A 56837-nucleotide genomic window follows, 5' to 3' on the forward strand; every position below is an offset into this window, starting at 1 on the left:
GAGATCGGGGGCGCCGGCCTCCTCGCTGAGGCGGGCGATGTCGGCGGTGAGCGCCTCGACGTCCACCACGGCCTTGATGTCGGCGAACGTGGAACGCAGGGCCTGGATATCGGCGGACGGATCGAAGTCGAGCATGACAGTCCAGACTAACGTGGATGGACGTGACCGATGGCCGCGGAAGCCCGACTGCGCGGGATGTGCTGTGGCGGTTCGGGCCGATGGTCTACGGCCCGACCGTGCTCTTCGCGCTGGGCGAAGGAGCTGTCATCCCGCTCATCCCCGTGATCGCCGCGCAGCTCGGCGCCGATGTCGCGGCAGCGGCGCTCGTCGCGTCGGCCCTCGTCGTCGGTCAGCTGTGCGGCAACCTTCCCGCCGGGTGGGCCGTCGCTCGCATCGGCGAGCGCCTCACGATGGCGATCGGCGGCACGGTGGCCCTCGCCGGCGTCGTAGGGCTCGCGCTCGCGCCGTCACTGGGCCTGTTCGCCATCGCGGTGTTCCTGATCGGCTTCTGCGCGGCCGCGTTCGGGCTGGCCCGACATTCGTTCATGACCACGCGGGTGCCGTTGTCGTTCCGCGCCCGCGCGCTGTCGCTGCTCGGCGGCACGTTCCGGCTCGGCATGTTCGTGGGCCCCTTCGTCGCCGCGGGGCTGCTGGCGGTGTTCGGCGACGAGCACGCGACGATCTGGTTCTTCGCGGGATGCCTCGTCGCCACCGTCCTGCTGGTGCTCCTCGGCCCCGACCCCGAGAAGGAGTTCATCCCCGCGGTCAGCGAGTCGTCGATCGTCGAGGACACCGGCGAGGCGGTCACCGGGTCCATCCCCACGTCGGAGCGGGCCGGGGTCTTCCGCACGATGTGGCGCTACCGCGGCGTGCTGTCTCGGCTCGGCCTGGCAGCGGCATCGCTGTCCGCCGTCCGCTCCGCGCGACAGGTCGTGCTGCCGCTGTGGGGCGTGTCGATCGGACTCGACGCACAGACGATCGCGCTCGTGGTGGGCGTCTCTGGAGCGATCGACTTCGCGCTGTTCTACGCGAGCGGCCAGGTGATGGACCGTTTCGGCCGCCTGTGGGCCGCGCTCCCCGCGATGCTGCTGATGGGCGCCGGCTTCATCGCGCTCGCCTTCACGCACGACTCGGATCAGTCCGCGATGTGGTTCGCACTGTTCGCCGCGGTACTGGGGGTCGGCAACGGCCTGTCCAGCGGCATCCTGCTCACCCTCGGCGCCGACGTTGCTCCCCGCGAGGACCCCGCGCCGTTCCTCGGGTCCTGGCGCACCCTCACCGACGCCGGCGGCGCGGTCTCGCCGCTCCTGGTGTCGGGCATCGCCGCTGCCGCGACGCTGTCGATCGCGACCGGGGTCGTCGGGGCGATCGGACTGCTCGGCGCGCTCGCGTTCGTACGCTGGGTGCCGAGATTCGTACCGCGTCCCTGAGGCCGGTCACACCCACGCGCGACGCACGGCCTCCGCGCCCAGTTGGATGCGCGTGGTGACCTCGGCCCGCTGCATCAGCTCGGCGATGCGCCGCTGGATGGTCCGCAGCGAGACTCCGAGCTGGCTCGCGGCCGCAGCATCCGTCACCCCCAGCAGGAGCAGTCGCAGCAGATCGCGATCGATGTCGTCCTCGGGGTGCTCGACCGCTGCGACCGGCAGGAACTCGGTGGCCGCGCGCCAGTACTCCTCGAAGATCGAGATCACGAGGTCCAGCAGTCCGCTCGGGTGGATCAGCAGCGCGCCGAAGCCGCCATCCTCCGCCTGCGAGTGCATCGGGACCAACGCCATCTGGTCGTCGGCGATGAACATGCGGGTCGGGAGCGTGGGCAGCACGCGGATCTCCTCACCGATCTGCGACATCTCACGCGCCGCTGTGAGGAAGCCTGGCCGCTCGAGCACGGCATTCTCGACGATGACGCGATATCGCACACCGCGGGCGAGGGCACGGTCCTCTTCGAGGTTCTCCTCGCCGCTGAGGAGGGCGATCTCGTTCAGCACGAGCACGCGCACCTGTTCGGTGGACGCCGCCTGCAGCTGCGCCACCCGCTGCCGCACCGATTCGTCGCCGATCACCACGTCCACGACGTCCGCCACGCTGCGCCCCTCGGCCGATCGCCGGTACAGGTCGCTCAGTTCGACGAGGGCCTCGTGCGCACGCGTGAGCCCGCGCTCGCGCTCGAGCAGCAGCGGGCGCAGCGCCATCGACGGCGGGGATGCCACGAACCTGTCGCTGCGGGACGCCTGACGCGCGAGCAGCCCGAGGCGCTCGAGCTCGGCCACGATCGGCCGCACGCGTGGCAGCGACATGCTGAGCATGCCCGCGATCTCGGTCGACGACGCGGACGGCTGCTGCAGGACGCACCGGTACACGGCGGTGTGCGCCTCGTCCAGTCCCAGCGCCTCGAGCACGGTCGCCTTCCCCATGCCGACCATGATCGCCCGCGAGTCTTGGCGGATGGTGGCCATGTCGTTTCTCCGCCACCACTCTAGGCGAGCACCCGTGAGAGGTTCAGGACGGACCCCCTACCCAGAGAGGCTCACCCATGCCAGGACCCCAGCCCTTCCGCCGGCGCCTGCGCCCGATCGTCGCCGCCACCAGCGGTCTGGCGATCGGGCTCGCAGGCATCGGCGCCACCGCCCTGCCGGCGACCGCGACACCCGCATCTCAGGATCCCCCCGCATCCACGGACGCGGTCGCCGGCGGCTCCCACTCGGTCACCCTCATCACCGGAGACCGCGTCACCGTCACCGACATGAGCGACGGCACGCACACCGTCTCCATCGACACCGCCGTCGAAGGCGCAGGCGTGCAGACGTACGAGGTCGGCGGCGACCTCCACGTCGTGCCGCAGGGAGCCATGCCGTACTTGGCGTCTGGCGTCCTCGACGGCGACCTGTTCAACGTGACGAAGCTCATCGAGTTCGGCTACGACGACGCCTCGGTCGACGCCACGCCGATCATCGTCGAGCACGGCACGGGCGCGAGCACCTTCGCCGCCCCGCTGCCGGGTGTCGAGGTGCAGGCGCCCCTCGAGAGCATCGGCGGCGTCGCCGCGACGCTCGGTCACGCCGGGGCCGCAGGCACGTGGCAGGCGCTCACCGCGCCCTCGGTCGGGACCTTCTCGACGAGCCCGACGCTCGCCGGCGGCATCGAGGCGATCCACCTCGACGGCAAGGTTCAGGCAACGCTCGACTCGAGCGTCGACTACATCGACGCCCCCGAGGCCTGGGCCGACGGCTACACCGGTCAAGGCATCACCGTGGCCGTGCTCGACACCGGCTACGACGACACCCACCCCGACCTGCAGGGCCGTGTGGCCGACGGCGCGAAGAGCTTCGTGCCCGGCGAAGAGGTCGACGCCGACCCCAACGGCCACGGAACGCACGTCGCCTCGACGATCGCCGGGACGGGCGCCGCCGGCGGCGGCACCCACCGCGGCGTCGCCGATGGCGCGAACCTGCTGATCGGCAAGGTGCTCGGAGCAGACGGCTATGGCCAGGACTCCTGGATCATCGAGGCGATGGAGTGGGCCGGGCAGAACGCGCCGATCGTCTCGATGAGCCTCGGCTCGTCCGAGGCGTCCGACGGCAAGGACCTCATGGCCGAGTCCCTCAACCAGGTCGCGCAGGAGACCGGTGCGCTCTTCGTGGTCGCAGCCGGAAACGCCGGGGCAGCCGAGACGATCGGCGCACCCGGTTCGGCGGAAGAGGCGTTCACGGTCGGCTCGGTCGACGACCCGTCAGGGTACCTCTCGTACTTCTCGAGCCAGGGTCCGCTGGCTCGCTCGGGCGCGATGAAGCCGGATGTCACCGGCCCCGGCAACGACGTCACCGCCGCACGATCGGCGGACAGCGGCGGCGAGGGTCCTTATGTCGCCATGAGCGGCACGTCGATGGCGACCCCGCACGTGGCGGGAGCCGCGGCGATCCTGCTCAGCGCGAACCCCGACCTGACCACCTCGGAGCTGAAGGCAGCGCTCGCCAGCACGGCGACCGACGTGGGCTACACGCCGTACGAGGGCGGTACGGGAGTGATCGACGTGGATGCCGCGCTCGAGGCGCCGGTCGTCGCCGGCGGCTCCGGAGATTTCGGGATGCTGGTGTGGGGCGCAGAACCGGCGCCGGTCAGCCGCACCATCGAGTACACGAACCGCACCGATGCCGAGGTCACCGTCGCGCTCGAGACGACCCTGAGCGACACCACGCCGGACGACGGAACCGGTGAGCCCGGCCCCATGTCGGCGGGCATCGCGTTCGATGCGCTCACGATCGACGCCGAGTCGCTCACCATCCCTGCGGGAGAGACGCGGTCGGTCACGATGACGGTCGACCCGGCGAAGGTCCCGGCAGGAACGCAGCTGTCGGGAGTCCTCGTCGGCGCGGTCGACGGCGTACCGGTGACCCGCACGGCCCTCGGCATGATCGCCGAGGCCGAGCGCTACGACCTCACCATCACCGCCACCGACTTCGACGGCAATCCGGTGGACAGCTATGCCTTCCTGTGGAACCCGGCGACGCAGTTCGCAGAGCCGATCCCCGTCAGTGGCGAGACCACGCTGCGCCTCAAGAAGGGCGATTACTCCGTGGTGTCGTTCATGGAGCTGCAGCGCACCCCCGACACCGTCGCGAGCGTGCTCGTCGGCGAGCCCACGCTGGAACTCGACGAGGACAAGACGGTCGCGCTCGATGCCCGCACGGCGAAGCAGGTCACGGTCGATGTCGGCGAGGACGGCCTGGAGTCGGTCTTCCGCCGCATGGACATGAAGGTGGACGACTTCTTCGCGAGCGCGATGATGCCGATCCTCACGGATGAGATGTGGGCGCAGCCGATGACCATCGACGACGCCGACTTCGACTTCTCGGCCCGATGGCGTCTGCAGACGCCGCTGCTGACGGTAAGCACCGGAAAGATGCCGCTCGACGTCATCGTCCCGGGCGGTTCGGCGCTTCTCGACGGCTCGATCACCGAGACCGCAGTGAACGCCGGCGCCGGCACGGCGGAGGAGCTGGCCGCCGCGGGCGCCGCCGGCAAGATCGCCGTCGTCACGCGCACCCCGGAGATCTCGGCATCTCAGCAGGCCGCGGCCGCGGCGGCGGCGGGTGCGAAGCTTCTCGTCCTCGTCAACGACGAGGATGGCGAGTTCAACGAATGGGTGGGGTCCGACGTCGACTTCACGAACGCCGCGATCCCCGTCGCAACGGTCAGCGGGGTCGAGGGGCGCCAGTTGATCGAGACGCTGTCGGGCAAGAAGAAGGTCAGGCTCTCGGCGGTCGGCGTACCGGCGACCGACGTCGTCTACGACATCGCGGAGTGGGGCGACGGCGAGATCCCGACGGACCTGGCCTACACCCACTCCTCGAAGGACCTCGCCCGCATCGACACCCGGTACCACGGCCAGCAGGAGGAGGTCGCCGAGTTCCGGTACGACTTCGTGCCGGGAGCCGAGTACGGCAACGGATTCCCGTTCCGCGCCCAGCGCGGCATGGACCGCACCGAGTGGATCAACACCGACAACCTGCGATGGAACCAGTGGGTCGCGGTCACGTCGGTGATGTGGGAGATCCGCGACAAGCAGCGCACGTACGAGCGCGGTGAGCGCACGGAGGAGGAGTACTTCGGCGGCATCGTGCGTCCGTACGTCGCCACCGGCTTCTGGGTGCCCTACCGCGTATCGGACTACACCCAGATCAACGTGCCCAGCTGGGCTGATGGCGGCGACCCCGACCACACCGGATCGTTCGACACCTGGATGCCGGATTCCACGGTGCAGCAGCTCACCGACGTCTACATCGACGGTGTGCTCGTCAAGCAGGCCGAGCATCAGGGCGCGAACCTCTTCGCGCTCCCCGACGGGGAGCAGGAGTGGCGCGTGGTGAGCACCGCGACCCACGACGGCTCCCACCTGGCGGGATCCACGAAGACGGTGAGCGACTGGACCTTCCGCTCGGAGGGGAGGCTCGGCGACTGGAACAACCGGCTGCTGCCGATGATCCAGGCGTACTACGACGTCGACGTCAACGTCGAGAACCTTGCCGGCGAGGGCCGCCGCAAGGGCACCGGCATCCCGCTCGGTCTCGAGCTCGGTCACGTGGCGGGCACGGTGCCTGCCGGCGCGATCACAGACGCGACGCTCGAGGCGCGCACCGCGGGCGGCGAGTGGAAGCCCGTCGCGCTGAAGCCCGCCGAGACGGACGCCCCGGCCGGCGCGGTCGAGCACGACGGCGACATCTTCGTCAAGAGCCGGGCCTGGGTCAGCGGGTTCGCCGCAGAGATCCCGGTCTCCGACAAGGGCGGCTGGGTCGACCTGCGGGTGACGGCCGCGGACGCCGAGGGCAACACGTTCTCGCAGGAGATCGAGAAGGCCTTCCAGGCAGCGCCCGCCAAGGGCGCGCGTCACTGACGGCAGGAGGACACGGTGGGCCCATCCGCTTCGGCGAGTGGGCCCACCGCCGTCCGAGCGGTCACCACAGCATGCCGACGAGGTCGGCGAACAGCTCCTCCGGGTCGTTCTCGAGCCCCCGCCGCGCGAACCACGTCGACACATTCACGACGTCGCGGTGGAGGAAGTCCATCCCCTGCGGGTTCGCCGCGATGTCGACGATCTGCGGCAGGTCGATGACCACGACCCGCCCGTGATGGTCGAGGAGGTTGTACGGCGAGAGGTCGCCGTGCGCGAAGCCGGCGCGAGCGAAGGCCTCGAGGATCTCGACCACCTGCACGTAGGCATCCGCAAGTTCGTCGCCGCGATGCCGGGACTGCGCGAGCCGCGGCGCGGCGGCGCGGCCGTCGCCGATGAACTCCATCAGCACTTCGGTGTCGCTCACCTGCACGGGGTAGGGCACGGGGACGCCGGCCTGCCATGCGCGCGAGAGCGCGGCGAACTCACTGCCCGCCCAATGGCCCGCTGCGACGCTGCGCCCGTAGGCGGACTTGCGCTGGATGGCGCGCGCGTCGCGCGTGTTGCGCACCGCACGGCCCTCCTCGTAGCTGTCGGAGCGGTGGAAGTCGCTGTGATGCGAGCCGCGATACCGCTTCGCCGCAAGAAGGCAGCCCTCCTCGCCGGGGATGGCGCGTTCGATGAGATGGACGTCGGCCTCCTTGCCGGTCTTGACGACGCCGAGCTCGGTGTCGAACGCCGCCGCGGCAGTCACGAGCCAATCGGGGTGCGGAAGGGGGCCGCGCTGGGTCGGCGGCGACGAGGGCCAGGTCGACCAGCGTTGATCGGGGCCGGGCTCGAGTTCGAGCTTCGGCGAGGGGTGGAACGATGCGTCGAGACGCAGTGATGACATCGGTGGGACTCCAGGGCAGGAGGCCGCCGACGCGTCAGATGGTCGGAGCGACCTCGCGGGAAAGGGAAGGAACGCAGGACACGGCAAAGACCGTCATGGCTTCCTCCTTCCGGCCGGGGTGCGGCGCACCGATTCGCGGATCACTCTAGCGGCACGCGCGCCGATCGCGCACGCCTCCGGGTTAGGTTCGTCGGCATGGACGATTCCGACGGAGGAGTGGTGCGGTTCTGCCGCAGCCGCAACGAGGGTCGTCGCTGCACGCGTCCGCTCGGACATCCCGGCCCGCATCGGCATCGCACGATCATGTGGACGGATGCCGGCGCCGACGCCCCACGGTGTGCAGGTTCGGGCGAGCCGGGTGAGCCTGCAGATCCCCTCCCCGACGGCTACCCGGAGGGCCGCGCTCTCTGCCAGGTCTGCCTCCGGTTCGTCCCCCTGGACGACGCCGGCACGTTGGTCGACCACGACACCTCCGACGCGACGGAGACGGATGCCGAGGCCCGGCGCCGCGGCGAGTGGTTCAACGTGCACGGCTGGTAGCGGCATCCGTCGTCTGATCACCGCAGCGCCGTGCGGCTGGTGGCCGTCGCCTCGAGTGCGAGGCCGTCGGGCACGAACAGCGTCACGACCGGCGGATGCCACGCCCCGGCGACCGTGACGCGCGCCGAGACGCCGTCGGGGGTCTCGGCCGAGATCAGCGTGGCTCCCCCGCCGATCTGGGTGACCATGAGCTGGGCCTGCTCACGCACCTCGGCATCGCTCAGCGACGCGACGGGTTCCCCGGCCGCGATCGTGAGCTCGAAGCCGTCGGCGGCTGCCAGCGCGGCGGCATCCGCCACCGCGTCGAGCCGCTTCTGCGCGAGATACAGGCTCGTCGCAGCGGTGCAGATGAGCACGACGACGAGGGCCAGTACCGCATAGCCCAGGGTCAGGATGAGGACGCTGCCCTCGTCGTCGGGGCGGTCGATCGTACGACGACCCGGACGGCGCATCACGGCTCGCCCCAGAATCGCGAGACCTTGTGCGCCGCGGTCGCTTCGATCGGAATCGCCGCGAGCTCATCGAGTCCGAGGACCGGCGGCACGAGGGGCAGGGAGACTCGGGTCGCGACCGTCACTGCCAGCGTCGCGCCGGCGGCCGGACAGGCAGCACCGGACGGCGTGCACTCGAAGGCGATGTCGAGGTCCTCGAGGCCGTACTGCTCGCCGACCGATGCCAGCACGCGGTCGGCCCGCTGGCGCGCATCGTCGCTTCCGCTGGCGGTCGACATCGCGCGGGCTACGTGCCGCGCCGCCGCCTCGGCGCCGAGCGACTGCTCCTGGATCAGCCCGAGAGCCGCGATCAGGTACACCAGCGGCACGAGCATCAACAGCCCGACGATGATGAACTCGAGCGCGGCTGACCCTCGCTCGGCGTCGTCGCGCGTGTCAATCGAACGATTCGACCGGCGCATTCGCCGTCACCTCCATCGTTCGAGGAGCCCCGAGGAGGCCGACCAGCGGCAGCGTCGCCGCGACGCGGACCTCGACGGCGGCGTGCCCGAGAGCGGATGTCTCGCGCACCGTGATCTCGGCGGCATACGCATCCCCCACCGTGCGCGAGACGATCTCACGCGTGCGCTGCGCGCCGTCTTCGAGCGACGTGTCGGCGAGGGCCGCGTGGTAGGCACCCTCGACGGCGGCGTCGTGGACGACGTTGCGCACATACACGGCGAGCCCGAACTGCAGCACGCCGAGGGTCAGCAGCGTCAGCAGCGTCCCGACGAGCACGAACTCGACAGGACTCGAGCCTTCGTCGTCGTCGATCGCCGCCCTCAGGCGGGCACGGATGCCGCGCACGTCGTCAGAACCCGGACACCCGCTCGATCGCCTGCTCGAACAGGCTCGCGAGCGCCGGGCCCGCGAGCGCCCAGATCACGACGACGAGTCCGGCGGTCATGAGCGTGATCAGCACCCAGCCGGGGACGTCGCCGCGCTCGTCGGCGGCGAGATCCGCGGCCGAACCGCGCAGCCGGCGCAGGACCTCTCGAATGCGCGTGGTGGACATGTGTCTCCTTTCGACGTTCAGCCCAGCCCGAGGCGGAGCATGAAGATGCCCGGAAAGACCGCGAACAGGACGCTCAACGGCAGGATCAGGAAGACCAACGGGACGAGCATGTAGATCTCTTTGCGCCCGGCCCGCTCGATGAGTCCGCGCTTGGCGTCCTCTCGCGCATCGAGTGCCTGCGCGTGCAGGACCTGAGCGAGCGGGGCACCGCGATCCAGCGCGGCGACGAGCTGGTCGACCGCACGGGAGAGCCCTGCGACATCGAGCCGGCCGGCGAGCCGTGTGAGCGACTCGGACAGGGAGGACCCCGTGCCCACGGCCACGACGACACCGCGGAGTTCGGAGGTGAGATCACCCGCTCCGATCTCGCTGACGCGACGCAGCGAGTCGAGGATGCCCTCGCCCGCCGACAGGCACAGCGCCAGGAACTCCAGGACGGTCGGCAGCTCGTCCTCGATGCGCGCGACGCGGACTCTCGCCGCGCGTGTGAGCCACGCGTCGTAGCCGAGCGCCGCCCCGACCGCTGCCAGGACGGGCACCAGGCCGAGGGAAGGCGCGGCATTCCCGATGAGCACCAGGATGACGACCACCACGCCGCCGCCCGCGAGGCCGCCGACCGCCCACGCGAGCTGGCGCGCACGGAACTGCGTCGTGTCGATGCTCCACTCAGCACGGCGGAGGCGCCGCGCGAGGGCTCCGTCGCCGCCGGCGACCCGGGCGAAGCGCCGCCCGATCGCTCCCCACGACGGCCAATGCTCCCGACCGCCGACAGCGACGTCCAACCCGCGGCCATCGATCACGTCGCGGATGTAGGGCGCGATCCGCCGGGCGAGGCTCGGGGCGCCCCATCGCGGCGCGAGGGAGACCAGTAGGCAGACGCCCACCCCGAGCGCCGTGCCGAGCACGACGGCGTAGGCGATGTCGCTGGTCCCCATCGCGATCATCCGAACCACCGCCGAGGCTCGGGCAGCCGGCCCAGCCGGATCATGACGCGGTAGGCCACGAACGACACCGCGGCGCCGGCGAGGATGAGCACGATGCCGGCAGCGCTGCTGTACGCGCGCGCCCCCTCCGGCCGCATCGCCAGCAGAGCGAGGATCACCCACGGCGCGGCGACGCCGAGCACGGCGGCGCCGCGGATCCACGATTGCCGCGATTCGACCTCTGCCCGCAGCGCCGCGTCCGCGCGCACCGATGTCGCGAGAGCCCGCAGGACGACCGTGAGCTCCGTGCCGCCGACCTGCCGAGCCATCCGCAGCGTCTCGACGATCCGGTCGGCGACGGGGTCTGCGAGGTTCGCCTTGAGCCGGTCCACGGACGAGTCGAAGTGGCCCGACGCGGTCATGTCACGAGCGAACGAGCGGAAGGCGGGGCGGAGCTCCGCGGGAGCCGAGTCGGCGAGGCTGCTCACCGCATCGGGGAGCGACATCCCTGCGCGCACGGATGCGATGAGCAGATCGCACACATCCGGCCACATTCCTCGGCGTGTCCGCTGCAGCTTCGAGCGCCGGGCGCGCAGCCACGCGAACGGCGTCACGATCCCGGCGACGGCCGCGACGAGACAGAGGGCGGCGACCGGGGCGACCAGCCACGCCACCGCGGCGGCGAGAGCCCCGCACCCGATCGCCACCGCGATCACCGAAGTGACCGACGACCGCGCGAAGCCCGCCTCGGCCAGCAGCCGGTGGAGCCGGCCGGTCGTGCGTGTCGGGACGCGGCGCGACCCCGCCGGCCACAGCCACGGGGACAGCGTGAGCAGCAGACCCGCGGCGAGGACCGCGCCCCACACGACGATCACGCGGCATCCGCCCGGTAGAGGGTGCGCGCCTCGATGACGCCGTCGACCACATCACCCGTGGGAGCCACGATCTCGACCACGCGCCGCGCGCCCGACGCGGACCGCTCGCAGTGCGCGACGAGCGACACCGAGGATGCGACCGCCGGAAGCACGAACGCCGAATCGATGTTGCGCCCAGCGAGGAGCGGAAGCGCGGCGAGCTTGACGAGCGCCTCGCGGGCCGAGTTGGCGTGGATCGTGGCCGCGCCGGGAACGCCTGTGTTCAGTGCGAGCAGGAGATCGAGCGCCTCCGCGTCTCGTACCTCGCCGACGACCAGTCGGTCGGGACGCATGCGCAGCGCTTCTTTCACGAGTCGTCGCAGCGTGACCTCGCCGGTGCCCTCGAGGCTCGGCTGTCGGCCCTGCAAGGCCACGAGGTCGGGCGCGGCGACGGCGAGCTCGAAGGTCTCCTCGACCGTGACGATGCGGTGACCGGGCGGGCACGCAGCGATGAGCGCGCCGAGGAGAGTCGTCTTGCCCGCGTGCGTCGCACCCGAGACGAGGATCGAGCTGCCGGCGGCGATCGCGTCATGCAGCAGCCGGGCGGCGTCCGGGGCGAGCGCCCCGGACGCGACCAGACGACCGAGGTCGCGGTACGCCGGCAGGAACTTGCGGATGTTGACCGCCCAGTGCCGTCGCGTGATGTCGGGAATCACGACATGAAGCCGCGAGCCGTCCGGGAGCGAGGCGTCGACGAACGGCTGCGAGAGGTCGACCCGGCGCCCCGTGGACTGCAGCATCCGTTCGACGAGATCGCGCACCGCCGTATCGGTGAGCACGAGCGGCGTCTGCTCGGGCACTCCACTTCGCGCGATGAAGATGCGGTCCGGCGCGTTGATCCACAACTCCTCGACCGTCGGATCGTCGAGGTACATCTGCAGCGGCCCGTAGCCGACGACCGCCGCGAGCACGTCGCGCACGCACGCTGTCTCGTCGTCGACGGGCGTGAGACCTCGCGCGAGGGCGAAGTCGTTGTGCCGGCGCACCTCGGCGCGCGCGATCTGGGCTGCGAACTCGGGATCCCGGGAAGGGTCAGACCGCTCCGCCCGCAGCCGCTCGCGCACGCGCTCGGCCACGATCGTGGCAACCGGTGCGGCGGATACGGACACCGAAGCATCCTCGCAACTCGGCGCCGAGCCATCCGGAAGTTATCCACAGATGCGGGGAGCGAGCTCACGCGGCAGGATGGAACGAGCGACCGAAGGGACGACGATGACCAAGGCGAAGACCGACCTCTCCCCCGCGGCAAAGACCGGGCTGGGCCTGGCAGGCCTCGTGCAGGTGGCGTTCGCGTTCCTGGCTTTCTGGGACCTCGCGCACCGCGACGCCCGTGGCGTGCGCGGGCCCAAGCCGGTGTGGATCCCGGCCATCCTGGTCAACTGGATCGGCCCCGCGAGCTACTTCCTGTTCGGCATCCGTCGCTGACCAGGCCATACGGGGGGCTGACCCTACAGCTCCGACGCAGGCTCGTCAGTAGACTGAACGGACTTGCGGGAGTGGTGAAACTGGCAGACACGCAGGATTTAGGTTCCTGTGCCTTCGGGCGTGTGGGTTCAAGTCCCACCTTCCGCACGCGAGTTCTCGCATCCGCCGACCGCCGACGTACTTACCGACGGGAATCCCACCGTGCACGCAGTTCCCTCCGCCCTGATCCCCTGGCTGGACCCCGCCGCCATCATCGAATGGGCCGGCCCGTGGGCGCTCGTCGCGGTGTGCTTCATCGTCTTCGCCGAGACGGGTCTGCTCGTCGGGTTCCTGCTGCCGGGCGACACGCTCCTGGTCATCTCGGGCCTGCTGTCGCATCCGCAGGACTACGCTCCGAACGGCGTGTTCGGCATCAGCGTGTGGTGGGTGGCGCTGCTCATCGGCCTCGCGGCGTTCATCGGCGGTGAGGTCGGGTACTACATCGGCCACAAGGGCGGTCCCGCAGTCTTCGAGCGCAAGGAATCGGGCCTGTTCAGCGTCAAGAACGTCGAGCGCACGAACGCGTTCTTCGAGCGCTTCGGCGGGCTCACGATCATCCTGGCGCGCTTCGTGCCGATCGTCCGCACGTTCGCTCCCGTCGCCGCGGGCGTCGGCCACATGAACAAGTGGAAGTACACCCTCTACAACTTCATCGGCGCGGTCATCTGGGGCTTCGGGCTCACGATGTTCGGCTACGCCATCGGATTCATCCCGCCGGTCGCCGAGTTCGTCGAGAACTACATCGACCTGATCCTGCTGGCGGCCGTCGGCGGCACCGCGATCGTGACGCTCTGGCACTACTTCCGCGAGCGCAGCAAGGCCAAGAAGGCGGCCGCCGCGGGCGAGGACGTCGTCGTCGACCATTCCGAGGCCGAGGCGCTCGTGCTCGACCCCGAGGTGTTCGACCGCGGTCCCGAGCACCACGAGGACGGCGCGCCCAAGGCCTGACCGACCGCCCCTCGCTTCGACGCCCCGACGGGCGTCAGGACGCCTTCCTCTTCTTCGCTGCAGGCTTCTTCGCGGATGCCTTGCCCTCCGCCTTGGCGGCGGGCTCGGCATCCTTCTTCTTCCCCGCGGTGCTCTTGCCGCCGCCCTCGCGCGCCGCGCGCGACTTCTCGACGCTGGCACGGAGCGCCGCCATGAGGTCGATGACCTCGCCGCCGGCCTCTTCCTCCTCGCGCTCGCCGAACGTCTCGGCGGTGTCGACCGCGTCGCCCTTCTCGAGCTTCGCCTCGATGAGGGTGCGCAGCTCCGCCTGATACTCGTCGGTGAACTCCTCGGGGTCGAAGTCGCTCGCGAAGCTCTCGACGAGGGATGCCGACAGCTCGAGCTCCTTCGCCGAGATGCGCACGCTCTCGTCGAGGGCCGGGAAGGCCGCCTCACGCACCTCGTCGGCCCACAGCAGGGTCTGCAGCACCAGCACGTCGCCGCGCACGCGCAGCGCCGCGAGGCGCGTCTTCTGCCGGAGCGAGAAGCGCACGATGGCGGTGCGGTCGGTCTGCTCGAGAGTCTTGCGCAGCAGCACATACGCCTTCGGTGAGGCGGAGTCCGGCTCGAGGTAGTACGCACGGTCGAGCGTGAGCAGATCGATCTGATCGCTCGGCACGAACTCGACCACGTCGATCTCGCGGCTGCGCTCGGCGGGCAGCGAGTCGAGGTCCTCCTTCGTGAGCACGACCGTGCGCTCGCCGTCGTCGTACGCCTTGTCGATCTCCTGATACGCGACCACCTCGCCGCAGACCTCGCACTTGCGCTGATAGCGGATGCGTCCGCCGTCCTTGTTGTGCACCTGATGCAGTGACACGTCGTGGTCCTCGGTCGCGGCGTATACCTTGACCGGAACGTTCACGAGTCCGAACGTCAGTGCACCCTTCCAGATCGCCCTCACCACACCAGTACACACCTGTCACATGCCCCACGGCTACCCTGGGCCCATGGCGCGCGACGAGCAGCTGGTGCGGATCGGCGGCCGGCGCCTGCGCATCACGAACCTCGACAAGGTGCTGTATCCCGAGACCGGCACCACCAAGGGCGAGGTGATCGACTACTACACGCGCGTCGCCGAGGTGCTGATCCCGCACGTGATCGGGCGGCCCGTGACGCGCAAGCGCTGGCCCGACGGCGTCGGCACCGAGGACGACCCGGGCATGGTCTTCTTCGCGAAGGACCTGGAGCGCGGAGCGCCGTCGTGGGTGCGAAGGATGCCGATCCCGCATTCGACCGGCACCAAGGAGTATCCGCTGATCGGCGACGTGCCGACGCTCGTCTACCTCGCACAGGTCGCGAGCCTCGAGCTGCACGTGCCGCAGTGGCGCTTCGCGCCCGACGGCGGTCGTGGTCCCGCCGACCGCCTCGTGCTCGACCTCGACCCGGGACCCGGGGTCGGCCTGCCCGAGTGCGCCGTGGTCGCGGGCTGGGCCCGCGCGATCCTCGAGGGCATGGGGCTCGAGCCGTACCCGGTCACGAGCGGCAGCAAAGGCATCCACCTGTACACGGCGCTTCCGCCCGGGCAGACGACCGAGCAGGCGTCGGCCCTCGCGAACGAGCTCGCGCGTGCGATCGAGGCGGATCACCCCGACCTCGTGGTGAGCAGCATGAAGAAGACCGAGCGCCGCGGCAAGGTGCTCATCGACTGGAGTCAGAACAACGGCTCCAAGACCACGATCGCCCCGTACTCGATGCGCGGACGCCTGCACCCGACGGTGGCCGCGCCTCGCGCGTGGGACGAGCTCCATGATCCGGACCTGCGGCATCTCGAGTTCACCGAGGTGCTCGAGCGGATCGAGACGATCGGTGACCCGATGGCTCCGCTGGGCTTCCACGCCGGAGGGCGCGAGGCCGAGTCGGGGCCGCTGTCGGCCTACATCGCCAAGCGCAGCGCCGACCGGACTCCCGAGCCGGTGCCCGCCAACCCGCTCGGCGCCGCCCCGGGCGACGAGAAGCCGCGGTTCGTCATCCAGGAGCACCACGCGACGCGGCTGCACTGGGACTTCCGCCTCGAGCGCGACGGCGTGCTGGTGAGCTGGGCGGTGCCCCGCGGCGTGCCGCACTCGTACAAGCGCAACAACCTCGCCGTGCAGACCGAGGACCACCCGATGGAGTATGCGACGTTCGAGGGCACGATCCCCGCCGGCGAGTACGGCGGCGGCACCGTGACGATCTGGGATGACGGCCGCTACGAGCTGGAGAAGTGGCGCGACGACGAGATCATCGCAACTCTCGAGGGCCGCCCGGGAGGACCGCTCGGCCGCGTGCGGCTCGCGCTCATCCGCACCGAGGGCGAGGGCGAGAAGTCGAGCTGGCTGCTTCACCGTATGAAGACGGATGCCGAGGGCCGGCCGCAGCCGGACGGCATCCCCGTCGAGGCCAGCCCCCAGGCGGACGAACCGAGGCAGCCCGCCGCGGCGCGCCGCGAGCGACGTACGGAACGCCCCGCCGAGTCGTCCGCGAGCTCGGTGGACCTCGATCAGCTGCGCCCGATGCTGGCGACGTCGTCGACGCCGGTGCGGGCTCGCGAGGCGGCCGAGCGGTGGGGCGAGCCCGCGTGGGTCGAGATGAAGTGGGACGGCATCCGCGCCGTCGGCGCGTGGGACGGCCACCGGCTTCGGCTCTTCGCGCGCAGCGGCAACGAGGTCACCCATCGCTACCCCGAGCTCACGGCAGTCGACGCGGGTCTCGGGCAGGAGCCGGCCGTCCTCGACGGCGAGCTCGTCGCGCTCGAGCCCGACGGGCGCCCCAGCTTTCCGCTGCTGCAGACCCGGATGAACCTCGAGCGCGCCGGCGACATCGCGCGCGAGGCGCGGCGCACCCCGGTGCGTTACTACCTGTTCGACGTGCTCTCGCACGACGGCGACGACCTCGCCGACCTGCCGCTGCGGGAGCGGCGAGATGTCCTGGAAGCCATCGCCGAGGAATCCGTCGACGCCATCGGCGTGCCGCCGGTCTTCGACGACGTCGATGCTGCGCTCGAGACCAGCATGCAGCTGCGGCTGGAAGGCATCGTCGTGAAGGATCCGTCGTCACGGTACCGCCGCGGCGAGCGCGCGGAGGCCTGGCTCAAGGTCAAGATCACGCGGACGCAGGAGGTCGTGATCGCCGGCATCCGTCCCGGCAAGGGTGCGCGCAGCGGCACGTTCGGGTCCCTGCTCCTGGGGATCCCCGGGCCGGAAGGCCTGCAGTACGCCGGAAGGGTGGGCACCGGCTTCAGCGATTCCACGCTCGAGGCGCTCATGAAGCGGCTGCTCCCGCTTCGCACCGACGAGAATCCCCTCACGGGCGTGCCGCCGCTCGACGCCCGCGATGCCCTGTGGGTCGAGCCGGCCCTCGTCGGCGAGGTGGAGTACGGCGAGTTCACGCCGGGCGGCATCCTCCGCCATCCGCGCTGGCGGGGGCTCCGGCCCGACAAGAGCCCGGAAGACGTGCGTCGCGAAGACTGACTCCCAGGCGTCGGGATCACGCGTGGGCGTCGTGCTCGATGTGACCCGCCGGTTCGAGCTGGAACGTCGAGTGCTCGACATCGAAGTGCTGAGAGAGGCACGTCTGCAGCTGGCTAAGGATGCCTGCTGCCCGCCCGTCGCTGAGCGCGTCGGCGTCAACGACGACGTGCGCCGAGAACACCGGGGCACCGCGGGTCAGCTGCCACACGTGAACGTCATGCACGTCGACGACACCCGTCGTCGCGAGGATGTGGTCGCGGATCTCCTTCACGTGCGTGCCCTTGGGTGCCGACTCGGCCAGCACCGACACGACCTCGCGCAGCAGCCCGATCGCCCGCGGGATGATCATCGCCGCGATGAACAGCGACGCGATCGCGTCGGCCGGCGCCCACCCGGTCGCCACGATCACGATGGCGGCGACGATGACAGCGGCCGAGCCGATCAGATCGCCGAGCACCTCCAGGTACGCACCTCGGACGTTGATGCTGTCGCGCTGCGCCGAGCTGAGCAGCCACATCGCGACCGAGTTGGCGGCGAGGCCCACGATCGCGACGACGAGCATGAGTCCGCCCGCGACCTCGACCTCGCCGGGATCCATGAGGCGCATCACGGCCTCGACAGCCACCCACAGCGACAGCGCGATCAGGATCACGCCGTTCACCAGGGCGCCGAAGACCTCGGCCCGCTGGTAGCCGAAGGTGCGCCGGTCATTCGCGGGCCGGGACGCGACGATGCTCGCGATGAGCGCGATCACGAGGGCTGCGGCATCCGTGAACATGTGGACCGCATCCGCGAGGAGTGCGAGAGATCCGGACAGCACGGCGCCGACGATCTGCACGATCATCACGACCGAGGTGATCGCGAGCGAGATCGCGAGCAGGCGACGGCTGCCGGCGGCTCGGATCCCCGATGGAGCATGATCGTGCATGCGCCCAGGCTATGCCGCCGGACGCCCGCCGAGGGGCCGGTTCGCACAGTCGGGAATGACTCTGATTCTCACTCGCGAGGCGCCGGGATGATAGCGTCGCGCCGTGACGGCGCGACCCCTGGGCATCAGCACGAACGATCGTCCCTGGCGACGCGATGGCGCGGCGGCGTACGCGATCGAACGCGTTCGCCGCCTGCTGCGACCGCCGGTGACCGTGCATCCGATGGACGCCGCCGTCCGGGTGGAGCGCGACGTCGAGATCGCGATGCGCGACGGCACGATCCTCCGCGCGAACGTCTACCTGCCGGCCGGCGGCGGTCCGGTGCCGGCGATCCTGTCCGCCCACCCCTACGGCAAGGACGCCGTCCCGCGACGCACGCGTCGCGGATACCGCATCAACCCCCAGTTCCGGATCCTGCGCCAGACCGGCCCGATCCACATCTCGGACCAGACCGGCTGGGAGGCGCCCGATCCGGATTGGTGGGTGCCGCATGGCTTCGCCGTCGTGAACCTCGACGTGCGCGGCGCGGGGCGCTCCGACGGGGTGGGTTCGCTCATGAGCGACGCCGAGGCCGAGGACGTGTACGACGCCATCGAGTGGATCGCGCAGCAGGACTGGTGCACCGGCGCCGTCGGGATGCTCGGGGTGTCGTACCTCGCGATCTCGCAGTACAAGGTCGCGGCGCTGCGACCGCCGCATCTCGCGGCCATCGTGCCGTGGGAGGGCTTCACCGACGCATACCGCGACTTCTTCTACCCGGGAGGCGTGCGCGAGATCGGATTCTCGCGACTGTGGACGACACTGGTGCGACGCTCCACGCGCATGTCTCCCGACTTGGGGCGGGAAGCGGCGGCCCACCCCGAAGACGACGCCTGGTGGCGCTCTCTCGCCCCTGAGCTCGAGCGGATCGAGACGCCGATGCTCGTGTGCGGCAGCTTCTCGGACGCCAACCTGCACACGCGCGGCAGCTTCCGCGCGTTCGCCGACGCGGGATCGCCCGACCGGCATCTGTTCACGCACCGGGGTGGCAAGTGGACGACCTTCTACGGCGACGAGGCGAAGGCGGCTCAGCTCGCATTCCTCCGCATGCATCTGAAGGGCGAGCGCCACGACCTTCCCCGCGTGCGGCTCGAGGTCCGCGACCGCGGCGACCGGATCCACGACGTGCGCGACGAGGAGCGGTGGCCTCCCGCGGGCAGTCCGCTGCGCCTGCACCTGCACGCTGAGGGGCGGCTCGATGAGACACCGCCGGTCCGAGAGAGCGAGGTCGGATTCCGCACCCGGCGGGCGGTCCGCTACGCGTGGATCTTCGACGAAGACACCGAGATCACGGGCGTCGCCACAGTGCGGCTCCGGGTGAGCGCCGCCACCGCGGGGCCGGTGTCGCTGTTCGCGGGGCTGTCGAAGTGGACGGCGGGCCACTTCGTGCCGTTCGAGGGCTCCTACGGGTTCGGAAGGGATTTCGTGACCACGGGGTTCCGCCGCGTCTCCCTCGACGCGCACGCCCGCCCGGTGGAGATCGAGTTCGCGCCGTCGGCGACGTTCTTCCGCGCGGGCGACGAGCTGCGACTGCACATCTCGGGCCGCCAGCTCTCACCGCGCAACCCGCTGTGGGGCGCCTTCCCCGCGCTCTACCGCTCGAGCCGGCGGGTCGCATGCACGCTCCACTCCGGGCCGGAGCATGAACAGATGCTGGACCTGCCGCTGGTGCCGCGGGGTGCTCATCCGGGGTGAGGTGCGCTGACCTCGCCCCGCTCAGAGCGCGGCGAGGAGCGGCGCGAGCGCCGCGAAGGCGCGTGAGCGATGGGACGCCGCGTTCTTCTCGTGCGCCGTCCACTCCCCGACCGTCCGCTCGGCATCCCCTGGCTGACCGTCCGGGATGAACACGGGGTCGTAGCCGAACCCGCCGTCGCCGGACGCGGCCGTCGCCAGGCGGCCCGGCCACACGCCCTCCACGACGTGCTCGTGTGCGTCGTCCTGGCGCTGGGCTCCCGTCGAAGGGTCCACGAGCGCGATCGTCGAGACGAACTGCGCGGTGCGGTGCGGGTCGCGGATGTCGGACAGCTGGTCGAGCAGCAGGTTCAGATTCGCCGCGGCATCCTTCGCGTGCCCTGCCCAGTAGGCGGAGAACACTCCCGGCGCGCCGCCGAGCACGTCGACGCAGATGCCGGAGTCGTCCGCGAGGGCGGGGAGGCCGGTGTGGGCTGCGGCCGCCCGCGCCTTGATCAGGGCGTTCTCGGCGAACGTCACGCCGTCCTCGACCGGCTCAGGCCCGTCGTATCCGATCACCTCGAGGTCGGGGCGCGTGGCGGCGACGATCGCCTGGAACTCCTCGACCTTGTGCGGGTTGTGCGTCGCGAGCACGATGCGGCGCGGCATCCGTCACTCCGCCGTGGAGTCGGAAGCGGGCGCGAGCGCGGCGGCCTGGTGGTCGCGCAGCTGCGCGCAGCCGTTCACACCCAGCTCGAGCAGCGCGTCGAGCTCGCGCTTGTCGAACGGCGCGCCCTCGGCGGTGCCCTGGACCTCGACGAACAGACCACGGCCCGTGACGACGATGTTCATGTCGGTCTCGGCGCGGACGTCCTCGACGTACGCCAGGTCGAGCATCGGCTCGCCGTCGATGATGCCCACCGAGACGGCCGAGACCGAGTCGAAGAGCACCTGCGCCTTCTGCCCGATGAACTTCTTGGTCCGGCCCCACTCGATCGCGTCCGCGAGCGCGACGTATGCGCCGGTGATCGCGGCCGTGCGCGTGCCGCCGTCGGCTTGCAGCACATCGCAGTCGATGACGATCGTGTTCTCACCGAGCGCCTTGGTGTCCACGACGGCGCGCAGTGCGCGCCCGATCAGCCGCGAGATCTCGTGCGTGCGACCGCCGATGCGCCCCTTGACGCTCTCGCGGTCGTTGCGCTCGTTGGTCGCACGGGGCAGCATCGCGTACTCGGCCGTGATCCAGCCCTTGCCCTTGCCGACGAGCCAGCGCGGCACGCCGTTCGTGAACGACGCCGTGCACAGCACCTTGGTGCCGCCGAACGAGATGAGGGCCGAACCCTCGGCCTGGCCCGACCAGCCCCTCTCGATCGTGATGGGGCGCAGCTGGTCGACGCTGCGGCCGTCGGCGCGGACGATGTCGGTCATTCGGTTCTCCTCCGGAGGGGACGGATGCCTCAGCCGAGGCGGGACGGAAGGTCGATGGCACCGGTCTGCACGAGGCGCACCGAGCTCACCTCGCGGCCCATGAGGCGGTGGGCCAGGCGCAGGAACTCGTCGGCGGACGCGCCCGTGGCCTCGTAGACGTGGCGGGGCTCCGCATCCGGACCCGCGAGGAGGCTGCGCGAGACCAGCTGACGGTAGACGTCCTTCGCTGTCTCGGTGTCGCTCGACACCAGGCTGACGTCGGGGCCCATGACGTAGCTGATCGCGCCTTCGAGGAACGGGTAGTGCGTGCAGCCGAGCACGAGCGTGTCGACGCCGGCGTGGCGCAGCGGGGCGAGGTACTCCTCGGCGACCGCGAGCACCTCGGGCGAGTCGGTGACACCGTCCTCGACGAACTCGACGAACCGCGGGCACGCCTGCGCGAACACCGTGAGGCGCTCGTTCACGCCGAGCATGTCTTGGTAGGCGCCGGACCCGATCGTCCCTGCGGTGCCGATGACGCCGACACGACCGTTGCGGGTCGTCGACATCGCCGTTCGGACTGCGGGGCCGATCACCTCGACGACCGGCACGCTGTAGCGCTCGCGCGCGTCGCGTAGCATCGCGGACGACGCGGTGTTGCACGCGATCACGAGCATCTTCACGCCCTGCTCGACGAGCGTGTCCAGGATCTCGAGAGAGTAGCGGCGCACGTCGGCGATCGGCTTCGGCCCGTACGGCGAGCGCGCCGTGTCGCCGATGTACAGGATCGACTCGCGCGGGAGCTGGGCCGAGATCGCCCGGGCGACGGTGAGCCCGCCGACTCCGGAGTCGAAGATGCCGATCGGCGCGCCGGTGCCTTCTCGGTCCAGTCGGCCGTCTTGAGGCTGCCCGTCGGTCACGATGCCCCAGCCTACGCCAGCCGCTCAGTAGGCTGACCCGCATGACCCTTCGACAGGCTCAGGACGGCGCCGTCGGGCACGCCCACGCCGGCGGATTGTCGACCGCGCTGCTCACCGACCGCTACGAGCTGACCATGGTGGACGCCGCCCTGCGCGACGGCACCGCCGAGCGCAGGTGCGTCTTCGAGCTGTTCGGACGCCGCCTCTCGGGCGGGCGCCGCTTCGGCGTCGTCGCGGGCACCGGCCGGCTCCTCGAGCTCATCCGCGACTTCCGTTTCGGCGACGATGAACTCCGCTTCCTCCGCGACGAGCGGGTGGTGGACGCCGCGACCCTCGACTTCCTCGAGGGCTACCGCTTCACCGGATCGATCACCGGCTACCGCGAGGGCGAGCTGTACTTCCCCGGCTCCCCCATCCTCACCGTCGAGGGGACGTTCGCCGAGGCGGTGATCCTCGAGACCATGGCGCTGAGCGTGCTCAACCACGACTCCGCCGTGGCGACCGCGGCGGCCCGCATGAGCATCGCCGCCGGCGACCGCCCGCTCGCCGAGATGGGCTCGCGCCGAGCCGCGGAGTCTTCCGCCGTCGCCGCCGCGCGCGCGGCGTACATCGCCGGGTTCGGCGCCACCTCGAATCTCGAGGCCGGCCGGCGCTGGGGCATCGCCACGATGGGCACCGCGGCGCACTCATGGACGCTGCTGCACGACTCCGAGGAGGCGGCGTTCCGGGCCCAGGTCGAGGCGCTCGGCGTCGGGACGACGCTCCTCGTCGACACGTACGACATCCGGCGCGGCGTCGAGACCGCGGTCCGGGTCGCCGGCACCGGGCTCGGCGGGGTCCGCATCGACTCGGGCGACCTCCCGACGGTGGCCGCCGAGGTCCGTGCGCAGCTCGACGAGCTCGGCGCGACCGGCACGCGGATCACCGTGACGAGCGACCTCGACGAGTACGCGATCGCATCGCTCGCGGCATCCCCCGTCGACGCATACGGCGTCGGCACATCGGTCGTCACGGGCTCTGGGACCCCGACCGCCGGCATGGTCTACAAGCTCGTGGCGCGCCAGGACGACGCGGGCGGCTGGGTCGCCGTCGCGAAGGCGTCGACCGACAAGAGCTCGAAGGGCGGCCGGAAGGCGGCCTTCCGCACGCTCGACGAAGGCACCGCCACGAGTGAGCTGATCGTCGTGTCGGACGGCTTCGAGGAACTCGCGACCGCGGCGTCGCATCCCGGGGCGCGGGCGCTGCAGGTGCCGCTCGTCGTCGACGGCGAGCCGGATGCCGCGTTCGAGGGCACGGCTGGAGTCGAGGCGGCCCGGGCGCACCACCTCCGGGTGCGCGAGGAGCTGCCGGTGCGCGGGCTGGCGCTCAGCCGCTCGGATCCGGCTATCCCCACCGTCTACGTCGACGCGGAGTGAGCCGGCAGCGGTTCGCGGTTCTGCGGGTCAGCCGCCCAGCGACTCGTAGATCTCTTTGCACGTGGGGCACACCGGGAACTTCTCGGGGTCCCTGCCGGGCGTCCACTTCTTTCCGCACAGCGCACGCACGGGCTTGCCCGTGATCGCGGACTCGAGGATCTTGTCCTTCTTGACGTAGTGCGAGAACCGCTCGTGATCTCCGGGCTCGATGTTCTCCTCGCGGATGAGCTCTTCGAGTTCGCGGTCGAGGGTTGCGAGGCCACCCTGGTCCGGGCTGTCGAGAGGCGTGCTCATGAAGAGCCAGTGTAGTCGCGGGAGGCCGCCGGCGGGCGGCCCGAGCGAGCGTCAGGTGGACTCGGCGAACTCCATGAGCCGGCCTCCGCGCCGCTCGAACAGCACGGCTCCGACGCTGACGCCTGCGATCAGCAGGGCGCCGCCGATGGCGAGGCCCGCCCACAGCGTCACCGCTGCGGCGTCGACGTCGCCCTGCAGCGCCCGCCACGCCGACCACAGCACCGGCGAGGCGGCGGCGAGAACGCCCAGCATCACGACGCCCTGCGAGATCACGCCGCGCGAGGTGGTGCGCTGCGGCTGCTGGAAGGGGCTCTCGCCGGGCCGGGACACGGCGTACGGCGCGAGGACGGACGAGATGCTCGAGAGGCCGAGGCCCGTGAGGAACAGCACGGCGCACACCCCGGTGAGCGCCGGCAGCATCGCCCAGCGGCCATGGAACGTGATGGCCACGGGTGCTGCGACGGCGAGCAGCGGTACACCGACGAGCAGCACGGGGACGAGCCTTCCTACGCGGTCGGACACGCCCCGTACCCCGCTCGCGATGTGCATCCAGACGGCCGTCGAGTCGTACGCGATGTCGTTGTGGGGCAGCCAGCCGAGGAAGAGCGCGATGAACGGCACGGGGACGAGCGCGGCGAGCTCCGCGGGCACGCCCGCGATGAGGAGCGGGATCACCGTCACGACCGCGGCGACGGGGATGATCAAGGCGTTCACGACGTACCGGCGGTCGCGGAACCAGTACATCAGGCTGCGCGCGGCGATGGCCCCGCCCGGGGTCCCTGGCGCGACCGCGAACCATCCGAGACCGCCCCGCTCACGGACGGCGACGGGGCGCTCGGTCGTGGTGAGCAGGCGCTTGACGACCCACGCCCACAGCAGCGCGAGGACCACGACGGTCGCGACGGCCACCACCGCGGCCAGCCCGACGTCACCGCCGGCCGCGACACGGCCAGGCAGAGCCCACGCAGCGCCGAGCGGCGTGACCGCGAGCGCCGACACGGCTTCGAGCAGCTGGGGCGGCACGGCACCCCGCCACTCGAGGGACGCGAGGAAGACTCCCACCGGAACCACGACGACGAGCACCACCAGCACGAAGAGCCCCGAGAGCTCGCGCGAGCGGCGGTCCCGGAGGAACAGCGTCGCGAGCGCCGTGCACACGCGTGCGAGCAGCGCACAGGTCAGGATGCCGAGCACGATGCCGCTGACCGCCACGGCGATCGGCACGCCGTGGTCCGCCCACACGACGGCGGCGCACACCGAGATCGCGGTCAGCACCAGGATCGGCACACTGACGAGGCCGACGACGGCGAGCACCGCTGCGAGCCGGCCCCTGCTGAGTCCGAACAGCGAGAACCGGCGGGGGTCGAGCGGATCCTCGACTCCCGCGATGAGCGGTGCGAGCGCGAATCCGAGGGTCACCGCGGCACCGCCGAGCACCGTCACGGCGAGGACGGCGTCGGGGTCGGTATCCCGCATCGTGAGCAGCGCCCAGCACGCTGCGACCGTGGCGGCGGCGAGCAGCACGAGCGCGGCGACGACGCGCAGAACATGGCGGACATCTCCGCGCAGCACACCGAAGAGCAGGGCGAGCCTCAGTTGGAGAACGTGTGCAGCCATTCCAGGCCCTCCACGTCGCTGAGACCGCCGGCGAGCTCGACGAACCGCTGCTCGAGGGTCAGCTCCCCGCGCACCTCGTCGACGGTGCCTTCGGCGAGGACCTGTCCGGCGACGATCACGGCGACGCGAGAGCACACGCGCTCGACGAGCTCCATGCCGTGACTGGAGAGGATGACCGTCCCACCGTGAGCCACGTACGTCGAGAGGATGTCGAGGATCACGGCGCTCGAGACCGGATCGACCGCCTCGAACGGCTCGTCCAGCACGAGCAGGCGCGGCGAGTGGATGAGGGCGCCCGCCAGCATGACCTTCTTCAGCATGCCGGCCGAGTAGTCCGAGACGCTGCGGCCGAGCGCGTCCTCGAGATCGAACGCCCGCGCGAGGTCGGCGGTGCGGCTCTCCACGACGGCCGGCGGGAGGCCCCGAAGCACGCCGTAGTAGTACAGCAGCTGACGTCCGGTGAGCCGGTCGAAGGTCCGCAGCCGGTCCGGCAGTACGCCCATCAGCTTCTTCGCCGCCAGCGGCTTGGCGGAGGCGTCCACTCCCGCGACGCGGATGCTGCCCTTGTCAGGCTCGAGCAGACCCGCGATCATCGACAGGGTCGTGGTCTTGCCGGCGCCGTTCGGACCCACGAGGCCGTAGAAGGTTCCGGCGGGAACGGTGAGGTCGATGCCGTCCACGGCGTGCGTGCTGCCGAATCGCTTCGTCACGCCGCGCAGCACCAGCGCGTCACCCGACGTGCCGGGCGCAGGCGTGGGCACAGGCATCGACTCGCGACCGGGCTCGGCCGCCGCTTCAGGCACGGTGACCGGCGTCTCCGGACCTGCGACCGGGGGCTCGGGTGCGGCGGCGGGGGCTTCAGGGGCCGGGACGACGACGGATGCCTCGGCCGCCGTCGCTGCGGGCACCTCCGACTCGACCTCCACCGGGGCCTCGTCCACCACGTCGGCCGCCGTCACGGCAGGCGCCTCCGGCTCGACCTCGACCGGAACCTCGTCCACCACGTCGGCCGCCGTCGCGGCAGGCGCCTCCGGCTCGACCTCGACCGGAACCTCGTCCAACACGTCGGCGTTCTCCTCGGCCGCGCCGGGCGTCTCGGCGCGCGTCCCGTCGATCGCGGGCTGCGCGGAGGTCGGCGGTTCGGCCGGGAGAGGCGGCCTGGGCGGGACGACGATGTCGGCGGCGACGCTCGCGACGACCTCGAGATCGCTGGGAAGCGGCGGTGGCGGTCCGGGATCGGCGACCGGCGGCGTCTCAGGCGGCGACTTCTCGGACGCGACGGCCTGCGGAGCCGCGGACGAGTCCGACGCGGGGCGCTTGGTCTTGGGCTTGCGCGGCTGCCGGGGCTTCTTCGGCTGCTGCGGCGCGGGCGATTTCACAGGTGCGACGCGCGGGCTCGCGTGACCGTCCGGCTCTTCCGGATCGATGTCGTTCGGCACCGGGAGGGAGGCTGTCACCGAACCAACGTACCAAGTGGCTCTCCGCGGGAGGTCGACCGCACGGCCGAGTCTCAGCATCCGCGCTATGTCACGAAACGGCAACGCCGGGCCGATATTCTGCCCCTTCTCAGGCGTCCTCGCTAGCATGAACTCGGCACGAAGGGGTGTCTCGTCGGTGAATCTCCGATGAACCACGCACTTCAGGAGCAGACTTTGACCCTTCAGACCGTCATCCTCGCGGCCGGCATGGGCTCACGCCTGGGCCGCAGCCTCCCCAAGCCGCTGACCGAGCTCAGCGACGGCCGCAGCATCATGCAGCAGCAGCACGACAACATCCGTGCCGCGTTCGGCGACGACGCCAGGATCACGACCGTGGTGGGCTACCGGGCCGAGACGATCGTCGAGGCGTTCCCCCACGTCGACTACGTCTACAACGACCGCTACGACCAGACGAACACCTCGAAGAGTCTGCTGCGCGCGCTCGCCAGCACCGGCAAGGGCAGCGTGCTGTGGATGAACGGCGACGTCGTCTTCGATCCGCGCGTGCTGGGCCGGGCGATCGAGCTCATCGAGCGTGACCAGTCCTTCGTCACGGTGAACACCTCGAAGGTCAGCGACGAAGAGGTCAAGTACACCGTCACGTCCGAGGGCTACATCAACGAGCTGTCGAAGACCGTCAAGGGCGGAATCGGCGAGGCCGTCGGCATCAACTACATCTCGAGCCGCGACAAGAAGGCATTCATGCGCGAGCTCACGCGCGTCGACGACCAGGACTACTTCGAGCGTGGGCTCGAGCTCGCGATCGCCGAGGACGGCCTCCTGCTCGAGCCCCTCGACATCTCGGATCTGTACGCCGTCGAGGTGGACTTCGCAGAAGACCTCGAGCGCGCCAACCTCTTCGTCTGAGTTCGCCGCTGACCTGAGACACCTTTGCTGTCAACCCTGAGCGACCGCTCAGGCTCGCACGCATAGGATCGGCCCGATGGCCGACAAAGTGCACCGGATCCACTCCCTGCCGGGGGACGCACCCTGGCAGGGCGGGCTCCCGCCTGCCGGGTCGGAAGAGCACCCGTTCACCATTCGCGCGCTCGACCGTGTGCTCGCGATCCAGCGGCCGGTCGTGGTCGCCCACCTGCGCAGCATCCGTCTGCGTCATCCGGACGCCTCGCCCGCCGACATCGTGCGGATCCTCGAGCGTCGATATCTCGCAGCCGTGACGACGGGCGGCGCCGCCGTGGGCGCCACGGCCGTCATCCCCGGCATCGGAACCGGCGTCACGCTCGCGCTGAGCGGTGTCGAAACGGTCGCCTTCCTCGAGGCGACGGCCCTCTTCGCGCAGTCGGTGGCCGAGGTCCACGGCATCCCCGTCGCCGATCCGGATCGCGCCCGCGCGCTCGTGCTCACCCTGATGCTGGGCAAGGAGGGCGTCGATCTCGTCGCCCAGCTGGCCGGTCAGGCGACCGGGCGCGGCCCCGCGCGATCGACGTACTGGGGCGAACTGGTCACCAAGACGCTCCCCCGGGCCGCGGTCGGACCGCTCGTGGACCGGCTGAAGTCGGCATTCATCCACCAGTTCGCCGCGCGGGGCGGCGCGTCGTGGCTCGGCAAGGCCCTGCCGTTCGGAGTCGGCGCCGTGATCGGCGGCGCAGGGAACAACATCCTCGGGCGCCGGGTGCTCGTCGGCTCTCGGCGCGCGTTCGGGATCCCGCCGGTGGTGCTGCCTCCCGAGCTCGAGCCCCGGCCGGACTCGGAGCGTCTCGAGCGACTCGCCGGGCGCGGCATCCGTCGCGCCGGCGAGGCGGTCGTGGGAGGCGTGACGCGCGGCGCGGCGACCGTGGGCAGAGTCGTGCGACGTCGCAAGCCCGAGATCGAACCGCCGGCGGACGACTGAGGCTCCTCCCCAAGCGGGGCCCGTGACGGAGTTCGCACAGAGCGGGCGCGGCGGCCGTCCTGGCGCCGCCCGCGCGTCCGATGTCGCGCCTAGCGTCTCGCGAATGCTGCGTGCGCTCGATCCCGACGAACCCCGTCCGCCCTTGGCCTACCGCGTGCCCTGGAGGGTCGACCGCATCTACGACCGGCATCCGCTCGTCACCAATGCGAGTCCGTCGCCACTGGACTTCGTGAGCGTGTTCATCGACCGCGGCGCTTCCACCACGACCGAGCACTGGGGACAGATGCCGCCCGGTGACACCGGCGAGGTGTGCCTGTGCGACGCCGACCCGGACGAAAGCGTCGTGACGCTCGCGTGGTTCCGTCCCGACGACGGCGAGGAGTACCTCTGGCGATTCGTGATGTGACGGCGCCGTCGTGGGCGCGACGGGGTGAGAATGGCGTCATGGGTCTGTTCGTCCAGCGTCCTGAAGAGCCTGCCGAGTGGGCGGGGATCCCGTCCGAGCCCGAGCGAGCCCAGTCCGCCGCCGAGCGTCTGGCGGATGCCGCGGCCGTCGACTTCGGCCTCCTCGGCGACGGCGCCGTCGAGTCGATCGTGATTCCCGTCGCGCCGGTCGTCGAGATCACCGAGTCGCAGGAGTCCCCCGCCGACGAGTGACGCTGAGCGCTACTGCTGCCCACGCGCACGACAGCCCGTCTGCAAGCGCTTGCAGGTCGATGCTCGACAGTCACCGGGCCGAGGCATAACCTCGCATGTATGGACAGCACGTTGGCGTGCCTGGCGGCGTGGATGCCCCGGCAGCGGTGGTACGCCGCGAAGGCGCGTCCGCCGAGCCTCCGCCTCGTGTCATGGTGGGAGCTGCCCGCCCCGTCGCAGGTGGGCGTCGCCGCCGATGCGTCAGCGGATTCCGATGTGCGCATACGCACCTACCTCGTCGCCGATGAAGGCGCCCTGCCCGCCGTCCTGTACCAGATCCCGGTCGTCGCGCGCGCGACCGAGACGGTCGATGCCGACCCCGATCACGTGATCGGCAGCCCTGAACCCGGAACGACCTTCATCGACGGACCGTTCGATCCGGCGTACGCCGACGCGCTGCTGCGGCTGATCATCTCCGGGGCGATGGCCGAGGGTCCCCAGACGCGCGTCGCCGGCCGTCCCGTGGACGGGGAGGCGTTCGACGACATGCGGAGCTCCCGCGTCGTCACCGGCGAGCAGTCCAACACCTCGCTCATCTACGAGGGCGGTGAGCGGCCGGTGATCTGCAAGGTGTATCGGCAGGTGCACCCGGGGCTCAATCCCGACATCGAACTGCAGATCGCCCTCGCGACGGCCGGCTCGTCGCGCGTGCCGCGGCCGGTGGGCTGGGTGGAGGGCCTGTGGCCCGACCTCGAGACGGCGCACGGCTCCGTCCGCGGATCTCTCGCCTTCGCCCAGGAGTTCCTGCCCGACGTCGAGGACGCGTGGCGCGTCGCCCTGCTCGCCGCCGCGCGCGGCGACGACTTCCGCGCGCAGGCGCGTGCGCTCGGAGCCGCCACCGCCGACGTCCACCTGGCTCTCGCCGAGTGCTTCCCCACCCGAACCCCGACCGCGCGCGATCGCGAGGTCACGGCGTCGACGTGGGCTCGCCGGCTCGCGATCGCGATCGCGGAGGTTCCCGAGATCTCGGAGCGGCGCGCGGTCGCCGAGGCGGTGTATCGGCGTGCCTCGGAAGTGGCGTGGCCGCCGTTGCAGCGGATCCACGGCGACTATCACCTCGGCCAGGTGATCCAAGCACCCGGACGCGGATGGGTGCTGCTCGACTTCGAGGGCGAGCCCCTCCGCCCGATGGCCGAGCGGACGCAGCCCGATCTCGCTCTGCGCGACGTCGCCGGCATGCTGCGCTCGTTCGACTACATCACCGGGTCGCTGCGGCTCGACGACCCCGAACGATCCCCGGAGGCTGTCCGCAGCTGGGCGCGGGACGCACGGCGGGCGTTCGTCGAGGGGTACGCCGCGACGTCCGGGACCGACCTCGATCCGAGGCACCCGCTTCTGGCCGCCCTCGAGCTCGACAAGGCGGTGTACGAGGCGATCTACGAGTCCCGCAACCGTCCGACGTGGGTGTCGATCCCGCTCGCGGCGATCTCACGCCTCGTCGAGCGTCCTGCCGCCGTCGCGTGACCCGCGGGCCCGCCGTCAGGATTCGTCGTCGAGGTCGGCCTCGTCTTCCGGTTCGCCCTCGTCCTCGTCCTGAGCCGTCTTCGCGTACCAGTCGTCCCACTCGTGCATGAGGCGGTCGATCGCCGCGTGGAAGCGTGCCGTGGCGGCGCCGGGCGACGTGTCGCCGAAGTAGTGCGACACCCAGTGCTCGAGACGCTCGACGGCCTCGGGGTCGCCCAGCACGCGGTCGGTCTCGGCGACGATGTCGCGTGCGGCGGATGCCTCGAGCCACTCGCACGCCGAGAGGTAGCCGTGCGTGTCGATCGCCGCCGCCGGATCGACCGGTCGCGTGATCATGAGCGGCTTGTCGGCGGCGAGCCGGTCGTACACCATCGCCGAGATGTCGACGATGGCGACATCGGCCGCCGCCAGCTGCCAGCCGAGGTCCGGACCGTCGTCGTAGACATGCTGAGCCGGACGATCCGAGGCGTTCGCGGCAGCGAGCGCGGCGATGATTCGGCGGTTCGCGGCCCCGTACTCGGGGTCCACGACCCCCGAGCGCGGGTGCGGGCGATAGATCACCCGGTGGCGGCCGGTCGCCAGCAGCGCCGACACGAGCGCTTCCCCGTGGGAGGCCACCGAGCCGTAGTGCGCCGACGGGCGGTCGCCCTCCCACGTCGGCGCGTACAGCACGACGGTGCGCTCATCAGGCGTGTACGGGAGGGTCCCGGAGTAGTGATCGGCCTGCGGTCGCCCGATGGGGATCGTGCGGTGGTCGATGTCGTAGTCCCACAGCACCCGCGAGAGTCGCTCGCGCGCCGCGTCGCCGGCGATCAGGGCGTAGTCGTACGCCTTGTACTGGTTCGTGGTCATGTACATCTTGTCGGACTCGCCGTGGTTGATGAACACGTGCCAGCGGCGGCCGTAGCGGAACATCTGGAAGTTCCGCGTGTTCTGGTTGACGTAGAGCACGACCCGGATGTCCTGGGTGGCGATGAACCGCTCGAGGTCGCGCACGGTGGGCACGAAGGCGACCGGCGGCGCATCCTCGGCGAGGAGCGCACGGGCGCCGGTGGCCGCGCGGCTCAGCACGACGACGGGCCATGTCTTCGACAGCTCCGCGAGCGGCTTGTACCACTGCCGCATCTGGTACATGTTCACCGCGCCGTCGGCGAAGTACACCGCGACCCGATAGTGGAACGACGGATGCGGCGGCCTGGCCGCGAGCGCGCGTCGCACGTCGACGACGGCCGAGCGGTTGCGCACGGCCTTGCGGACGAGCGCGACCGCCTTCTTCCCATCCGAGACGACACCCACCCGTCCAGACTAACCGGGTCACCAGCACGCCCTCAGCGTCATGAGCAGGGTCGTGAGCGGAGTCCTCAGCGGGTTCCCGGCGGTGCGCATGACATGATCGACGCGTGCATGTCGAGCAACACGGGCGCAAGGACGCTCCGGTCGTCCCTCCCGGTGCCGGCGTGAGCTTCGTCATGCCCGTGCTCAACGAGCGCGGCTACCTGCGCCGGGCCGTCGAGACGGTCCTCGCCCAGGACGTCGACGGACCCACCGAGCTGATCCTGGCGCTCGGCCCCTCCACCGACGGCACGACCGAGCTCGCGCACGAGCTGGCCCGCACGGACGAACGGCTCGTCCTCGTCGACAACCCTGCGGCCGACATCCCGGTCGGGCTCAACCTCGCGATCCGCACCGGACGCTACCCGACCGTCGTGCGGGTCGACGCCCACTCCGAGCTCGACCCGTCGTACACCCGGCATGCTCTGGCGACCCTCGATCGCGTGCGCGCGGCGAACGTCGGCGGCGTGATGCGCGCGGAGGGGCGCACCCCGTTCCAGCGTGCGGTCGCGCGCGCGTACAACTCCCCCATCGGGCTCGGCGGCGGCGCGTACCACGGAGGCACGCAGGAGGGCGAAGCGGAGTCGGCGTATCTCGGCGTGATGCGCCGCGCGGTCCTCGAGGAGGTGGGCCTGTTCGACGAGTCCATCCGGCGCGGCGAGGACTGGGAGCTGAATCTCCGCATCCGCCGCGCGGGCTACCGCGTGTGGTTCGATCCGACCCTCGACGTCACGTATTGGCCGCGCGAGAGCTGGACGCGCCTGGTGCGCCAGTTCTCGGCGACCGGCCGGTGGCGGGGCGAGCTCGTCCGCCGCTTCGGGCGCGGCAACTCGCTGCGATTCTTCGCGCCGCCCGCTCTGGTGCTGGCGATCCTGCTCTCCGTCGTCGTCGGCGCGCTGCAGCTGACGGGCGTCCTGCAGGGATGGTGGTCGGTCGCGGCATCCGTCGTCTACCTCCCCGTCCTCGCGTACGCGCTGCTCGTCATCGCGGTCGCGATCGGACCGGGCGGCGGCCACGGGTGGCGCGACAAGATCTGGACGGCCGCCGTGCTGCCCTCGATGCACCTCGCGTGGGGCTGGGGATTCCTCATCGGCCTCGCGCGCGGCGCGCACGACACCGTCGACACCTCCCGGCTCGGCAGCCGCAACACACCGCTGCCGTGAGCCGGACGGACCCGCAGACGCTCAGCCGGCCTCGACGAACCCCTGGTCGAGGATGCGCGTGACGACGCGCTCGGACGCGCGGCCGTCGTCGCGTGCGTTGAACTTGTCTCGCCACGCCGCGTATTTCGAGGCGTACGTCGACGCGTGGGCGTCCTGATCGGAGTCCGAGATCGCGCGCACGAGCTCGTCCTCCGACCCCACGACCGGACCCGGGGCGTGCGCCGCGAGGTCGAAGTAGAAGCCGCGCAGCTCGCCCCGATAGTGCTCCATGTCGGGCACGAGGAAGTACATCGGCTTGCCGGTCACAGAGAAGTCGAACATGACCGACGAGTAGTCCGTCACGAGTGCGTCGGCGACGAGCAGCAGCAGTGACGTGTCGGGGAAGCCGGTGACGTCTATGACGCGCGGGCCCTCGGCATCCCGTCCCGGCAGCAGCGTGCGCGAATGACCGCGCACCAGCACCACGGAGTCGGTCGCCGCGGCCAGTCGGGCCGGATCGACGAAGTCGACGATCTGGTCCCGGTCGTCCCGCCAGGTCGGCGCGTACAGCAGCACGCGTTCGCCGGGACGGATGCCGAGCGCCTCTCGCGTTGCCGAGCCGTCCCCGTTGGTCAGCACGTCGTTGCGGGGGTACCCCTCGACCCAGATCGGGCGTGTCAGGAACGCGTAGGCCTTGCCGAGGATCGTCGCCGCGTACGGGTTCTGCGCCAGGAGGACGTTCCACCGCCGCGACTCGCGGATCACGGCGGCCATGCGGCGCGGGTCGAATCCGGGGCGGTGCAGCGCCAGTCGCTTGAGCGGCGTGCCGTGCCAGGTCTGCAGCACGACCTGCCCGCGTCGCCGCACGAACCGGCGGCGCAGCCAGTCGTTGACGACCAGTAGCCGGGCCGCTCCCCTCGCGCGCCACCACTCCGGGCTGCCCTCGACCACGGCGACGGCGCCCTCCGGCACCGCGACCGACAGGTCGACGACGCTCCAGTAGCGCGTCACGCCCGGCACTCGTCGTGCCAGCTCGCGGTCGATCGCGAGCGGGTTGCAGCTGGCGTTGCGCCCGTAGAAGCTCTCGAAGAACACCGCGTTCTCGAAGCCGGCGGGCCGGGTGGCGTAGCGGCGCTCGAGCGCGTCCTGTCCCTCGCCCGAGTCGTACGCGGGGTCCACCGGCGGCCCGATGAGCAGCGTCCAGCCGTCCAGCTGCGCGCGCAGGGTTCCCAGCTGCGTCAGCGGCAGAGCCTCCGGCGGACGGATGCCTCGCGCCTCGGAATCCGCGATGCGCACGTCGTACGTCCCGCCGGGCAGCGGCAGCTCCGGTCCGCCCCAGCGGGCGGCGCGCAGCGGCACGACCGCACGCCAGGTCTTGCCGCGGCCGGTGAGGGTCGCAGCGGCACGGGCGCGCGGACCGACGACCTCGACCGCCGCGGGACGCTCGCCGGAGCCGGTGAGCACCAGCGCCGCTCCCCCGTCGGTCGTGAAGCGCGCGTCGGTCATCGGTCTCCCTCCGTCGGGCGGGCAAGGCCTGCCAGGATCGCACGGTACACCCTCTCGGCGTTGCGCCCGTCGCGATGAGCGTGAACGCGGTCGCTCAGTGATCGCGACCGGGCCACGCGGCGCTCCCGCTCGGCGGCGTCGCCGAGGATCGCGTCGAGCTGCGCGGCCGCGCCGGTCCAGTCCGTCGCCCAGTCGTCACCGGCGACGTCTTCGTACCGCCCGTAGAAACCCCGGCGACGCGCATACGCCGCCACATCGGGAGCGAGGAACACGACCGGCAGCGGCACGAGCGCCGCATCGAAGGCGAGCGACGAGAAGTCGGTCACGAGGGCGTCGAGGGCGGGCAGCAGTGGCGTCACGTCGGGCACGAGGTCACTGCCGAGCGTCTGGATGCGATCCGTGGTGAACGGCGGCGCGTAGTCTCCTGCCCCGAGCGGGTGGGAGCGGACGAGCATCGTCGCACCGCGCCGCGTGAGCACGTCGAGGATGCCTCGCCACTCGTCGTCGCTGGGCACGGCGGGATCGGGCGCTCCGTCGCGCCAGGTCGGCGCGTACAGCACGACATTCGACGATTGGTCCAGGCGCGGCACGGCCTCGCCCAAGGCGGCTCGCGCGGCAGACCGCCGGTCGTGGGCCGTGCCGGCCGACAGCACGTCGACGCGCGGCTCCCCCGTCACCGGGACCCGCGTGTCGGCCAGTGCGAACGCCGACTCGAGGCGACCGCGCACGACGTGCGACGCCGCCGGAAGCAGTCGGATCCGCCGCGCCGCCGTGCGGAACATCGCACGCAGCAGCGCGCGCGCCGGCGCGGCGAGCGGCGTGCGTGCGAGGGCAGCGGGCACGCGCAGGGTCTCGCGGGAGTCGAGTCCGATGCGCTTGAGCGGGATGCCGTGCCACAGCTGCACGACGAATGCGCCGGAGACCGCATAGCGGTTGACGTCGCCGAATCCGTGTGTGACGACCACGACACGTGCGCGGGCGGTGCGCCAGAGCCCTTTCAGCGAACGCTTCGGAACGGTCGGGATGCCGAGTGCCGCGGCATCCCGCGCCTCCCGGGCCGACCCGACCAGCCACACCGCCGGGAGTCCGTCGGCCTCGGCCGCGTGCCACAGTGCGAGCGCACCGTCGGCGATGCCGACTGCGCAGCCGAACACCCATTCGTCGCGCGAGCGCGGGACGACGGCGGTCAGCAGACGCCCCAGCGCATACAACGGGATGGCCGCGAGCTTCTTCGCATTTCCCGCGCCGAACGAGAAGGACGCCACCCCGCGAGCCTACCGTCCGCGTCGCGGAGGTGCTCGCCGGGTGGCGTCCTGGACCTGCTGGGGATTACTGCTCGAGGGCTCCGAGCGTGACCTCGGCGGTGTGGGTCTCGCCGTCCCGGACGTACGTGACCTCGGCCTTGCTGCCCGCAGCGAGCGCACGCACCTGCGCCGTGAGGTCGGTCGCGTCGGTGATCGGAACGCCGTCGAACGCGGTCACGATGTCACCCGCCTGCAGCCCCGCGGCCTCGGCGGGACCTCCCTCGGTGACATCCTCGAGGTAGGCGCCGGAGATCGTGGCGTCCTCGACGGATGCCGCGGGCCGCACCATCGCACCGAGAAGACCGTGCGTCGCCTCGCCGTTCTCGATGATCTCGCCGGTCACGCGCTCGACCACCTCGGACGGGATCGAGAATCCGACGCCGATCGAGCCCGATCCGTCGGCCTGGCCGCCCGCCGTCGCGATCGCGACGTTGATGCCGATGAGCTTGCCCTCGGAGTCGACGAGCGCACCACCGGAGTTGCCGGGGTTGATGGCCGCGTCCGTCTGGATCACGGCGATCGAGATCGTCTCGGTCGGCGTCTGCTGCTGCTGTCCCTGTCCGAAGTCGAACCGGAACGGACCCTCCTGGCCGTTCTCGCCCTCGTCCTCCTGCGGCTGATCCTCGGCACCGGTGTCGGGCGCCGCCGACGAGGCGATCTGGATCGAGCGGTTCAGCGCGCTCACGATGCCGGTGGTGACGGTGTTGGCGAGGCCCAGCGGGGCGCCCACCGCGATCGTCTCGTCACCGACGTTGAGCTTGCTGGAGTCGGCGAACTCGATCGGCGTCAGGCCCTCGGCATCCGTCAGCTTGATGACCGCGAGGTCGTACATGGGGTCGAGGCCCACCACCTCGGCGTCGTACACGCGGCCGTCCGAGGTCGTGACGCGGATCGCCGCGTCGCCGGTCGCGCCGTCGAGGGTCACGACGTGCGTGTTCGTGACGACGTAGCCGTCCTCGGTGAGCACGACGCCCGATCCGGTGCCGCTGCCGGCCTCGCCCTGAGCGGCGATCGTGACGACGCTCGGGACCACCTTGGCGGCGATCGCGGTGGTCTGGTTGACCGAGTCCGTGTCGTTGACGGTCACGGTGGTCGGTCCCGCCTCGGGGGACGTGCTCGTCGGCGCGAACCACGTGAGGCCCGCGTACGTTCCGCCCAGGCCCGCGGCACCGCCGACGATCGCGGCGGCGACCATGAGGCCGACGACCTTGCCCGCCCCCGATGCCTTCTTGGGGCCCGCCGGTGACGAAGACGAGGTGGAGGCCTCGGCCGCGCCGCCGATCGGGATCGTGCGCTGCGTGTCGGTCGCGGGAGCGCCGAAGGCGGCGCCCGGCGCGCTCTGCTGCGGGGCGTGCGGCGCCTGACCGGCGTAGCCGGGCTGGCCCGCGGGCTGACCCGCATACCCCTGCGGCCGTGCGTACGCGTGCGCGCCGGACGGGTATCCGGCGGGCGGCTGGAACGAGGCTGCGGCGGTCGCGGCGGGTGTCGCAGGCTGCGCGGGCGGGGCCGTCGGAGCGGCCGGCACCGGCGGAACCGGCGGCACGTCGGGTGTCTGGTCTTCGGGGCGCTCGCCCTGGGTGTCGGTCATGATTGCTCCTTCTGCCAAGCACTCACCACATTGCCCATCGATGCTGTGCGTTTCTTATGTCGCGAATGGGACTCGCCTATGCAATGGACCAGAACGAGCCGGAGTAGCGTGAAGCGATATGCGACAGATCTCTGGAGCGTGGCGCCGCACGGCCGTCGGCGCCGGACTCGCCGGCTCCGACGGATCCATCCGTCCCACCATCTTCGCCGAGATGTCGGCCCTCGCGGCGCGAACCGGCTCGATCAACCTCGGACAGGGCTTCCCCGATGAGGACGGCCCGGCGGAAGTGCTCGAGACGGCCCGCGCCGCGATCGCGAACGGCGTCAACCAGTACCCGCCGGGTCGCGGCATCCCGGATCTGCTCCAGGCCATCGCGGAGCACCAGGAGCGGTTCTACGGCCTCCGCGTCGACCCCGCCCGCGACGTGCTCGTGACCGCCGGAGCGACCGAGGCCCTGGCGGCGACGCTCCTCGCCCTGCTCGACGGCGCGGACGACGAGGTCGTCGTGTTCGAGCCGTACTACGACGCCTACGCGGCGGTCGCGGCTCTCGCCGGAGCGCGCCTGGTCACGGTGCCGCTGCGCTGGCCCGACTTCCAGCCCGACCTCGACGAGCTTCGCGCGGCTGTGACAGACCGCACCCGCATCATCCTCGTCAACGACCCGCACAATCCGACGGGCGCGGTGTTCACCGCAGAGGTGAGGGAAGAGCTGGTGCGCCTCGCCGATCGTCACGACGCGATCCTCGTCACCGACGAGGTGTACGAGCACCTCATCTTCGGACAGGCGCATGTGCCACTCGCGACGCTGCCCGGCGCGTGGGAGCGCACGCTCACGATCTCGTCCGGAGGCAAGACGTTCTCGACCACGGGCTGGAAGATCGGCTGGATCACGGGTCCGGCGGCACTGGTGGACGCGGTGCTCGCGGTCAAGCAGTTCCTCACGTACGTCAACGGCAGCCCGTTCCAGCCCGCGATCGCGGCGGGTCTGCGCCTGGGAGACGCGTTCTTCCATGGCATCTCCGAGACGCTCCGCGCCAAGCGCGATCTGCTGGGAGAAGGGCTCCGCGCGGCCGGCTTCGCGGTGTCGACCCCCGCCGGCTCGTATTTCACCGTGGCCGACGCCGCCACGCTGGGGGCGACGGATGCCGCGGCCTTCTGCCGCGCGCTTCCCGAGCGGTCCGGGGTCGTCGCCATCCCGCTCACCGCCTTCACGACGGAGGCGCGCCGCGCCGAGTACGCCACGCTGGTGCGCTTCGCCGCGTGCAAGCGTACGGACGTGCTCGAGGAGGCGGCATCCCGCCTTGCCTCGCTCTCCTGAGCACTCCTCAGGACCCGCGGGGCACCACGCCGAGCCGTCGCAGCCGCAGCGAAGGGTTCACGCGGCGCACGCGCTCCAGAGCCCCGATGTCGAGGTGTGCGACGGCGACATCGGTGGCGGTGCCGACCGCCGCGATCTCGACGCCCTGCGGGTCGACGACGAGCGAACTCCCGACCCCGAGCGGTGGCGGATGGTCGGCGGCCGCGACGTACACCGTGTTCTCGATGGCGCGGGCGTGCAGCAGCGTCCGCCAATGGTGCTCCTTCAGCGGCCCCCGCACCCATTCCGCGGGCACGAGGAAGACATCGGCGCCCGCGTCGACGAGGAGGCGCCCGACCTCGGGGAACCGGAGGTCGTAGCAGGTCATGAGCCCGAACCGGAGGCCCCCGAGCTCGAAGGTCTGCGGCGGCGCGAGGTCGCCCGCCTGCACCCAGTCCGACTCGCGCTGCCCGAACGCGTCGTACAGGTGGAGCTTGCGGTAGTGCGCGCGCAGCCCGTCGGGGCCGACCGCCACCACCGTGTTGCGGATGCGGTGGGCGTCGTCGCCGGTCTCGAGGAGCCCGGCGACCACCACGACGTCATGCCGCCTGGCGAGATCTCCGAGCGCTTGCACGAACGGCCCGTCGAGCGGCTGCGCGTTCTCGGCCAGAGACGCGTCGAATGGATCGACGAAGTAGCTCGAGTATTCGGGGAACACCACCACTCTCGCGCCACGGGAGGATGCCGTCGCCACGAGTTCGGCGATGGAATCGAGGTTCGCCGACGTGTCGGCCGTCGGCGCGAACTGCGCAACGCCGAGGGCGAGCGTGCCGGTCATCGCGGACCTCCCCCGTCGGCGCGTACGCGTGCGCGGATGATGGCCGGTACGACCAGCCACAAGACGATGATGATCACGGCGAGGGCCAGGAGCACCCACCACACCGTCGCGCCGCCCACCACGACATCGAAGACGAACGCGACCACGCCGACCACCAGCACCGAGACCGTCAGGAGGGCGATGAGGAGCGCGACGTGGCCGAACCGCACGACCTCGGGCTTCGCGCCCTGCTGGAACAGACCGCGGTGCAGTGCGACGGGGGCGAGGGCCACGATCGAGCTCAGCGCCGACAGCACGACGAGGGTCAGGTACGCGACCCGCTGCCCTTCGGACAGGTCGGCGAAGGCGGGCTGGAATGCCAGCGCGAGCAGGAAGCCCGTGAGGATCTGCGTACCGGTCTGCAGTACGCGGAGCTCCTGCAGCACCTCGTTCCAGTTGCGGTCCGCACGCTCCTGCGGCGTCTCGTCGCGACCGTCACGGCGGTCGTCCTGGGGGTCGCGGTCGCGCTCGAAGGACATGCGCTCATCCTCTCTTCCACGCGCGAACGGAGCAAGCGGACGCCTCGCGTCGCGACCCTCGCGATATCCGTGCTAGGCTTACTTCTTGTGCCGCGGGGTGGAGCAGCTCGGTAGCTCGCTGGGCTCATAACCCAGAGGTCGCAGGTTCAAATCCTGTCCCCGCAACAGAAAACAAGAAGAGGGCGTCCCGCGAGGGACGCCCTCTTCTTGGCATCGGTCATGATGGAGGATCCATCGCAAGGCTCAATTCGTCGAGGAATCGGGCGATCACGGCGAGGTCGCGCTCGTCGTACTCGACGGCGACCGCGCGCATCGCGCGAAGCCTCAGCCCGAGGCTGCGGAAGAAGGCCTGGCGCGACTGGTCCGTGAGCACGACGACCCGTCCGCGACGGTCCCGCGGATGCGGACGCCGCTCGACGTGACCCGAGGCGACGAGTCGGTCCAGCAGCTTCGTCGTCGAGGCCGTCGTGATGCGGAGATGGTGTGCGATCTCGCGCGGGCTGACGGTGCGCCCCTGCTGCTCTCGCATGATGAGCAGACGGAGCGCCGCGAGGTCGGTGGCATTCATCCCCATGTCGCCCTTCATGCCGCTGTGCATGCGCTCCATCGCGTCGCTGAGCGCGCGGATGGACGTGAGGACGCGCATCACCGCGTGATCGTGCTCCGTCTGCGGAACCCAGCGCTCGGACATCATGGACGATCCTCCCCGACCCGTTGTAGCATCGCACAGGATGACGATTGCTAGCTAAGCTAGCTAGCTCGAGGAGCGAGTCATGACCGAGACCGACCATGTCGTACTGCTCGACGATGAGGGCCGCGCGATCGGGACTGCTCCCAAGAGCAGTGTCCACGGCACCGACACTCCCCTGCACCTCGCGTTCTCATGCCATGTGCTCAATCGCGACGGGGAGGTGCTCGTCACCCGCCGCGCGCTCGGCAAGCGCACGTGGCCGGGCGTGTGGAGCAACTCCTTCTGCGGGCATCCGCGACCCGCGGAACCGGTCATCGCCGCGGTGCGCCGGCACGCCGACTTCGAGCTCGGCCTGTCGCTCACCGACCTCGAGCTCGCCCTCCCGCTGTTCCGCTATCGCGCGACCGACGCCAACGGCATCGTCGAGCACGAGGTCTGCCCGGTGTACACCGCGCACACCGACGAAGAGCCCGTCCTCAATCCGCTCGAGGTCGTCGATGCCCACTGGGTCGAGCCCGGCGCCCTCGCCATGGCGATCGATGCGACGCCGTGGGCCTTCAGCCCCTGGCTCGTGCTGCAGGCCCCGCAGCTGCACCTGTTCGAGACCGCACCGCGTCGGCGACGGGCCTCATGAACTGGGGCGCGGCGCTCGCCGCCTGACCGCGCAGCGACGGAAGGCCGGCCCGCGGGCCGGCCTTCCGTCGTGCGCGTCTACTGCTGTGCGCCCAGCTCGATGAGCTTCTCGACCGCGGCGGTGAGTCGCTCGTCGGCGGCGCCGTACGCCGCCCAGTCGCCCGCCTGCAGCGCCTCCTGACGCTCCAGCATGGCCTGCTGCGCCTCTTCCAGGGCAGCCTGGTACTCATCCGCGGGAACCTCCGGATCGGGGGTCCCGCCCTCCTCCGGCGGCTCGGTGGGCTCGGGCTGGGGAGTCTCGCCCGGCGTGGGCGTGACCTCCTCGTCGCCGGTCGCGGCACCCGAGTCGCCGCCGAAGAGGACGTCGAGCGCCTCGCCCAGCGTGTCTTCGAACGCGATCTGGTCGCCGAAGGCCACGAGCACCTTGCGCAGCTGGGGCAGCTGGGTGCCTTCGGCCGCCTGGACGAACACCGGCTGCACGTACAGCAGGCCGCCGCCGACCGGCAGCGTCAGCAGGTTGCCGTTGAGAACCTCGGACTGGCCGATCGTGAGCACGTTGATCTGCTCCGACACGGTCGGATCGGAGTCGAATCGGTTCTGCACCTGACCGGGACCCGGGACCGTCGTCTCGGCATCGATCTCGAGCAGCCGCAGCTTGCCGTAGTCCTCGCCCTTGACGCCCGCCTCCGCGCCCGCGTTCGAGTCCGCCGCGAGGTAGCCCATGAGCACGTTGCGGCTCTCGGAGCCGGTCGTCGACGACGGGATGAACGTCGTGAACATCGAGAACGACGGGCTGGTCTGACCCGGCATCTGCATCGTCAGGTAGTACGGCGGCTGCAGGGTGTTGGGGTCCTGGGGGTCCTCGGGGGTCGCCCACGCGTTGTCGCGCTCGTAGAACGACTGCGCGTCGTCGACGTGGTACACCTGCAGCATCTCGCGCTGGACCTTGAACAGGTCGGTGGGATAGCGCACGTGGCTCATGAGGTCGGCCGACATCTCGCTGATCGGCTCGAGCGTCGTCGGGTACACGTTCTGCCACGCCTGCAGCATCGGGTCCTCGGGCTCCCACGCGTAGAGCGTGACCGAGCCGTCGTACGCGTCCACCGTCGCCTTCACCGAGTTGCGGATGTAGTTGATGTTGTCCATCGCGAAGCGCGGCTGCGTGTTGGTGGCGTCGGCGATCGCCTCCGACAGCGACACGGTCTTCGAGTACGGGTAGTTGGCGCTGAGCGTGTAGCCGTCGACGACCCACTTGATCCGGCCGTCCACCACAGTCGGGTAGGGGTCGCTGTCGAGCTCGAGGTAGGGCGCGACCTTCTTCACACGCGTGATCGGATCGCGGTCGTACAGGATCTGCGAGTCCTCGTTCACGCCGTCCGCGAAGAGGATCTGCTCGGACTGGAACTTCAGCGCGTAGATGAGGCGGTTGAACGCGTTGCCGACGGACGGGCCGCCGTCGCCCTCGAACGTCGTGCGCGGCCCGGTGCTGCCGTCCGACCCCGACGGGTAGTCGAGCTCGATCGGAGCGGCACCCTCCGGCGCGCCCACGATGGAGTACGGCGGGGACGACTCGCCGAAGTAGATCCGCGGCTGGAAGTCCGGGTTGTCCGACAGGAAGCCGGTGGCGGGGATTCCGCGCTCGAGGAACACCGGGTTGCCGTCGGCGGTGCGCTCGTTGCCCGCGGCGGCCACCATGCCGTACCCGTGCGTGTAGACGAGCGTCTCGTTGACCCACGACGATCCGGCTCCGAGCTGATCGACGTTCAGCTCGCGCACCGAGACGATGGTGTCCTGCATCGCGCCGTCGATCTCGTAGCGATCGACGTCGAGCGGATTGCGGAACCCGTAGTAGGGGCGGTACTGCTCGAGCTGACGGACGGTGGGCCCGATGATCGCCGGGTCCATGATCCGGATCTGCGCCGTCGTCGCCGCGTCACTGCGCAGCTGGCCGGTGTCGGCCGTCGTCGCGGCGGTGAACTCCGTCTTCTCGAGCCCGTCGATGCCGTAGGCGACCTTCGTGCCGTCGATGTTGCGCTGGAAGTACTCGCGCTCGTAGACGTCCTGGTTCGGCTGCACCTGGAAGGTGTTGACCACCCAGGGGTAGCCGACGCCGAGCACGATGGCAGAGACCACGAGCAGCGCGGTGGCGATGAGCGGGTACCGCCAGCGCCCGATGACGGCGGTGACGAAGAACAGGATCGCGACGATCACCGCGGCGAACGCGAGGATCGTCTGGCCCTGGATGATGGCGTTCGCCTCCGTGTAGCCGGGACCGGTGATGCGTCCGCCTGCGCCCGGCTCGACGAGCGTCTTGTAGCGGTCGAGCCACAGGCTCACGCCCTGGACGAGCAGGTACAGCCCGGCGATGACGGCGAGCTGGATGCGCGCGGACTTCGAGATGCGCAGCTCGCGCTGGCCGATGCGCACCGAGCCGTACAAGTACGACACGAGTGCCGTGACCAGCAGGCACACGAGCAGCACCGCCGACACGAACCCGACCAGGGAGGTCCAGAACGGCATCGCGAACAGGTAGAAGCCGGTGTCGAGGTGGAACTCGGGATCGGTGGTGTCGGTCGCGACGCCGTTGAACCACAGCCACGTGGTCTCCCACTGTGCTGACGCGGCGAACCCGGCGAAGAAGCCGAAGAAGACCGGGATGCCCCACATCGCCAGCCGCCGCAGCGGCTCGACGACCTCCTGGTAGCGGTCCAGCTGCGAGCTCAGGCGCGCGTAGACGGGCCTCAGGCGATAGGCGAGCTGGATCGAGAGCCACACCGGCACGGCCATGCCGAGGAACCCGATCACGAACATCACGACTCGCGCGACCCACTGCGTCACGAGCACCGACTCGAACCCGAGCTGCTCGAACCAGAGCCAGTCCGCGTAGAGGCTGGCGAAGACGAAGAACGCCACCACGAGGGCGGCGATGACCGCGAGGGTGATGGCGATGACGCGTCGGGAGCGGGAGGGTGTGGCCGAGGTCGGCGCTGCGGTCGTGGTCACCGTCCCATCCTAGGCGGCGGGCGCTGAGCGACCGCCCAGTCCGCGCTGAGCGAAATCCCCGAGAATCCGGAGGCGGGACTCAGCCGGCCGCGCAGGTCGGCAGGGTACTGACATCGCCGCCTTCCCGGACCGCGTCGAGCACGTCCAGGGCGTCGTCGAGGTTCTCCACGGCGAACACCTGCAGGTCGCCGGGGATGTTGCCGACCACCTCGTCGCAGTTGTCCGCAGGCGCGAGGAACCAGTCGGCTCCGGCATCCAGCGCTCCCCACATCTTCTGACGGATGCCGCCGATCGGGCCGACCTCGCCGTCGGCGGTGATGGTGCCGGTGCCGGCGACCCGATCGCCGCCGTTGAGCTCGCCGGGCGTGAGGGTGTCGATGATGCCGAGCGCGAACATCATTCCGGCACTCGGGCCGCCGACGTTGTTGAGCTGGATCGTCACGTCGATCGGGAACTCGTAGTCGGTGATGAGGTTGACGCCGATCAGCCACGTCGACTCCCCGTCGACCGTGGACTCCTTCGGGGTGATCTCGACGGTCTCCTCGTCGCCGCCGCGCTCGATCAGGAGCTCGACGGGTGCGCCGTCGGCCTCGTTGATGATCTGGCGCAGGGACGCGGCATCCGTCGCCGTCTCGCCGTCGGCCTCCAGGATGATGTCGCCCTCTTCGAGCACGCCCTGCGCCGCGGACTCGTCGAGGAGCGAGTGCACCGACAGCTGCGCGCCGACGTCGTAGCCGAGCTCGGTGAGGGCGGCCGCGGTGGCCTCCTGCTGGGAGTCCACCATCATCGCCGCGCTCTCCTCGTTGCGCTCGTCGGTGGTCTGCCCTTCGGGGAAGACGGCGTCGATCGGAAGCACGGCCTTGCTCGGGTCGAACCACGCCGTCGCGAGCTCGAACCACGACGGTGTGCGCTCCCGGTTGCCCTGCACCTGGACGGTGAGCAGATCCAGCGCGCCCTCGGTGGGGTACGTCTCGGCGCCCTCGATCGAGATCAGCGGCACCTCCTCGCCGTCGGCCGACTCGGCGGTGCCGAGCGTGTTGTACACCGGTCCGGGCCGCTGGATCACGTACGAGGTCGGCAGGAACGTGATGACGAGCAGCACCACCATCGCGACGGCGAGCGCCCACACCCCGGCGGCCGTGCGCCGCGACATGCGCTGCCGGGGCGCGGGCTCGATCGTCGTGTTCTCGTCGAACAGGGCCACGCGGGGACCTCTCTTCCGTGCCTTGTCGTTCGTCTGCCTGGTCGTTCGCGACCGGCGTAAGGCGTTCGGGTCCCGGCCGGGGAGTGCGATGGATGCTGCGACTAGCGTAGAGCGCGAGGGTCCTGACCTGCTGAAAGGCGGCTGAAGTGGCAGACGACGCGACTGGCGGAGACGAGCGCAGTCCCGAGGACGAGTTCCAGGAGCTGATTCGTCAGCTCTTCGGCGGCGGGACCGGCGATCTGGATGCGGAGCAGCTGTCCCGCCTCTCGGGCATGAACATCGACCCCGCCATGATGCAGGCGGTGATGCGGCAGCTGCAGGGTGCTTTCGCCGGCGGCGGCGAAGGCGGCATCTCGTGGGAGATGGCGACGCGACAGGCCCTGCACATCGCCAACCAGGACGGTCTCGGCGTGACCACGGGCCAGCGGACGGACCTCGACCAGGCGTTCGCGCTCGCGACGCTGTGGCTGAGCGAGGCGACGACGATCTCGGAGCTGCCCTCCCCACCTCAGGTCATCACGCGCGGCGCCTGGGTCGAGGCGACCCTCCCGGTCTGGCAGGAGCTCGCCGAGCCCGTGGCCACGAGCATCGCCGACGCCCTCACGGCGGCCCTCAGCGAGCAGGCCCCCGAAGACATGCAGGGGCTGGTGCAGGGCGCCGGACGCCTCATGCGCACCGTCGGCGGGTCGCTCTTCGCCTCGCAGCTGGGCCAGGTCGTCGGCAATCTCTCGAAGGAGGTCGTCAGCGGCGGCGATGTCGGCATCCCGCTCATGCCGGACGGGCAGGCCGCGATCCTTCCGCAGAACTTCGCCGACTTCGGCCAGGGCCTCGAGGTGCCCGACGACCAGCTCGCCCTGTACGCCGCGACGCGAGAGCTCGCGCACGCACGGCTGTTCCGCCACGCGCGGTGGCTGCGTCTTCATGTCATCTCGCAGGTGACCGACTTCGCCCGCGGCGTGCACGTCGACACCGACGCCCTCGAGGACCTCGCGTCTCGCTTCGACCCGTCGGAGCCCGAGGAGCTGCGCCGCGCGCTCGAGAGCGGCGCCCTGCTGCCCGCGCGCTCGGAGGCGCAGAACGCGGCGCTGGCGCGGCTGGAGCACCTGCTCGCCACGATCGAAGGCTGGGTCGAGATCGTGACCGAGGATGCGACGTCGCGGCTCCCGTCCGCTCAGCGCATCGCCGAGGCGGTGCGCCGCCGGCGTGCCGTCGGCGGACCGGCCGAGCGCGCGCTGGGATCGCTGGTGGGGCTCGAGCTGCGGCCGCGCCGCATGCGCGAGGCCGCCGCGATGTGGCGTGCCGTGACGGATGCCGTGGGCCCTGCTGCGCGCGACGCGCTGTGGGACTACCCCGACCTCATGCCGTCGGCGTCCGATATCGACGACCCCGCGGCGCTCGTCGCCCGGCTCGAGGCCCGCGCCCGCGGCGAGGAGCCGGTGCGCGACGAGATGGACGACGCGCTCGCCCGGCTGCTCGCGGGCGAGGCCGACGGCGGTGCTCCGGCCGAGGGTGAGTCGGATTCCCCCGACGACGCCGAGGGCGATCCTCGCGAGGACGGAAGCGCGCCGGACGACCACCGTCCGGTGTGACGTCGGCTCCTCCCCAGTCCGTCGACACCCCTCGCGACGCCGCGTGACCTGTGGAAAGCGGCGATCGGGCGCCGTGAGGCCGTCATGATCGAGCCATGCTGCGCCTCGATCCCTCCCACCCGCCGGTGTGGCGATCGCCGACCGCGCTCCAGTTCGGCTCCGATCCGGTCGCGATCCTCGACGACCCGCAGCCGTGGCAGCTGCGCGTCCTGCAGGAGCTCGATCGCGGCATCCCCGATGGCGCCTTCGTGCCGTTCGCGCAAGCGCTGGGGGCGCCCACCGCCGACGACGCCGCACGGCTCCTCGCGCGACTGCGGCGGGCGCTCGCGGGCGATGAGCCGGAGCCGCGGCGACTGACGCTCCATGCGGCCGAAGGCGTTCCCGCGGCGCACACCGACGCCGTCGGAGCAGGGCTGGCGGCCTCCGGCTACGAGGTGCACACGCTGCACCCGTTCGACCGACTCGGCACCCTCGACCCCGGATCGACCGCGCTCGTCCTCGTGGCGCATCGCGTGGTCCCGCCGGGTGCCGTCACCACGCTGATGTCCGAGGACGTGCCGCACATCCCCGTCGTGCTGACCGGCTCGGGGGCCGAGATCGGCCCGGTGGTCGCGCCCGGCGTCACGGCGTGCCTGTCGTGCGTGGCCGCTCACCGCCGCGACGACGATCCGGCGTGGCCGGCCGTCGCCGCCCAGCTGATCGGGCGCCCGGTCGATGCGGGCCGCGCGGTGACGTGGGAGGCGGGGATGGTGGCGGGACGCCTCATCGAGGAGCGCGCACGGAACCCCGCGCAGCCGAGGAACCGCTCGGTGATCCTGCGCGCCGGCTCGCTGCACCGGAACGTGAGGGTGCACCGGCCGCACGCAGAGTGCCGCTGCCGATCTCTCGCAGAAAGCGGGACGGCTGTCGCTCCCGTCCCCCTCGGGACCACGTCAGCGACAGCGTTCGCCCAGCCCGCGTGATCCCGACGTACGCGAGGCGGCGCTCTTCGTCCACTTGCTCGAAGGTCGTCGCGTACGAGATCGGGAGCAGTCCCTCGGCGACGCCGACGAGATGCACATGCCCCCACTCGAGACCCTTCGCCGCGTGCAGCGTCGCGAGGGTGACGGTGCGTCGCGCGGGCTCGTCGTGGCTCTTCGCCCGCGCGGCGAGGTCGTCGGTGAAGGCGCGCAGCGTGGTGCCCTCGGGCGCCTCCTGGGCCAGCCGGAGCAGCGCGGCGCGCGCCTCCCACGCGTCGCGCAGCGCTCCCCCGGCCTGCGGCGGATCGTCGGTCAGACCGAGCGAACGGAGGACGTCGCGAACGGTGTCGACGAGACCGCCCTCGATCGGCGCCACCGAGGCCCCGCGCAGCGCCATGATGCCCTGGCGGACCTCGGGCAGATCGAAGAAACGGCGTCCGCCGAGCACCGTGGCGGCGATGCCCGCGTCGGCCAGCGCCGCGAGGAGCTCCGCCGACTGCGCGTGCGAGCGGTACAGCACGGCGATCTCGCGCGGGTCCACGCCGTCGGCGATCTGCGCGGCGATGCGCGCGGCCACCGCGCGCGCCTCGGAGCGGTCGTCGTCGAACGCCGTCACCGTCGGCACCGCCGTGGAGGCCTCGACGACGGCGGCAGCACCGTCGTCGGAGCCAGCTGCGGTCAGCTGAAGGGCGCCGGGTCTGCCACGCATGAGCTCGTTGGCGACCGCGAGGATCGGCGCGTCCGAGCGATAGTTGGTCTCGAGCCGCACCAGTCGCGCCTCCTCGTACTTCTTGTCGAAGTCGAGGAGGAACCGCGCCTCGGCGCCCGCGAACGAGTAGATCGTCTGGCTCGCGTCGCCCACGACGCACAGGTCGCGGCGGTCGCCGAGCCACAGCTCGAGCAGGCGGTTCTGCAGCGGCGAGACGTCCTGGAACTCGTCCACGGTGAAGTGCCGGTACTGCTCCCTGACGGCCTTGGCCACCTGGGGCTCGGCCTCGAGCATGCCGGCGCACGCGAGGAGGACGTCCTCGAAGTCCAGCTGCCGCCGCTCGTCCTTGAGCTTCTCGTACGCACGCTGAAGCGCGACCACCCGGTCCACTCCGAGGCGACCGACTCCGCCGGGGCGGGCCGCGGCGTACTCGTCGATGCCGAGCATCGAGACCTTGCGCCACTCGATCTGCGACGCGACGTCGCGCAGCGTCGCGACATCCGGATCCAGTCCGATGCCGTCCGCGGCATGCGCGAGCAGGCGCACCTTGTTGTCGACGATGGCGGGCGCGGTGTCACCAGCGAGAGTCGGCCAGAAGAAGTTGAGCTGCGCCAGCGCAGCCGCGTGGAACGTGCGCGCCGCGACTCCCTCGACGCCCAGCGCACGCAGGCGTCCGCGCATCTCACCCGCCGCCTTCGCGGTGAACGTCACGGCCATGACGCGGCCGGGCGAGTAGGCGCCGGTGTCGACGCCGTGCGCGATGCGGTGGGTGATGACGCGCGTCTTCCCCGTGCCCGCACCGGCGAGCACCACCACCGGCCCTCGCAGCGCGGTGACCGCCTCGAGCTGCCGGTCGTCGAGTCCGGCGAGGGCGCGGCTGCTCACGGCGCCTCCGCGTGCCAGTCCGCGATGAGGCGATGCGCGATCGAGGCGCGCCCGGGCAGCACGACTTCGCCCTCCCCCGCGAGCGCGCGTCCGATCTCATCCCGCGTGAACCAGCGCACCGCCGCGATCTCGTCGCCATCGGCCCGGGCCGCGCGGTCGTCGAGCGCGGCGGCGAGGAAGCCCACCATGAGCGACCGTGGGTACGGCCACGCCTGCGATCCGCGGTACGACACGGTCCCCACCACGATCCCGGACTCCTCCTCCACCTCGCGGCGTACCGAAGCCTCGAGCGACTCGCCCGCCTCGACGAAGCCCGCGAAGCACGAGTACCGGTCCGCGCCCCACAGCGCGTTGGACCCGAGCAGGAGGAGGTCGGGGTCGTGAGCGCTCGTGATCGCCACGATCACCGCCGGGTCCGTGCGGGGGAAGTGCTGCCTCGAGCACGACGGACACACCCGCGACCACCCCGCATCGGCGAGGGCGGTCAGTGCGCCGCAGGCGGGGCAGTAGGACGCGTCGAGCAGCCACCGTCCGAGACTCAGCGCCTCGACGAAGGCGCCGGCGTCGAGGTCGGTGAGCACGCCGCCGACCTTGCGCAGCCCCGCCCACCCGGCGGGGGCAGCGAACGGCTCGTGCGGCTGCGCCGGGAACACGGCCGCGAGCGCGGCGGCGCCGTCGTCGTGGCGTCCGAGGAACGCCCACTCGGCGGCGCCCGGCACATCGGCCGGCGACACCCACAGCAGCTCGCTCGGCGACGCCAGCGGCGCCGCGTCATCGGACAGCACGAGCACACGGGTCGATGCATCCGCACGCGCCCTCTCGACGAGCCCCTCGGTGCCGCGCTCGGCCGCTGCGCGATCCAGCCCCGCACGCGCGAGCGGTGGGAGACGCGTGCTGTCGGGCGCCGTCATCGAGGATGCTCCGCTTCGTGGATGGGGCCGGGCGTGGCGCGGGGACGGACGAGCGTCGCCGACCTACCCTGGGCACATGGCACGCTCTCCCCTCACTCTAGCCGCGTCCGTCACGTCGGCTCTGCCGCGGGTCGGGGTCGTGGGAGTCGGTGCGCTCACCGAGGGCTCCACCGGTCGCTACGACTCCGCCGTCGCCGAGCTCGACGACGGCCGGCGCGTCGTCGTACGGGTGCCGGCCGACGCTTCCGCGGTGCCGGAACTGGCCGCCGAGGTGCGCGCGCTCCGGGCGCTGACCCCGGGCGTGAGGGGCCTGCTGCCCTTCCGTGCGCCCGAGCTTCTCGGCGAGACGGGCCTCGGCGACTCGCGCGCCGTCGTCGTCGACTTCCTCCCCGGCTACCGGGTCGACGCGGCACACCTGCCTCCCGGCAGGGGTGCGGCGACGTCGCTCGGCGCTGCGCTCGCGGCGCTCCACTCGCTTCCGCAGTCGGTCGTGCGCGCCGAAGGCCTTCCCGCCCGCACGACGTCGCAGGTGCGTGCCGACGTCGTCCGCCTGATCGACCGGGCGACCGCCACGCGCCGCCTTCCGACGTCGCTCGAGACGCGCTGGCGCCGCGCCACCGAGACGGATGACCTGTGGCGCTTCGAGTCGTCCGTCGTCCTCGGGGGCGCCGGAGCCGCGTCGTTCCTGTTCGAGGACATCGAGGGTGTGCCCACCGTCACCGGGCTTCTCGACTGGCACGGTCTGTCGATCGGCGATCCGGCGACCGACCTGCAGTGGCTGGCCTCCGCGCCCGACGCTGCCGACGACGTGTACGGCGCCTACGTCGCCGGCAGCGACCGCGCTCCCGACGCACGAACGCGGGAACGCGCGCGGCTCTACGCCGAGCTCGAGTTCGCGCAGTGGCTCGTCCACGGCCACGACTCGGCACGCGACGACATCGTCGCCGACGCGGTCGCCCTTCTCGAGTCGCTCGCGGCGGGCGTCGCCGGCGACGAGCTCGTGCCGGACGCCGCGCTCGATGTCGACGACGCGATCGCGCTCCTCGACCGCGTGCCGGGCGCCGCACCGCCCGCGATCGACACCTCCATGCAGACCGACGCGTACGATCCCGAGGAACTCGCGCAGTGGGTCGCGGACGAGCTCGACGACGAGTCGCGGGCGACGGATGCCGACACCGACGCCGTCGCCGGGTCTCCCGCCGACACCGGCTCGCCCACGGGCGACCACGTCGAGCAGGCGCCCGCCGCGCTGTTCGACGACGAATCCACCGCCCCCATCGACCTCCCGGTCGCGTCCGTGCCGCCCGGCCCGCCGGCGGGTGGGGACGCTGCGCCGACGGCCGGTGGCGTGCACGGCGCCGGCGACACGGATGCCGCCGCCGATGCGGAGCGGGCATCCGAGGCGGCGTTGCGACGCTGGCTCGCCGACTGAGACGCCGGCACGCCGACGGGTCACGCGGCCGCGGACGAGGCACTCGGGCACGGCCGAGGGTTCAGCCGCGAAGGATGACGTCCTCGCCCACGTAGTACAGGGCGACATCGATCTCGTCGATCGGCACGCCGTGCTTCACGTGGTACGCCTGACGGTAGAGCTCGAGCTGCAGCATCCGCTCCTGCTTCTCGGCCGGTGTGCGCGGCGCCGCACCGGTCTTCCAGTCGACGATCTCGATGCGTCCGTCTCGGTCGTCGCGACGGTAGACCGCGTCGAGCTTGCAGATCACGATGTGCGGGAGCCCGTCCGGCCCCACGGTCGTGAAGTCGATCTCGGTCTCGACCTCGATCGGCTGGAGTGAGGCCCACTCCGAGGCGAGGAACCGTTCGCGCAGCGCGGCGAGGGCAGCGGCATCCTCGGTCGAAGCCTCCGTCCCGGGCGCGTCGTCGTCGAGCTCCCACAGGGCGTCGTCGAGCGACCCGCCGAGTCCGGCGCGGCCGGATCTCTGCTCGACCCATGCGTGGAAGAGCGTGCCGAGCCGGGTCTGGCGGAACGGGCGTTCCGGCAGTGGCCTGGCGATCCGGGCGAGCGTGCCTTCGAGGTCAGCCACGTACTCCTTGTAGCGCGACGCCGCGATGCGCGTGGGGGCGGTGCGGGCCGGCCGCGCGTGGCGGGCATCCCGCTCGGCGAGGAGCAGCGCCGCCTGCCGATCGAGTTCAGGTCGGGACGCGCTCAGCGCGGCGTCCACCGTCGCGGCGGCCCGCTCGACGGTCTGGCGGCGTGCGCCGAGCGGGTCGATGGGCCACTGCAGCACCCGGCGCTCCCCCTGATACGGGTCGTCGCCGGGCTCGTCGTCGGCCAGCTCGACCCCGAGCGCGTCGGCGATCTCGGCGAAGAAGACGCTGCGCGGACGCGGCCGCTTCGTGCCCGACCAGTGCGAGCCGGTCAGGAGCAGGTGCTCGCGCGCCCGTGTCACCGCGACGTACGCGAGACGCCGGTCCTCTTCGAGCTGGCGCTGCCGGTTGGCCTCGACGAACGCCTCGATCGCGGCTTTGAGGTCCTGCTGCGTCGCCGCCGACTGCCAGGCGAGTGTGGGCAGCCACGTGGCATCGCCGCGGAAGGCGTACGGCAGCACGCCGAAGCCGAGCCACGCCCGGGTGTCACGGGGGGCGCTCGGCAGCTCGTCCTTCACCATGCGCACCACCGCGACCGCGTCCCATTCGAGGCCCTTCGAGCCGTGGATCGTCAGCAGCTGCACGACGTCGGCCTCGGGCGGCTCCGTGCGGGGCGCGAACTCGTCGAGCTGCTCGGCGTGCTCGAGCCAGGCGAGAAGGCTCGACAGCGAGCCCGTCTCATCGGCGGCGAGGAACGCATGGACCTCGTCGACGAACGCGCGCAGCTGCGCCGAAGCGACACGCGCCGGACCGCGGGCCTCGTTCGCCGCCAGCTCGACATCGAGCCGCAGCTCGAGCTCGACCAGGCGGACGAGGTCGGGGATCGGCATCCCGCTCGCCTGACGGAGCCCTGCGAAGACGGATGCCGCCTCGCGCAGCCGCTCGCGCGCGTCCGGCGTGAACCCCGCGAGCCAGCCGTGGTCGGGGCTGTGCCGGAGGACGAAGTCGAGCGCATCCACGAGGGAGCCGTCGTCGTCCCCCGCGCTGCCGCGGATGCGCTCGACGACCTCGGGGGCGAGCGGCTGCAGCGCCGAGTCGTGGCGGGCGATGCGGCGCGAAAGGGCGGCGAGCTCGCGGAGATCCGGCAGACCGATGCCCCACCGCGGACCGGCCAGCAGCCGGATGAGGGACGACCCGGCCGACGGGTCGCTGATCACTCGAAGGGCGCACACCACGTCGACGACCTCGGGCGTCGACAGCAGCCCGCCGAGCCCGAGGATGCGATGCGGGATTCCGCGGCGGCCGAGCGCGTCCCCGAAGCGCACCATGTGCTTCTTGCTGCGGAAGAGGATCGCCCCGGTGGTCGCGAGGCCCTGCGCGGCGCGCTCGGAGCGGACCCGCGCGAACCACGCGGCGACCCGATCGGCCTCCGTGTCGAGGTCTGCGTCGAACCCCAGCTCGACGACACCGGACGGCGCGCCGGGCCGGGGGCGCAGCTCCTGGACCGCGACCGCAGCCGATGCCGCGAGCGGGGCCAGCACGGCGTTGGCGGCCGTGAGGACGGACTCGCTGTTGCGCCAGCTCGTGAGGAGCGAGTACTGCGCGCACGCGCTGCCCGGCGCGAAGGCCGCGGCGAACCCGCCGAGATTGCCGGCGCTGGCGCCGCGCCAGCCGTAGATCGCCTGGTGCGGATCGCCGACCGCCATCACCCCGGTGCCCGCGAACAGCGCGGCCAGCAGATCGGTCTGCACGACCGATGTGTCCTGGTACTCGTCCAGCAGCACGACCCGATACCGGTTGCGCAGCTCTTCGGCGACGGAGCGGTGGCTCGAGACGACCTCGAGGGCGCCCGCGACCTGATCCGAGAAGTCGATGACGCCGAGCCGCCGCTTCTCGGCGTCGTACTCGCGTGCGAGATCCGACAGCAGCGCGAGAGCGCCCACCTTCTCGACCGCCTCGGTCACCTCGGCGTACACGACGGTCCCTTTTCGCGTCGAAGGCAGCTCGAGCACCGATCGGAAGCGGCCGGGGAACGCCGCGAGCGCATCGAAGTCGACGAGGTTGTCGACGCCGTCGCGTGCGATCCGCAGCGCGGCGTCGACGATCGAGCGCACGGCCTCCCCGCGGGTCTCGAGCCGCGGGTCGTCGGAAGCGAAGACGACCCGCCGCATGAGCAGCCACGCCGCGGATTCCGACAGCACGGCGGCCTCGGCATCCCTCCCGATGCGCACGGCGTGCTCGCGCACGATCTGGTCGGCGAAGCTGTTGTACGTCGCGACCGTCGGGCGGTGCAGGAGAGCGTCGTCGTCCGACGTCTGCGGGAGGGCGCCGACCGCGCGCGCGAGAGCGTCCATCGCCTCGTGCCGTGCGGCGCCGCCGCGGTCCCCGTCGGCGCCGGAACGCTCCAGCTCGCCGAAGACGGCGAGGTGCCCTTCGTCGGCCAGCGAGGGGAGCCACGGCAGCAGGCCGCGCCGCTCGAACTCGGCCAGTCTCGCAAGGCGTTTCTGGATGCGCTCCGCGAGCTCTCCCGCGGCCTTGCGCGTGAACGTGAGTCCCAGCACCTCGTCGCGTCGCACCAGGCCGTTCGCGACGAGCCACACCACGCGTGACGCCATCGTCTCGGTTTTCCCGCTGCCGGCGCCGGCGACGACGAGTGCCGGCTCGAGCGGCGCCTCGATGACGGCGGTCTGCTCGTCGGTCGGCGGGAACTGGCCGAGCGCTGCGGCGATGACCCGCGCCGACAGCGCGGGCGCTGACGCAGCGGTCATGACGCGCTCACCGCGCCGATCGTGTGGATGCGGCAGAGCCCGTACGAGTGGTCGTCGCGGCAGTGCTCCTCGTACGGCGCCGTGAACGTGGTGCCCCGCATGACCGAGACGGCGGCGCGGATGCGGGAGAGGAAGGCCGCGCGACGCTCGTCGTCGAACGGCGGCTGCCAGGGCGTCGCGTAGTCCGACTTCGTCGCGGTGGGACGCAGCACCAGGAGCTTCGCACCGCCGGGCGCGTGGCCCACGGCCTCGGGGATCGCGCCGGACTCGAACGCCAGCTGGTAGGCCGCGAGCTGAGGATTGTCGAGCACCTTGGGGTCGGTCTGCGGCTCGCGCTTGCCGGTCTTGAGATCCATGATGACGACGGTGCCCTCGGGGGTGAGCTCGACCCGGTCGATGTAGCCCGAGAGAAGCACGCGGTGCTGCTCTCCGGCCGGGATCTCTGTCGCGGGTGCCGCATCCTCCAGCGGGATTGCGACCTCGAAGTGCGGCTCCGCGCCGATCAGCCGCCCGCCCGCCTGCTCGAACCGGTGCAGGTAGAGGTGCAGGCGCCGCACCAGATCGCGTGCGCGCGTCTGCTCGGCCCGGTCGCGCCACGCGGCCTCGAACGTGAGCTCGCCCCACCGCGCCTCGACCTCGGCCCACAGTGCGGCCTCGTCCGAACCCTGCGCGTGCTCGAGCGCCGCGTGGATGATCGTGCCCAGCCCCGCCGTCGTGCTTCCGGGATCGCCGCCGAGATCGCCGATCACCCAGTTGAGCTCGCACTCCTCGAGCGCGTGCAGCCGCGACGGAGAGACGCGCACGTCTTCGAGAGAGAGATCGCGCAGCGGTCCGGTCGATGTCGGCGGCAGCACGCCGTACCACTCGCGCGGGGCGGCACCCGGAACACCGGCATCCGCGAGCAGCGCCAGCTGGCCGGCTGCGCGTTCGATCGCAGGGAGCGGGGACGCCGTATCCGTGAGTGTCCGCCGATGGCGCGCGACCAGACCCCGCAGCGACAGCGGGTGGTCGAGCGGGAACGGCTCGGGGTCGGGAAGCAGCTCGAAGAACACGCTCGGGCCGGTGTCGT

At 71.3% G+C, this 56837-nt stretch carries 49 protein-coding genes and 2 tRNA genes (2 of these 51 running past the window's edge); 20 read left to right on the top strand and 31 right to left on the bottom strand.

Annotated features, from left to right (window positions below; genetic code table 11):
* Positions 1–135: the 5' end (the start) of a peptide chain release factor 2 gene (gene prfB / locus AC3ANN_RS10045; protein ID WP_488337267.1), read on the bottom strand. The gene continues 975 nt to the left of window position 1, outside the view; the window shows 135 of its 1110 coding nt (coding positions 1–135); the start codon lies at positions 133–135; its stop codon lies off the left edge, out of view.
* Positions 136–155: 20 nt separating this feature from the next.
* Here prfB and AC3ANN_RS10050 point away from each other — a divergent pair, with 20 nt between their 5' ends.
* Positions 156–1430, top strand: a complete 1275-nt coding sequence (locus tag AC3ANN_RS10050) for an MFS transporter (protein ID WP_488337268.1) — start codon at positions 156–158, stop codon at positions 1428–1430.
* 6 nt (positions 1431–1436) lie between these two features.
* Here AC3ANN_RS10050 and AC3ANN_RS10055 read toward each other — a convergent pair whose 3' ends face one another.
* Entirely contained in the window at positions 1437–2456 is a 1020-nt protein-coding gene (locus AC3ANN_RS10055) for a transcriptional regulator TrmB (RefSeq protein WP_488337269.1), read from the bottom strand.
* A 77-nt stretch (positions 2457–2533) separates the two neighbouring features.
* Here AC3ANN_RS10055 and AC3ANN_RS10060 point away from each other — a divergent pair, with 77 nt between their 5' ends.
* The gene (locus AC3ANN_RS10060) at positions 2534–6391 is read left to right on the top strand and encodes a S8 family serine peptidase (RefSeq protein ID WP_488337270.1); all 3858 of its coding nucleotides are present in this window, start codon (positions 2534–2536) and stop codon (positions 6389–6391) included.
* Positions 6392–6452: 61 nt separating this feature from the next.
* On the opposite strand, the gene AC3ANN_RS10065 is transcribed toward AC3ANN_RS10060, so the two are convergent.
* Positions 6453–7280: a serine protein kinase RIO gene (locus AC3ANN_RS10065; protein ID WP_488337271.1), complete on the bottom strand. Its 828-nt coding sequence runs from the start codon at positions 7278–7280 to the stop codon at positions 6453–6455.
* A 195-nt stretch (positions 7281–7475) separates the two neighbouring features.
* Here AC3ANN_RS10065 and AC3ANN_RS10070 point away from each other — a divergent pair, with 195 nt between their 5' ends.
* Positions 7476–7820: a hypothetical protein gene (locus AC3ANN_RS10070; protein ID WP_488337272.1), complete on the top strand. Its 345-nt coding sequence runs from the start codon at positions 7476–7478 to the stop codon at positions 7818–7820.
* Positions 7821–7837: 17 nt separating this feature from the next.
* Here AC3ANN_RS10070 and AC3ANN_RS10075 read toward each other — a convergent pair whose 3' ends face one another.
* The 7 genes from AC3ANN_RS10075 to AC3ANN_RS10105 are packed head-to-tail and all read right to left on the bottom strand — an operon-like array spanning position 7838 to position 12272.
* Positions 7838–8272: a pilus assembly protein TadG-related protein gene (locus tag AC3ANN_RS10075; protein ID WP_488337273.1), complete on the bottom strand. Its 435-nt coding sequence runs from the start codon at positions 8270–8272 to the stop codon at positions 7838–7840.
* Positions 8272–8733: a TadE/TadG family type IV pilus assembly protein gene (locus tag AC3ANN_RS10080; RefSeq protein ID WP_488337274.1), complete on the bottom strand. Its 462-nt coding sequence runs from the start codon at positions 8731–8733 to the stop codon at positions 8272–8274. Before AC3ANN_RS10080 ends, AC3ANN_RS10075 begins: the two co-directional genes overlap by 1 nt.
* Positions 8708–9118 (bottom strand): TadE/TadG family type IV pilus assembly protein, encoded by a 411-nt coding sequence (locus AC3ANN_RS10085; RefSeq protein ID WP_488337275.1) that lies wholly within the window; start codon positions 9116–9118, stop codon positions 8708–8710. The genes AC3ANN_RS10080 and AC3ANN_RS10085 overlap by 26 nt, the downstream gene beginning before the upstream one ends.
* A gap of 4 nt (positions 9119–9122) precedes the next feature.
* Positions 9123–9326, bottom strand: a complete 204-nt coding sequence (locus tag AC3ANN_RS10090; protein ID WP_488337276.1) for a hypothetical protein — start codon at positions 9324–9326, stop codon at positions 9123–9125.
* Positions 9327–9343: 17 nt separating this feature from the next.
* A complete protein-coding gene (locus tag AC3ANN_RS10095; protein WP_488337277.1) occupies positions 9344–10261 on the bottom strand; it encodes a type II secretion system F family protein in 918 nt (305 codons plus the stop codon).
* A gap of 5 nt (positions 10262–10266) precedes the next feature.
* Complete coding sequence (locus AC3ANN_RS10100; protein WP_488337278.1) at positions 10267–11124, bottom strand: type II secretion system F family protein; 858 nt, start codon at positions 11122–11124, stop codon at positions 10267–10269.
* The gene (locus tag AC3ANN_RS10105) at positions 11121–12272 is read right to left on the bottom strand and encodes a TadA family conjugal transfer-associated ATPase (RefSeq protein WP_488337279.1); all 1152 of its coding nucleotides are present in this window, start codon (positions 12270–12272) and stop codon (positions 11121–11123) included. The genes AC3ANN_RS10100 and AC3ANN_RS10105 overlap by 4 nt, the downstream gene beginning before the upstream one ends.
* Before the next feature lie 103 nt (positions 12273–12375).
* On the opposite strand from AC3ANN_RS10105, the gene AC3ANN_RS10110 reads away from it, so the two are divergent.
* The 3 genes from AC3ANN_RS10110 to AC3ANN_RS10120 all read left to right on the top strand — a co-directional run bounded on the left by AC3ANN_RS10110 (position 12376) and on the right by AC3ANN_RS10120 (position 13575).
* The gene (locus AC3ANN_RS10110) at positions 12376–12588 is read left to right on the top strand and encodes a PLDc N-terminal domain-containing protein (RefSeq protein ID WP_488337280.1); all 213 of its coding nucleotides are present in this window, start codon (positions 12376–12378) and stop codon (positions 12586–12588) included.
* Between the two features lie 65 nt (positions 12589–12653).
* Positions 12654–12735: transfer RNA gene (locus AC3ANN_RS10115), tRNA-Leu, on the top strand.
* A gap of 54 nt (positions 12736–12789) precedes the next feature.
* Positions 12790–13575: a DedA family protein gene (locus AC3ANN_RS10120; protein ID WP_488337281.1), complete on the top strand. Its 786-nt coding sequence runs from the start codon at positions 12790–12792 to the stop codon at positions 13573–13575.
* Positions 13576–13609: 34 nt separating this feature from the next.
* Here AC3ANN_RS10120 and ku read toward each other — a convergent pair whose 3' ends face one another.
* A complete protein-coding gene (gene ku, locus AC3ANN_RS10125; RefSeq protein ID WP_488337282.1) occupies positions 13610–14515 on the bottom strand; it encodes a non-homologous end joining protein Ku in 906 nt (301 codons plus the stop codon).
* A 46-nt stretch (positions 14516–14561) separates the two neighbouring features.
* On the opposite strand from ku, the gene AC3ANN_RS10130 reads away from it, so the two are divergent.
* Entirely contained in the window at positions 14562–17063 is a 2502-nt protein-coding gene (locus tag AC3ANN_RS10130; RefSeq protein WP_488337283.1) for an ATP-dependent DNA ligase, read from the top strand.
* Between the two features lie 16 nt (positions 17064–17079).
* Here the strand turns inward: AC3ANN_RS10130 and AC3ANN_RS10135 are convergent, their stop codons facing one another.
* The gene (locus AC3ANN_RS10135) at positions 17080–17991 is read right to left on the bottom strand and encodes a cation diffusion facilitator family transporter (RefSeq protein WP_488337284.1); all 912 of its coding nucleotides are present in this window, start codon (positions 17989–17991) and stop codon (positions 17080–17082) included.
* Between the two features lie 103 nt (positions 17992–18094).
* Between AC3ANN_RS10135 and AC3ANN_RS10140 the strand changes: the two genes are divergently transcribed.
* Positions 18095–19726 (top strand): CocE/NonD family hydrolase, encoded by a 1632-nt coding sequence (locus AC3ANN_RS10140; RefSeq protein ID WP_488337285.1) that lies wholly within the window; start codon positions 18095–18097, stop codon positions 19724–19726.
* 21 nt (positions 19727–19747) lie between these two features.
* Here the strand turns inward: AC3ANN_RS10140 and rdgB are convergent, their stop codons facing one another.
* From rdgB to murI, 3 genes are read right to left on the bottom strand one after another with little or no spacing between them, the layout of a single operon-like run.
* Positions 19748–20371 (bottom strand): RdgB/HAM1 family non-canonical purine NTP pyrophosphatase, encoded by a 624-nt coding sequence (gene rdgB, locus AC3ANN_RS10145; RefSeq protein WP_488337286.1) that lies wholly within the window; start codon positions 20369–20371, stop codon positions 19748–19750.
* 3 nt (positions 20372–20374) lie between these two features.
* Complete coding sequence (gene rph, locus AC3ANN_RS10150) at positions 20375–21130, bottom strand: ribonuclease PH (RefSeq protein WP_488337287.1); 756 nt, start codon at positions 21128–21130, stop codon at positions 20375–20377.
* 29 nt (positions 21131–21159) lie between these two features.
* Complete coding sequence (gene murI, locus AC3ANN_RS10155; protein ID WP_488337288.1) at positions 21160–22029, bottom strand: glutamate racemase; 870 nt, start codon at positions 22027–22029, stop codon at positions 21160–21162.
* Positions 22030–22070: 41 nt separating this feature from the next.
* On the opposite strand from murI, the gene AC3ANN_RS10160 reads away from it, so the two are divergent.
* Positions 22071–23444, top strand: a complete 1374-nt coding sequence (locus AC3ANN_RS10160) for a nicotinate phosphoribosyltransferase (RefSeq protein ID WP_488337289.1) — start codon at positions 22071–22073, stop codon at positions 23442–23444.
* A gap of 27 nt (positions 23445–23471) precedes the next feature.
* Here the strand turns inward: AC3ANN_RS10160 and AC3ANN_RS10165 are convergent, their stop codons facing one another.
* The 3 genes from AC3ANN_RS10165 to AC3ANN_RS10175 are packed head-to-tail and all read right to left on the bottom strand — an operon-like array spanning position 23472 to position 26812.
* A complete protein-coding gene (locus tag AC3ANN_RS10165; RefSeq protein ID WP_127818658.1) occupies positions 23472–23738 on the bottom strand; it encodes a DUF3039 domain-containing protein in 267 nt (88 codons plus the stop codon).
* A 51-nt stretch (positions 23739–23789) separates the two neighbouring features.
* Positions 23790–25355, bottom strand: coding sequence for a hypothetical protein (locus AC3ANN_RS10170; RefSeq protein ID WP_488337290.1), 1566 nt, complete (start codon positions 25353–25355; stop codon positions 23790–23792).
* A complete protein-coding gene (locus AC3ANN_RS10175) occupies positions 25331–26812 on the bottom strand; it encodes an ABC transporter ATP-binding protein (RefSeq protein ID WP_488337291.1) in 1482 nt (493 codons plus the stop codon). The genes AC3ANN_RS10170 and AC3ANN_RS10175 overlap by 25 nt, the downstream gene beginning before the upstream one ends.
* 195 nt (positions 26813–27007) lie before the next feature.
* On the opposite strand from AC3ANN_RS10175, the gene AC3ANN_RS10180 reads away from it, so the two are divergent.
* From AC3ANN_RS10180 to AC3ANN_RS10200, 5 genes are all read left to right on the top strand, one after another.
* Positions 27008–27700, top strand: a complete 693-nt coding sequence (locus AC3ANN_RS10180; protein WP_488337292.1) for a phosphocholine cytidylyltransferase family protein — start codon at positions 27008–27010, stop codon at positions 27698–27700.
* A gap of 76 nt (positions 27701–27776) precedes the next feature.
* Positions 27777–28685, top strand: a complete 909-nt coding sequence (locus AC3ANN_RS10185) for a hypothetical protein (RefSeq protein WP_488337293.1) — start codon at positions 27777–27779, stop codon at positions 28683–28685.
* A gap of 103 nt (positions 28686–28788) precedes the next feature.
* A complete protein-coding gene (locus AC3ANN_RS10190; protein ID WP_488337294.1) occupies positions 28789–29091 on the top strand; it encodes a hypothetical protein in 303 nt (100 codons plus the stop codon).
* Positions 29092–29129: 38 nt separating this feature from the next.
* Complete coding sequence (locus tag AC3ANN_RS10195) at positions 29130–29342, top strand: hypothetical protein (protein WP_488337295.1); 213 nt, start codon at positions 29130–29132, stop codon at positions 29340–29342.
* Between the two features lie 99 nt (positions 29343–29441).
* A complete protein-coding gene (locus tag AC3ANN_RS10200) occupies positions 29442–30845 on the top strand; it encodes a maltokinase N-terminal cap-like domain-containing protein (protein WP_488337296.1) in 1404 nt (467 codons plus the stop codon).
* A gap of 15 nt (positions 30846–30860) precedes the next feature.
* Here the strand turns inward: AC3ANN_RS10200 and AC3ANN_RS10205 are convergent, their stop codons facing one another.
* Positions 30861–32141 carry a CDP-glycerol glycerophosphotransferase family protein gene (locus AC3ANN_RS10205; RefSeq protein WP_488337297.1) on the bottom strand — a complete coding sequence of 427 codons (1281 nt, stop codon included), beginning with the start codon at positions 32139–32141 and terminating at the stop codon, positions 30861–30863.
* 173 nt (positions 32142–32314) lie between these two features.
* On the opposite strand from AC3ANN_RS10205, the gene AC3ANN_RS10210 reads away from it, so the two are divergent.
* Positions 32315–33340, top strand: a complete 1026-nt coding sequence (locus AC3ANN_RS10210) for a glycosyltransferase (protein WP_488340814.1) — start codon at positions 32315–32317, stop codon at positions 33338–33340.
* A gap of 21 nt (positions 33341–33361) precedes the next feature.
* Here AC3ANN_RS10210 and AC3ANN_RS10215 read toward each other — a convergent pair whose 3' ends face one another.
* From AC3ANN_RS10215 to AC3ANN_RS10225, 3 genes are all read right to left on the bottom strand, one after another.
* Entirely contained in the window at positions 33362–34825 is a 1464-nt protein-coding gene (locus AC3ANN_RS10215; RefSeq protein WP_488337298.1) for a CDP-glycerol glycerophosphotransferase family protein, read from the bottom strand.
* Positions 34822–36090, bottom strand: coding sequence for a CDP-glycerol glycerophosphotransferase family protein (locus AC3ANN_RS10220; RefSeq protein WP_488337299.1), 1269 nt, complete (start codon positions 36088–36090; stop codon positions 34822–34824). Before AC3ANN_RS10220 ends, AC3ANN_RS10215 begins: the two co-directional genes overlap by 4 nt.
* Before the next feature lie 64 nt (positions 36091–36154).
* A complete protein-coding gene (locus AC3ANN_RS10225) occupies positions 36155–37717 on the bottom strand; it encodes a S1C family serine protease (protein ID WP_488337300.1) in 1563 nt (520 codons plus the stop codon).
* A 118-nt stretch (positions 37718–37835) separates the two neighbouring features.
* On the opposite strand from AC3ANN_RS10225, the gene AC3ANN_RS10230 reads away from it, so the two are divergent.
* A complete protein-coding gene (locus tag AC3ANN_RS10230; RefSeq protein WP_488337301.1) occupies positions 37836–39035 on the top strand; it encodes an aminotransferase class I/II-fold pyridoxal phosphate-dependent enzyme in 1200 nt (399 codons plus the stop codon).
* Positions 39036–39042: 7 nt separating this feature from the next.
* Here AC3ANN_RS10230 and AC3ANN_RS10235 read toward each other — a convergent pair whose 3' ends face one another.
* Positions 39043–39852, bottom strand: a complete 810-nt coding sequence (locus tag AC3ANN_RS10235; protein ID WP_488337302.1) for a carbon-nitrogen hydrolase family protein — start codon at positions 39850–39852, stop codon at positions 39043–39045.
* Positions 39849–40370, bottom strand: a complete 522-nt coding sequence (locus AC3ANN_RS10240) for a DUF6328 family protein (protein WP_488337303.1) — start codon at positions 40368–40370, stop codon at positions 39849–39851. The genes AC3ANN_RS10235 and AC3ANN_RS10240 overlap by 4 nt, the downstream gene beginning before the upstream one ends.
* Positions 40371–40461: 91 nt before the next feature.
* On the opposite strand from AC3ANN_RS10240, the gene AC3ANN_RS10245 reads away from it, so the two are divergent.
* Positions 40462–40535: transfer RNA gene (locus AC3ANN_RS10245), tRNA-Met, on the top strand.
* Positions 40536–40587: 52 nt separating this feature from the next.
* Here AC3ANN_RS10245 and AC3ANN_RS10250 read toward each other — a convergent pair.
* Positions 40588–41064: a MarR family winged helix-turn-helix transcriptional regulator gene (locus AC3ANN_RS10250; protein ID WP_488337304.1), complete on the bottom strand. Its 477-nt coding sequence runs from the start codon at positions 41062–41064 to the stop codon at positions 40588–40590.
* A 79-nt stretch (positions 41065–41143) separates the two neighbouring features.
* Here AC3ANN_RS10250 and idi point away from each other — a divergent pair, with 79 nt between their 5' ends.
* Positions 41144–41695, top strand: a complete 552-nt coding sequence (idi, locus tag AC3ANN_RS10255; protein ID WP_488337305.1) for an isopentenyl-diphosphate Delta-isomerase — start codon at positions 41144–41146, stop codon at positions 41693–41695.
* Positions 41696–41772: 77 nt separating this feature from the next.
* Here idi and AC3ANN_RS10260 read toward each other — a convergent pair whose 3' ends face one another.
* Together AC3ANN_RS10260 and AC3ANN_RS10265 are read right to left on the bottom strand one after the other, a co-directional pair.
* On the bottom strand, positions 41773–44697 hold the full coding sequence (locus AC3ANN_RS10260; RefSeq protein WP_488337306.1) for a UPF0182 family membrane protein: 2925 nt from the start codon (positions 44695–44697) through the stop codon (positions 41773–41775).
* 79 nt (positions 44698–44776) lie between these two features.
* On the bottom strand, positions 44777–45901 hold the full coding sequence (locus AC3ANN_RS10265; protein WP_488337307.1) for a YlbL family protein: 1125 nt from the start codon (positions 45899–45901) through the stop codon (positions 44777–44779).
* Positions 45902–46047: 146 nt separating this feature from the next.
* Between AC3ANN_RS10265 and AC3ANN_RS10270 the strand changes: the two genes are divergently transcribed.
* Positions 46048–47490 carry a zinc-dependent metalloprotease gene (locus tag AC3ANN_RS10270; protein ID WP_488337308.1) on the top strand — a complete coding sequence of 481 codons (1443 nt, stop codon included), beginning with the start codon at positions 46048–46050 and terminating at the stop codon, positions 47488–47490.
* Between the two features lie 762 nt (positions 47491–48252).
* On the opposite strand, the gene AC3ANN_RS10275 is transcribed toward AC3ANN_RS10270, so the two are convergent.
* Together AC3ANN_RS10275 and nudC are read right to left on the bottom strand one after the other, a co-directional pair.
* Complete coding sequence (locus AC3ANN_RS10275; RefSeq protein WP_488337309.1) at positions 48253–50043, bottom strand: ATP-dependent helicase; 1791 nt, start codon at positions 50041–50043, stop codon at positions 48253–48255.
* The gene (gene nudC / locus AC3ANN_RS10280; RefSeq protein ID WP_488337310.1) at positions 50040–50954 is read right to left on the bottom strand and encodes an NAD(+) diphosphatase; all 915 of its coding nucleotides are present in this window, start codon (positions 50952–50954) and stop codon (positions 50040–50042) included. The genes AC3ANN_RS10275 and nudC overlap by 4 nt, the downstream gene beginning before the upstream one ends.
* A gap of 76 nt (positions 50955–51030) precedes the next feature.
* On the opposite strand from nudC, the gene AC3ANN_RS10285 reads away from it, so the two are divergent.
* Complete coding sequence (locus AC3ANN_RS10285; RefSeq protein ID WP_488337311.1) at positions 51031–52386, top strand: phosphotransferase; 1356 nt, start codon at positions 51031–51033, stop codon at positions 52384–52386.
* 61 nt (positions 52387–52447) lie between these two features.
* Here AC3ANN_RS10285 and AC3ANN_RS10290 read toward each other — a convergent pair whose 3' ends face one another.
* Together AC3ANN_RS10290 and AC3ANN_RS10295 are read right to left on the bottom strand one after the other, a co-directional pair.
* A complete protein-coding gene (locus AC3ANN_RS10290) occupies positions 52448–55768 on the bottom strand; it encodes an ATP-dependent DNA helicase (protein WP_488337312.1) in 3321 nt (1106 codons plus the stop codon).
* Positions 55765–56837 carry the 3' portion of an ATP-dependent helicase gene (locus AC3ANN_RS10295; protein ID WP_488337313.1) on the bottom strand. It continues 2095 nt past the right edge of the window, so 1073 of the gene's 3168 nt are visible here — the last part of the coding sequence; the start codon falls outside the window, past its right edge; its stop codon occupies positions 55765–55767. The genes AC3ANN_RS10290 and AC3ANN_RS10295 overlap by 4 nt, the downstream gene beginning before the upstream one ends.

The sequence above is a fragment of the Microbacterium sp. STRO-2N genome, assembly GCF_057747775.1.

Coding starts and splice junctions, on each gene's coding strand:
- AC3ANN_RS10050 (WP_488337268.1), top strand. CDS start 156: ATGGACGTGACCGATGGCCGCGGAAGCCCGACTGCGCGGGATGTGCTG.
- AC3ANN_RS10055 (WP_488337269.1), bottom strand. CDS start 2,456: ATGGCCACCATCCGCCAAGACTCGCGGGCGATCATGGTCGGCATGGGG.
- AC3ANN_RS10060 (WP_488337270.1), top strand. CDS start 2,534: ATGCCAGGACCCCAGCCCTTCCGCCGGCGCCTGCGCCCGATCGTCGCC.
- AC3ANN_RS10065 (WP_488337271.1), bottom strand. CDS start 7,280: ATGTCATCACTGCGTCTCGACGCATCGTTCCACCCCTCGCCGAAGCTC.
- AC3ANN_RS10070 (WP_488337272.1), top strand. CDS start 7,476: ATGGACGATTCCGACGGAGGAGTGGTGCGGTTCTGCCGCAGCCGCAAC.
- AC3ANN_RS10075 (WP_488337273.1), bottom strand. CDS start 8,272: ATGCGCCGTCCGGGTCGTCGTACGATCGACCGCCCCGACGACGAGGGC.
- AC3ANN_RS10080 (WP_488337274.1), bottom strand. CDS start 8,733: ATGCGCCGGTCGAATCGTTCGATTGACACGCGCGACGACGCCGAGCGA.
- AC3ANN_RS10090 (WP_488337276.1), bottom strand. CDS start 9,326: ATGTCCACCACGCGCATTCGAGAGGTCCTGCGCCGGCTGCGCGGTTCG.
- AC3ANN_RS10095 (WP_488337277.1), bottom strand. CDS start 10,261: ATGGGGACCAGCGACATCGCCTACGCCGTCGTGCTCGGCACGGCGCTC.
- AC3ANN_RS10110 (WP_488337280.1), top strand. CDS start 12,376: ATGACCAAGGCGAAGACCGACCTCTCCCCCGCGGCAAAGACCGGGCTG.
- AC3ANN_RS10130 (WP_488337283.1), top strand. CDS start 14,562: ATGGCGCGCGACGAGCAGCTGGTGCGGATCGGCGGCCGGCGCCTGCGC.
- AC3ANN_RS10135 (WP_488337284.1), bottom strand. CDS start 17,991: ATGCACGATCATGCTCCATCGGGGATCCGAGCCGCCGGCAGCCGTCGC.
- rdgB (WP_488337286.1), bottom strand. CDS start 20,371: ATGCCGCGCCGCATCGTGCTCGCGACGCACAACCCGCACAAGGTCGAG.
- rph (WP_488337287.1), bottom strand. CDS start 21,130: ATGACCGACATCGTCCGCGCCGACGGCCGCAGCGTCGACCAGCTGCGC.
- AC3ANN_RS10160 (WP_488337289.1), top strand. CDS start 22,071: ATGACCCTTCGACAGGCTCAGGACGGCGCCGTCGGGCACGCCCACGCC.
- AC3ANN_RS10165 (WP_127818658.1), bottom strand. CDS start 23,738: ATGAGCACGCCTCTCGACAGCCCGGACCAGGGTGGCCTCGCAACCCTC.
- AC3ANN_RS10170 (WP_488337290.1), bottom strand. CDS start 25,355: ATGGCTGCACACGTTCTCCAACTGAGGCTCGCCCTGCTCTTCGGTGTG.
- AC3ANN_RS10185 (WP_488337293.1), top strand. CDS start 27,777: ATGGCCGACAAAGTGCACCGGATCCACTCCCTGCCGGGGGACGCACCC.
- AC3ANN_RS10190 (WP_488337294.1), top strand. CDS start 28,789: ATGCTGCGTGCGCTCGATCCCGACGAACCCCGTCCGCCCTTGGCCTAC.
- AC3ANN_RS10195 (WP_488337295.1), top strand. CDS start 29,130: ATGGGTCTGTTCGTCCAGCGTCCTGAAGAGCCTGCCGAGTGGGCGGGG.
- AC3ANN_RS10200 (WP_488337296.1), top strand. CDS start 29,442: ATGGACAGCACGTTGGCGTGCCTGGCGGCGTGGATGCCCCGGCAGCGG.
- AC3ANN_RS10210 (WP_488340814.1), top strand. CDS start 32,315: ATGCCCGTGCTCAACGAGCGCGGCTACCTGCGCCGGGCCGTCGAGACG.
- AC3ANN_RS10215 (WP_488337298.1), bottom strand. CDS start 34,825: ATGACCGACGCGCGCTTCACGACCGACGGGGGAGCGGCGCTGGTGCTC.
- AC3ANN_RS10225 (WP_488337300.1), bottom strand. CDS start 37,717: ATGACCGACACCCAGGGCGAGCGCCCCGAAGACCAGACACCCGACGTG.
- AC3ANN_RS10230 (WP_488337301.1), top strand. CDS start 37,836: ATGCGACAGATCTCTGGAGCGTGGCGCCGCACGGCCGTCGGCGCCGGA.
- AC3ANN_RS10235 (WP_488337302.1), bottom strand. CDS start 39,852: ATGACCGGCACGCTCGCCCTCGGCGTTGCGCAGTTCGCGCCGACGGCC.
- AC3ANN_RS10240 (WP_488337303.1), bottom strand. CDS start 40,370: ATGTCCTTCGAGCGCGACCGCGACCCCCAGGACGACCGCCGTGACGGT.
- AC3ANN_RS10250 (WP_488337304.1), bottom strand. CDS start 41,064: ATGATGTCCGAGCGCTGGGTTCCGCAGACGGAGCACGATCACGCGGTG.
- idi (WP_488337305.1), top strand. CDS start 41,144: ATGACCGAGACCGACCATGTCGTACTGCTCGACGATGAGGGCCGCGCG.
- nudC (WP_488337310.1), bottom strand. CDS start 50,954: ATGACGGCGCCCGACAGCACGCGTCTCCCACCGCTCGCGCGTGCGGGG.
- AC3ANN_RS10285 (WP_488337311.1), top strand. CDS start 51,031: ATGGCACGCTCTCCCCTCACTCTAGCCGCGTCCGTCACGTCGGCTCTG.
- AC3ANN_RS10290 (WP_488337312.1), bottom strand. CDS start 55,768: ATGACCGCTGCGTCAGCGCCCGCGCTGTCGGCGCGGGTCATCGCCGCA.